The 53950-nt window shown below is 55.5% G+C and carries 61 protein-coding genes and 2 pseudogenes; 36 read left to right on the forward strand and 27 right to left on the reverse strand.

The annotated features are described in order from the left end of the window. Nucleotides 1-310: 310 nt before the first annotated feature. The 4 genes from EKM86_RS03240 (at nucleotide 311) to EKM86_RS03255 (ending at nucleotide 3100) form a co-directional block, all read left to right on the forward strand. Nucleotides 311-556 (forward strand): AbrB/MazE/SpoVT family DNA-binding domain-containing protein, encoded by a 246-nt coding sequence (locus tag EKM86_RS03240; RefSeq protein ID WP_125755081.1) that lies wholly within the window; start codon nucleotides 311-313, stop codon nucleotides 554-556. Further along, nucleotides 556-954: a type II toxin-antitoxin system death-on-curing family toxin gene (locus tag EKM86_RS03245; protein ID WP_125755082.1), complete on the forward strand. Its 399-nt coding sequence runs from the start codon at nucleotides 556-558 to the stop codon at nucleotides 952-954. Before EKM86_RS03240 ends, EKM86_RS03245 begins: the two co-directional genes overlap by 1 nt. Before the next feature lie 75 nt (nucleotides 955-1029). Beyond that, on the forward strand, nucleotides 1030-1803 hold the full coding sequence (locus EKM86_RS03250; RefSeq protein ID WP_164506146.1) for a MerR family transcriptional regulator: 774 nt from the start codon (nucleotides 1030-1032) through the stop codon (nucleotides 1801-1803). Between the two features lie 295 nt (nucleotides 1804-2098). Next, nucleotides 2099-3100 (forward strand): NADP-dependent oxidoreductase, encoded by a 1002-nt coding sequence (locus tag EKM86_RS03255; protein ID WP_125755084.1) that lies wholly within the window; start codon nucleotides 2099-2101, stop codon nucleotides 3098-3100. A 64-nt stretch (nucleotides 3101-3164) separates the two neighbouring features. On the opposite strand, the gene EKM86_RS03260 is transcribed toward EKM86_RS03255, so the two are convergent. The 3 genes from EKM86_RS03260 to EKM86_RS03270 form a co-directional block, all read right to left on the reverse strand. Continuing rightward, nucleotides 3165-4508, reverse strand: coding sequence for a dihydrolipoyl dehydrogenase family protein (locus EKM86_RS03260; protein ID WP_125755085.1), 1344 nt, complete (start codon nucleotides 4506-4508; stop codon nucleotides 3165-3167). Nucleotides 4509-4569: 61 nt separating this feature from the next. Continuing rightward, nucleotides 4570-4998 carry a MarR family winged helix-turn-helix transcriptional regulator gene (locus EKM86_RS03265; protein ID WP_125755086.1) on the reverse strand — a complete coding sequence of 143 codons (429 nt, stop codon included), beginning with the start codon at nucleotides 4996-4998 and terminating at the stop codon, nucleotides 4570-4572. A gap of 72 nt (nucleotides 4999-5070) precedes the next feature. Next, on the reverse strand, nucleotides 5071-5667 hold the full coding sequence (locus EKM86_RS03270) for a TetR/AcrR family transcriptional regulator (RefSeq protein WP_125755087.1): 597 nt from the start codon (nucleotides 5665-5667) through the stop codon (nucleotides 5071-5073). 130 nt (nucleotides 5668-5797) lie between these two features. On the opposite strand from EKM86_RS03270, the gene EKM86_RS03275 reads away from it, so the two are divergent. Both EKM86_RS03275 and EKM86_RS03280 read left to right on the forward strand, forming a co-directional pair. Next, nucleotides 5798-6808, forward strand: coding sequence for an NAD(P)H-dependent flavin oxidoreductase (locus EKM86_RS03275; RefSeq protein WP_125755088.1), 1011 nt, complete (start codon nucleotides 5798-5800; stop codon nucleotides 6806-6808). Between the two features lie 193 nt (nucleotides 6809-7001). Then, nucleotides 7002-7970, forward strand: a complete 969-nt coding sequence (locus tag EKM86_RS03280) for an alpha/beta hydrolase (RefSeq protein ID WP_225419343.1) — start codon at nucleotides 7002-7004, stop codon at nucleotides 7968-7970. A 182-nt stretch (nucleotides 7971-8152) separates the two neighbouring features. Here EKM86_RS03280 and EKM86_RS03285 read toward each other — a convergent pair whose 3' ends face one another. After that, complete coding sequence (locus EKM86_RS03285) at nucleotides 8153-8596, reverse strand: MerR family transcriptional regulator (RefSeq protein ID WP_125755089.1); 444 nt, start codon at nucleotides 8594-8596, stop codon at nucleotides 8153-8155. Between the two features lie 99 nt (nucleotides 8597-8695). Between EKM86_RS03285 and EKM86_RS03290 the strand changes: the two genes are divergently transcribed. Beyond that, complete coding sequence (locus EKM86_RS03290) at nucleotides 8696-9730, forward strand: NAD-dependent epimerase/dehydratase family protein (RefSeq protein WP_125755090.1); 1035 nt, start codon at nucleotides 8696-8698, stop codon at nucleotides 9728-9730. 85 nt (nucleotides 9731-9815) lie between these two features. On the opposite strand, the gene EKM86_RS03295 is transcribed toward EKM86_RS03290, so the two are convergent. After that, the gene (locus EKM86_RS03295) at nucleotides 9816-11303 is read right to left on the reverse strand and encodes an MFS transporter (RefSeq protein ID WP_225419344.1); all 1488 of its coding nucleotides are present in this window, start codon (nucleotides 11301-11303) and stop codon (nucleotides 9816-9818) included. Nucleotides 11304-11445: 142 nt separating this feature from the next. Continuing rightward, nucleotides 11446-12174 carry a DUF554 domain-containing protein gene (locus EKM86_RS03300; RefSeq protein ID WP_125755091.1) on the reverse strand — a complete coding sequence of 243 codons (729 nt, stop codon included), beginning with the start codon at nucleotides 12172-12174 and terminating at the stop codon, nucleotides 11446-11448. Between the two features lie 162 nt (nucleotides 12175-12336). Here EKM86_RS03300 and EKM86_RS03305 point away from each other — a divergent pair, with 162 nt between their 5' ends. The 4 genes from EKM86_RS03305 (at nucleotide 12337) to lpdD (ending at nucleotide 15825) form a co-directional block, all read left to right on the forward strand. After that, complete coding sequence (locus EKM86_RS03305; protein WP_125755092.1) at nucleotides 12337-13209, forward strand: LysR family transcriptional regulator; 873 nt, start codon at nucleotides 12337-12339, stop codon at nucleotides 13207-13209. Between the two features lie 107 nt (nucleotides 13210-13316). Next, entirely contained in the window at nucleotides 13317-14789 is a 1473-nt protein-coding gene (locus EKM86_RS03310; RefSeq protein ID WP_125755093.1) for a UbiD family decarboxylase, read from the forward strand. 36 nt (nucleotides 14790-14825) lie between these two features. Continuing rightward, entirely contained in the window at nucleotides 14826-15437 is a 612-nt protein-coding gene (locus EKM86_RS03315; protein ID WP_125755094.1) for a UbiX family flavin prenyltransferase, read from the forward strand. Beyond that, on the forward strand, nucleotides 15430-15825 hold the full coding sequence (gene lpdD / locus EKM86_RS03320; protein WP_125755095.1) for a prenylated flavin chaperone LpdD: 396 nt from the start codon (nucleotides 15430-15432) through the stop codon (nucleotides 15823-15825). The genes EKM86_RS03315 and lpdD overlap by 8 nt, the downstream gene beginning before the upstream one ends. A 221-nt stretch (nucleotides 15826-16046) precedes the next feature. Here lpdD and EKM86_RS03325 read toward each other — a convergent pair whose 3' ends face one another. Beyond that, nucleotides 16047-16655, reverse strand: coding sequence for a TetR/AcrR family transcriptional regulator (locus tag EKM86_RS03325; protein WP_125755096.1), 609 nt, complete (start codon nucleotides 16653-16655; stop codon nucleotides 16047-16049). A 130-nt stretch (nucleotides 16656-16785) separates the two neighbouring features. On the opposite strand from EKM86_RS03325, the gene EKM86_RS03330 reads away from it, so the two are divergent. Both EKM86_RS03330 and EKM86_RS03335 read left to right on the forward strand, forming a co-directional pair. Next, nucleotides 16786-17490, forward strand: coding sequence for an ABC transporter ATP-binding protein (locus EKM86_RS03330; protein ID WP_125755097.1), 705 nt, complete (start codon nucleotides 16786-16788; stop codon nucleotides 17488-17490). Between the two features lie 9 nt (nucleotides 17491-17499). After that, nucleotides 17500-20217, forward strand: coding sequence for an FtsX-like permease family protein (locus EKM86_RS03335; protein WP_125755098.1), 2718 nt, complete (start codon nucleotides 17500-17502; stop codon nucleotides 20215-20217). A 90-nt stretch (nucleotides 20218-20307) separates the two neighbouring features. Here the strand turns inward: EKM86_RS03335 and EKM86_RS03340 are convergent, their stop codons facing one another. Beyond that, nucleotides 20308-20574 (reverse strand): hypothetical protein, encoded by a 267-nt coding sequence (locus EKM86_RS03340; protein WP_125755099.1) that lies wholly within the window; start codon nucleotides 20572-20574, stop codon nucleotides 20308-20310. Nucleotides 20575-20776: 202 nt separating this feature from the next. Here EKM86_RS03340 and EKM86_RS12325 point away from each other — a divergent pair, with 202 nt between their 5' ends. Both EKM86_RS12325 and EKM86_RS03345 read left to right on the forward strand, forming a co-directional pair. Beyond that, a complete protein-coding gene (locus EKM86_RS12325) occupies nucleotides 20777-20938 on the forward strand; it encodes a hypothetical protein (protein ID WP_164506147.1) in 162 nt (53 codons plus the stop codon). Between the two features lie 194 nt (nucleotides 20939-21132). Next, nucleotides 21133-21663, forward strand: a complete 531-nt coding sequence (locus EKM86_RS03345) for a TMEM175 family protein (RefSeq protein ID WP_125755100.1) — start codon at nucleotides 21133-21135, stop codon at nucleotides 21661-21663. 53 nt (nucleotides 21664-21716) lie between these two features. Here EKM86_RS03345 and EKM86_RS03350 read toward each other — a convergent pair whose 3' ends face one another. The 4 genes and pseudogenes from EKM86_RS03350 to EKM86_RS03365 all read right to left on the reverse strand — a co-directional run bounded on the left by EKM86_RS03350 (nucleotide 21717) and on the right by EKM86_RS03365 (nucleotide 24729). After that, nucleotides 21717-22367, reverse strand: a complete 651-nt coding sequence (locus EKM86_RS03350) for an NAD(P)H-binding protein (protein ID WP_125755101.1) — start codon at nucleotides 22365-22367, stop codon at nucleotides 21717-21719. A gap of 90 nt (nucleotides 22368-22457) precedes the next feature. Next, nucleotides 22458-22571 (reverse strand): annotated as a pseudogene (locus tag EKM86_RS03355) (saccharopine dehydrogenase NADP-binding domain-containing protein); the annotation flags it as partial. A gap of 11 nt (nucleotides 22572-22582) precedes the next feature. Then, nucleotides 22583-23371: an HD-GYP domain-containing protein gene (locus EKM86_RS03360; RefSeq protein WP_125755102.1), complete on the reverse strand. Its 789-nt coding sequence runs from the start codon at nucleotides 23369-23371 to the stop codon at nucleotides 22583-22585. A gap of 14 nt (nucleotides 23372-23385) precedes the next feature. After that, nucleotides 23386-24729 (reverse strand): MFS transporter, encoded by a 1344-nt coding sequence (locus EKM86_RS03365; RefSeq protein ID WP_125755103.1) that lies wholly within the window; start codon nucleotides 24727-24729, stop codon nucleotides 23386-23388. 268 nt (nucleotides 24730-24997) lie between these two features. On the opposite strand from EKM86_RS03365, the gene EKM86_RS03370 reads away from it, so the two are divergent. Next, nucleotides 24998-25438 (forward strand): MerR family transcriptional regulator, encoded by a 441-nt coding sequence (locus EKM86_RS03370; RefSeq protein ID WP_125755104.1) that lies wholly within the window; start codon nucleotides 24998-25000, stop codon nucleotides 25436-25438. A gap of 80 nt (nucleotides 25439-25518) precedes the next feature. Here EKM86_RS03370 and EKM86_RS03375 read toward each other — a convergent pair whose 3' ends face one another. The 3 genes and pseudogenes from EKM86_RS03375 to EKM86_RS03385 form a co-directional block, all read right to left on the reverse strand. Continuing rightward, nucleotides 25519-26556, reverse strand: a complete 1038-nt coding sequence (locus tag EKM86_RS03375) for a zinc-dependent alcohol dehydrogenase family protein (protein WP_125755105.1) — start codon at nucleotides 26554-26556, stop codon at nucleotides 25519-25521. A gap of 13 nt (nucleotides 26557-26569) precedes the next feature. Next, complete coding sequence (locus EKM86_RS03380; RefSeq protein WP_125755106.1) at nucleotides 26570-27040, reverse strand: flavodoxin; 471 nt, start codon at nucleotides 27038-27040, stop codon at nucleotides 26570-26572. A gap of 301 nt (nucleotides 27041-27341) precedes the next feature. Beyond that, nucleotides 27342-27619 (reverse strand): annotated as a pseudogene (locus tag EKM86_RS03385) (SDR family oxidoreductase); the annotation flags it as partial. 85 nt (nucleotides 27620-27704) lie between these two features. On the opposite strand from EKM86_RS03385, the gene EKM86_RS12555 reads away from it, so the two are divergent. The 5 genes from EKM86_RS12555 to EKM86_RS03405 all read left to right on the forward strand — a co-directional run bounded on the left by EKM86_RS12555 (nucleotide 27705) and on the right by EKM86_RS03405 (nucleotide 31145). Continuing rightward, on the forward strand, nucleotides 27705-27830 hold the full coding sequence (locus EKM86_RS12555) for a hypothetical protein (protein ID WP_263853472.1): 126 nt from the start codon (nucleotides 27705-27707) through the stop codon (nucleotides 27828-27830). 105 nt (nucleotides 27831-27935) lie between these two features. Further along, nucleotides 27936-28508, forward strand: a complete 573-nt coding sequence (locus EKM86_RS03390) for a hypothetical protein (RefSeq protein WP_125755107.1) — start codon at nucleotides 27936-27938, stop codon at nucleotides 28506-28508. 109 nt (nucleotides 28509-28617) lie between these two features. Continuing rightward, nucleotides 28618-29631: an amidohydrolase family protein gene (locus EKM86_RS03395; RefSeq protein WP_164506148.1), complete on the forward strand. Its 1014-nt coding sequence runs from the start codon at nucleotides 28618-28620 to the stop codon at nucleotides 29629-29631. A gap of 11 nt (nucleotides 29632-29642) precedes the next feature. Then, the gene (locus tag EKM86_RS03400; RefSeq protein WP_125755109.1) at nucleotides 29643-30500 is read left to right on the forward strand and encodes an MBL fold metallo-hydrolase; all 858 of its coding nucleotides are present in this window, start codon (nucleotides 29643-29645) and stop codon (nucleotides 30498-30500) included. A gap of 12 nt (nucleotides 30501-30512) precedes the next feature. Beyond that, entirely contained in the window at nucleotides 30513-31145 is a 633-nt protein-coding gene (locus tag EKM86_RS03405) for a nuclear transport factor 2 family protein (protein WP_125755110.1), read from the forward strand. Between the two features lie 169 nt (nucleotides 31146-31314). On the opposite strand, the gene EKM86_RS03410 is transcribed toward EKM86_RS03405, so the two are convergent. From EKM86_RS03410 to EKM86_RS03425, 4 genes are all read right to left on the reverse strand, one after another. Next, nucleotides 31315-31836 carry a GNAT family N-acetyltransferase gene (locus EKM86_RS03410; protein WP_125755111.1) on the reverse strand — a complete coding sequence of 174 codons (522 nt, stop codon included), beginning with the start codon at nucleotides 31834-31836 and terminating at the stop codon, nucleotides 31315-31317. A gap of 240 nt (nucleotides 31837-32076) precedes the next feature. Beyond that, nucleotides 32077-32715 (reverse strand): TetR/AcrR family transcriptional regulator, encoded by a 639-nt coding sequence (locus EKM86_RS03415; protein WP_125755112.1) that lies wholly within the window; start codon nucleotides 32713-32715, stop codon nucleotides 32077-32079. A gap of 30 nt (nucleotides 32716-32745) precedes the next feature. Further along, nucleotides 32746-33897: an ABC transporter permease gene (locus tag EKM86_RS03420; protein WP_125755113.1), complete on the reverse strand. Its 1152-nt coding sequence runs from the start codon at nucleotides 33895-33897 to the stop codon at nucleotides 32746-32748. 1 nt (nucleotide 33898) lies between these two features. Beyond that, complete coding sequence (locus tag EKM86_RS03425) at nucleotides 33899-34621, reverse strand: ABC transporter ATP-binding protein (RefSeq protein ID WP_125755114.1); 723 nt, start codon at nucleotides 34619-34621, stop codon at nucleotides 33899-33901. A gap of 203 nt (nucleotides 34622-34824) precedes the next feature. Between EKM86_RS03425 and EKM86_RS03430 the strand changes: the two genes are divergently transcribed. From EKM86_RS03430 to EKM86_RS03455, 6 genes are all read left to right on the forward strand, one after another. Further along, complete coding sequence (locus EKM86_RS03430; RefSeq protein ID WP_125755115.1) at nucleotides 34825-35343, forward strand: TetR/AcrR family transcriptional regulator; 519 nt, start codon at nucleotides 34825-34827, stop codon at nucleotides 35341-35343. Between the two features lie 4 nt (nucleotides 35344-35347). After that, a complete protein-coding gene (locus EKM86_RS03435) occupies nucleotides 35348-36403 on the forward strand; it encodes an FtsX-like permease family protein (protein ID WP_125755116.1) in 1056 nt (351 codons plus the stop codon). 5 nt (nucleotides 36404-36408) lie between these two features. Continuing rightward, nucleotides 36409-37098: an ABC transporter ATP-binding protein gene (locus EKM86_RS03440; protein ID WP_125755117.1), complete on the forward strand. Its 690-nt coding sequence runs from the start codon at nucleotides 36409-36411 to the stop codon at nucleotides 37096-37098. 103 nt (nucleotides 37099-37201) lie between these two features. Then, nucleotides 37202-37450: a hypothetical protein gene (locus EKM86_RS03445; RefSeq protein WP_125755118.1), complete on the forward strand. Its 249-nt coding sequence runs from the start codon at nucleotides 37202-37204 to the stop codon at nucleotides 37448-37450. A 212-nt stretch (nucleotides 37451-37662) separates the two neighbouring features. Further along, on the forward strand, nucleotides 37663-38250 hold the full coding sequence (locus tag EKM86_RS03450; RefSeq protein ID WP_164506149.1) for a DUF805 domain-containing protein: 588 nt from the start codon (nucleotides 37663-37665) through the stop codon (nucleotides 38248-38250). Nucleotides 38251-38300: 50 nt separating this feature from the next. Further along, nucleotides 38301-38894, forward strand: coding sequence for a DUF805 domain-containing protein (locus tag EKM86_RS03455; protein ID WP_125755120.1), 594 nt, complete (start codon nucleotides 38301-38303; stop codon nucleotides 38892-38894). Nucleotides 38895-38945: 51 nt separating this feature from the next. Here EKM86_RS03455 and EKM86_RS03460 read toward each other — a convergent pair whose 3' ends face one another. The 7 genes from EKM86_RS03460 to EKM86_RS03490 form a co-directional block, all read right to left on the reverse strand. Beyond that, nucleotides 38946-39887, reverse strand: a complete 942-nt coding sequence (locus tag EKM86_RS03460) for a metal ABC transporter solute-binding protein, Zn/Mn family (protein WP_125755121.1) — start codon at nucleotides 39885-39887, stop codon at nucleotides 38946-38948. Next, nucleotides 39888-40775, reverse strand: a complete 888-nt coding sequence (locus EKM86_RS03465; protein WP_125755122.1) for a metal ABC transporter permease — start codon at nucleotides 40773-40775, stop codon at nucleotides 39888-39890. Further along, nucleotides 40772-41512, reverse strand: a complete 741-nt coding sequence (locus EKM86_RS03470; protein ID WP_125755123.1) for a metal ABC transporter ATP-binding protein — start codon at nucleotides 41510-41512, stop codon at nucleotides 40772-40774. Before EKM86_RS03470 ends, EKM86_RS03465 begins: the two co-directional genes overlap by 4 nt. Nucleotides 41513-41648: 136 nt before the next feature. Further along, nucleotides 41649-41957, reverse strand: coding sequence for an ArsR/SmtB family transcription factor (locus tag EKM86_RS03475; protein ID WP_379909840.1), 309 nt, complete (start codon nucleotides 41955-41957; stop codon nucleotides 41649-41651). 12 nt (nucleotides 41958-41969) lie between these two features. After that, nucleotides 41970-42533: a cadmium resistance transporter gene (locus tag EKM86_RS03480; RefSeq protein ID WP_125755125.1), complete on the reverse strand. Its 564-nt coding sequence runs from the start codon at nucleotides 42531-42533 to the stop codon at nucleotides 41970-41972. An 85-nt stretch (nucleotides 42534-42618) separates the two neighbouring features. Then, nucleotides 42619-43056 (reverse strand): universal stress protein, encoded by a 438-nt coding sequence (locus EKM86_RS03485; protein WP_125755126.1) that lies wholly within the window; start codon nucleotides 43054-43056, stop codon nucleotides 42619-42621. Next, nucleotides 43056-44711, reverse strand: coding sequence for an Nramp family divalent metal transporter (locus EKM86_RS03490; RefSeq protein ID WP_125755127.1), 1656 nt, complete (start codon nucleotides 44709-44711; stop codon nucleotides 43056-43058). Before EKM86_RS03490 ends, EKM86_RS03485 begins: the two co-directional genes overlap by 1 nt. A gap of 419 nt (nucleotides 44712-45130) precedes the next feature. On the opposite strand from EKM86_RS03490, the gene EKM86_RS03495 reads away from it, so the two are divergent. From EKM86_RS03495 to EKM86_RS12330, 3 genes are all read left to right on the forward strand, one after another. Beyond that, nucleotides 45131-45799 (forward strand): VIT1/CCC1 transporter family protein, encoded by a 669-nt coding sequence (locus tag EKM86_RS03495; protein WP_125755128.1) that lies wholly within the window; start codon nucleotides 45131-45133, stop codon nucleotides 45797-45799. Between the two features lie 15 nt (nucleotides 45800-45814). Further along, complete coding sequence (locus EKM86_RS03500; protein ID WP_379909836.1) at nucleotides 45815-46516, forward strand: VIT1/CCC1 transporter family protein; 702 nt, start codon at nucleotides 45815-45817, stop codon at nucleotides 46514-46516. Between the two features lie 113 nt (nucleotides 46517-46629). Continuing rightward, nucleotides 46630-46770, forward strand: coding sequence for a hypothetical protein (locus tag EKM86_RS12330; RefSeq protein WP_156314368.1), 141 nt, complete (start codon nucleotides 46630-46632; stop codon nucleotides 46768-46770). Between the two features lie 76 nt (nucleotides 46771-46846). On the opposite strand, the gene EKM86_RS03505 is transcribed toward EKM86_RS12330, so the two are convergent. Then, complete coding sequence (locus tag EKM86_RS03505; RefSeq protein ID WP_125755129.1) at nucleotides 46847-47305, reverse strand: NUDIX hydrolase; 459 nt, start codon at nucleotides 47303-47305, stop codon at nucleotides 46847-46849. A 122-nt stretch (nucleotides 47306-47427) separates the two neighbouring features. Here EKM86_RS03505 and EKM86_RS03510 point away from each other — a divergent pair, with 122 nt between their 5' ends. The 6 genes from EKM86_RS03510 to celB all read left to right on the forward strand — a co-directional run bounded on the left by EKM86_RS03510 (nucleotide 47428) and on the right by celB (nucleotide 53903). After that, nucleotides 47428-47949: a DUF3592 domain-containing protein gene (locus EKM86_RS03510; protein ID WP_125755130.1), complete on the forward strand. Its 522-nt coding sequence runs from the start codon at nucleotides 47428-47430 to the stop codon at nucleotides 47947-47949. A 210-nt stretch (nucleotides 47950-48159) separates the two neighbouring features. Then, entirely contained in the window at nucleotides 48160-49443 is a 1284-nt protein-coding gene (locus EKM86_RS03515; RefSeq protein ID WP_125755131.1) for an ABC transporter substrate-binding protein, read from the forward strand. Nucleotides 49444-49563: 120 nt separating this feature from the next. Continuing rightward, nucleotides 49564-50502: a 2-dehydropantoate 2-reductase gene (locus EKM86_RS03520; RefSeq protein ID WP_125755132.1), complete on the forward strand. Its 939-nt coding sequence runs from the start codon at nucleotides 49564-49566 to the stop codon at nucleotides 50500-50502. A 379-nt stretch (nucleotides 50503-50881) separates the two neighbouring features. Further along, on the forward strand, nucleotides 50882-51589 hold the full coding sequence (locus EKM86_RS03525; RefSeq protein WP_125755133.1) for an AzlC family ABC transporter permease: 708 nt from the start codon (nucleotides 50882-50884) through the stop codon (nucleotides 51587-51589). Beyond that, complete coding sequence (locus EKM86_RS03530) at nucleotides 51582-51911, forward strand: AzlD domain-containing protein (RefSeq protein ID WP_125755134.1); 330 nt, start codon at nucleotides 51582-51584, stop codon at nucleotides 51909-51911. The genes EKM86_RS03525 and EKM86_RS03530 overlap by 8 nt, the downstream gene beginning before the upstream one ends. 591 nt (nucleotides 51912-52502) lie before the next feature. Continuing rightward, entirely contained in the window at nucleotides 52503-53903 is a 1401-nt protein-coding gene (gene celB / locus EKM86_RS03535; protein WP_125755135.1) for a PTS cellobiose transporter subunit IIC, read from the forward strand. Nucleotides 53904-53950: the final 47 nt, after the last annotated feature.

The following is a 53950-nucleotide window of genomic DNA, read 5'->3' on the forward strand; positions in this document are numbered from 1 at the left end:
TGAAACACCAAAGCAGCGCAGTCCCGTGTGAATCGTGGGATTGCGCTGCTTTTTTGAAATTCTATGAATAATCCAGGTATACTCGTTAAAGGTCTGTCAAATCGCGCGACAGGCTTTTTGCATATTTTTTGTGACGGTTGGTTGCCTCAGTATCGTTTTTCTGTCGATAGACGTGCCAAATCAATCACGGACTTGCTGAAGGTGCCGTTGAAGTGACTGCCTTTTCATGGCATGCCTGGTATGACGTCGGATATAGATGGATTGTTGATCCCAAGTCAATGGTCTATACTTCGTATAGAGGTGATAGTCTATGAACGAAATGAAGCCTGAGGAACGCATTATTGGCCAGATGAATAACAGCTTATACTTCACAATTCCGGCGGATGTCGTGGCCCAGCTGAATCTGAAAAAGGGGGAGACACTGACAGTCAAATTACAGGATGGTGAAATTGTGGCCAGCCCAAAGAAGAAAACGACGACGATTGAGGATGTTCAAGCCATCGATCAGATGATTGATAAGTACATGGCGGCCATGCAGTATTTGGAGGATAAGTAGTGAAATATCTTTCCGCAGCAAGCATCATTGCCATCAACGTCCGCATTCAGCAACGCTTCGGTACGACGCCGAGTATTCGGGATGCCGAAGCACTGGATTACATCGTCAAATCTGCAAGGCAAGAAGTTTTCGGTCAAGTTTTGTACCCAGAGATTGAACAGTTAGCGACTTTTTACTTAATCAAAGTGACGAAAAAGCATGTTTTCAACGATGCTAATAAAAGAACTGCGTTGCAGTCAGCTGTCATGTTTCTAGACCGGAATGGATACGAGCTTAAAGTCGATCATCAGATTCGAGTCGCCAAGCAGGTGGTGCGCATCGCGCAAATCAATGGTGAGCCGGACAGCTTACGACGCGAGACGGAAATGCTGGTGCGCGAGTCGATAGTCAAGCTTTAATCCAATCAGGTTTCGGCTTTCATGCTTGACCCTGACGCGGCGTCAGCCCTTATCCTGATTTTTGGAGGTGACATCATGGCATACACGACTAGTGAGTTGGCGGCGCTCAGCGGGGTGACGGCCCGCACGCTGCGCTATTACGACCGCATTGGTCTGCTGACCCCGCCGCTGGCCGCAAATGGCTACCGGCAGTACGGCCAGGCGGAAGTCGACCGGCTGCAGCTGATCCTGACTTACCGCGCGCTGGGCTTTGCGCTGGCGGAGATTCAGGCGCTGCTGACTCAGCCGCCGGCCAAGCAGGCGGCCATGCTGGCCGATCAGCGCAAAAGGCTGCTGGCTGAGCGGCGGCGAGTCGACCGCCAGCTGCAGGCACTTGATGTCACCCTCGCCAATCAGAAGGGAGGGTCCGAAATGTCAGACCCAGAAAAATTTGAGGCACTGAAGCGGCAGCGTCTCCAGGAAAACGATGCGGCTTACGGGCAGGAGGTTGAGGCGCGGTACGGCAAGGCGGTCAAGGCTGCTGCGGATGCCCACTATGCCGGCCTGACTGCGGCGCAGTATCAGGCGATGACCGAGGCCGAGGAGCAGCTCAAGGTGGCGCTGCTGCGGTATCTCACCGCGCCAGTATTGCCCAGCGCTGCAGCGAAACAGGCATACGCCGCGCATCGCACCTGGCTGCTGGCGACTACGCCGAACCTGACGGAACAGATGCACCGGGCGCTGGCCGCTATGTACACCGATGATCCGCGCTTCACGGCCTATTACACGAAGTTGACCGGCAATGCGCGTGCCGCCGGGGCATTGCGGCAGATCATTGAGCACTATACGCGCGAGCAGGAAGCTAACTAAGCGACTTGAGGCGAGTTTTCCTTGAAGAATCAGCTCGACGATGTTTCACGGGAAACAAAAGGACGAGCAATTTTGTTCGTCCTTTTTGCTAGCTTTGATGTTGCCATAGCGGTGCGCGTCGATTAGTCTTGAGACAGATTCGGGGCGGTAGAAAGCCTTGCCGAAAGTGGGGCGCTTCAAAATCACCGATCACGCAGGCCACTGAAGCGTCGCTGCGCCTGCCCAATGAACCTTTTGAACGACTTGGCCGCTTGTTCGTCAACCGTGATTGAGCCCAACGAAAGGAAGTCTGCATATGAAAGCAGTACAAATTACTAAGTATTCAAAGTCGCTGGCCGTTCAGGTCAATGACGTGGCCAAACCCACCCCGGCGCCGCACGAGGTGTTGATCCGGGTGCAGTACGCCGCGGTCAATCCCGTGGATTTGATGAATATTACCGGCAGCGTGAAGCTGATCCAAAATTACCCGATGCCGCTGACGTTGGGTAACGAGATTGCCGGTGAGGTGGTGGCCCGCGGCGCCGAAGCGACAGCCTTTAAGGTGGGCGACCAGGTCTATGCCCGGTTGCCGCTTGGCAAAATTGGCGGCTTTGCTGAGTATGTTGCGGTCGCTGAGGACGCGCTTTGGTACGTGCCTAAAAACCTGTCGCTCAAGCAGGCCGTGGCGGTGCCGTTGACGGGCCTGACGGCGTATCAGGGGCTGACCGAGGAACTAGCCGCTCAGCCGGGTCGGACCCTGTTCATCCCAGGTGGCTCTGGCAGCTTTGGCCAGATGGCGGTGCCCATCGCTAAGCAGATGGGGCTAAAAGTGATCGTTTCGGGCAACGCCGAAGCCAAGGCTCGGATCACGCAGCTGGGCGCAGACCAGTACCTCGATTACCGTAAGGAGAACTATTGGGAGGTGCTGGCGCCGGTCGATTACATCATCGATACGCGCGGCGCTCAGGAAATTGAGCGCGAAGTGTCCGTTCTGAAACAGGGTGGCCGCATCCTGAGTCTGGTGGCTGGGCCGAATCGTTATTTTGCCACCTCGCGGCATTTACCGTTCTGGAAAACTTTTCTGTTTGGTATTGCGGGCCGGCGGTGGGACAAGCTCGCTCGCAGCCGCGATGGCCAGTACCGGTTCCTCTTCGTGCGCAGCGATGGTGCCCAGCTGAAGAAGGTCACCGAGATCGTCGAAGACAACAATATTGTGCCGACCATCGATGACCATGTCTTCACGCTTGATCAGATCAACGAGGCGCTGCAGCTGGTGGATCATGGGAAAACCAAGGGCAAAGTGGTCATCGAATTTTAGACGCGAAAAAGCCGACCAAATGGGATAAGACCCAGACGGTCGGCTTTCTCGTAGTTAAATCGGTTTAACGCGGCAGTAGCGCAGTTAGCGTATCAAGTATGGCAGACGACGCGCTTGGGAACGCGAAGATCTGCTTTTGCAACATGCCGGCGGTGTAGCGGCCGTTGATGATCAAGGTGAGCAGGTTGATGAGCTCCTCACCGTCATCCGCGTAGACACTGGCGCCAACCAGGTAGCCGGCTTTGTCGAAGACCAGGGTGGCCTCGGCGTCCAGCGCACGTTTGAGCTCGAAGGTTGCCTGCTGGCCGAACTTCAGGACTTGGGAGTGGTAGTCGTTAGGATTTGCGGCGGCAGTTGCAGCGCTGACGCCGACCTGCGACAGCCGCGGCATCGTGAAGACGACGCTGGGGATCGCCGGGTAGTCGATTGGGCTGGTCTGGCCTGCGATTTGGCCCGCAATGTAGTTGGATTCAAAAATTGCAACTGGCGTCAGCTTGGCTTGCGGCCGGTCGATGACATCACCGCTGGCAAAAATGTTGGCGACGCTGGTTTGCAAATGGTCGTTGACCTTGATACCGCGGCGGGAGGCTTCGATGCCAAGCTTTTCCAGGCCGAGACCTTCGACGTTCGCGACGCGGCCGGTGGCACCGAGAATGTAGTCGGTGGCGATGGTCAGGCCGTTTTTCGTTGTCACCCTGAAGGTATCGCCTGTCTTAGTGACGGCTGAAACAGCCTCGCCAAAGTAGAACTGCACGCCCTGTGCTTCGAGTTTTTGCTGGAGGCGTGCGACATAGGTGTGGTTGAACGGCGCCAGGGCCTTGTCCGTGAACTCGACGATGTGCACGTTCTTGCCCATGCTGGCGGCCATGGAGGCAAATTCCATCGCGATAATGCCGGCGCCGATGAAGACCAGGCGTTCAGGCATATCCGGCAGGTCGAGGAACTCACGGCTGTCGTGAATGAATTTGGCGCCGGGGATGCTCAGCGCGGCCGGGCGCTGGCCGGTACCAATCACGATGTACTCGCTGGTGTAGGTTTTACCCGCCACGGTCACCTCGTGTTCGCCAGTTAGCTCCGCGCTGCCGGTGATCATGTCAATGCCCATTTTGGTGAACATGGCGGTCATGGCTGGGGAAAAGGGATCAATGACCTGGTGCTTGTAAGCCATCAGGTCAGGCCAGTTGATGGCCGGCACGTCGTCAATGCCGGCGCCTTTAAAGCGCGCCAGCTGTTCCTTTAGCTGGAAGGGACCGTCAAGCGCGATTTTGGCGTCACACCCGTAGTTGGTACAAGTGCCGCCGACCATGTCTTTTTCCACGATCGCCACGCGCTTGCCGAGCTGCTTTAGTGTGACCGCACCGTGCCAGGTCGCATGCCCGGCACCAATCATTATCACATCATAATCCATAAGCGTATTACCTCCACTATTTATAATCGTGCACGACTGATTGTGGCTAACGAAAACCGCCTCATTCGCTGAGGCCGGCCTCCAGTTTTTGGTTCAACGCCAGCGCCTGCTCGTAGTCGGCCGGGGTGAGCGAGTAGCGCCCCAGGCAGTCGGCCAGCGCCTGTTGGATCGGCACTTCTGCGGCCTTGGCGTGGTCAGTCAGACTGACGATCAGTCGGCGCTTGTCGGCTGCCGGGTGCTCGCGCGTGACCCAGCCGTGGGCCGCCAGCCGCTTGATCAGCGGCGTCAGCGTGTTGGAGCTGAGGTGCAGGGCCTCGCCCAGCTCTCGCAGCTCGCGGTGGTCGTGATTCCACAGCACGGTCAGCAACAGGTACTGCGGGTAGGTTAGGTCAAAAGTCTTGAGCGCCTCTTGGTAAAACTTGTTGAAGAGCCGGTTGACGTTGTAAACGCTGAAACATAATTGGTTTGCTAGATCGACATGGGTCGGCATAATAATTGCTCCTTATTAGTCGTGCGCGATTGGTTATAGCATAGGCCTATTGTGGTGCGGGTGCAACTTTTTTCAGCGCGGTGCAGTCGCCAGATAGGCACTGCTGGTCTTGATGGTCGGCTGATGGATCGCCAGCAGGGCTTCTTCGGCCATGGCTGTCGTCACCTGTGGGTCACGCAGCCAGCTGGCGATAAAGCCGGCGACGGCGGCGGCCAGATACGCGGCGTTGAGACGGTTGACTGGCGTGTCGGCCGCCTTGGATAACTGGCGATCGCCCGCCATCACCTGTGCGTAAATCACACCTTCAAGCTGCTTCTGGAAAGTCCCGTCGTCTTTTGAAAATAGACGTTGGAGCGTCTCCTGCTGATTGGTGACACCGGCGACGATGCCTTCAACATACTGGCGCGTCCGGTGGGCGTCAATCTGCGCCAGGTCTGTCTCCGCGGTGTGGAAGGCCCCGGAGATCTCGTCCAGGACCTCGCCGATGATGCGGTCCTGCAGCGTCTCGAGGTCGGGGTAATGCTGGTAAAAAGTGTTCCGCGCACACTGGGCCAGGGTGCAAAGCTGGCTGACGGTAATGGTGTGGCAGTCGTGCTCGGCCAGCAGCGAAAGGTAGGCCTGCTTTAAATTGGTTTCCGTCTTGCGGTAACGCAGATCGTTTTTATTCATGATTTTCCCTCTTAACGGACAGTATACCAGTTAAATGACACTTAACGCACAAAGCGCGCGGTTTTGCCAATTGAAGCGCGGCCGGGCGCTTAGTATAGTGACCGTAGATAACGAAAGGTGAGGATAAAACATGAATCGAGTCGCATCAATTCTTGGGATCAAGTACCCCTTTGTTCAGGGCGCCATGTCGTGGCTGACGGATGCCAAGTTTGTCGCCGCCGTCAGCAATGCCGGGGGCATGGGGATTCTTGGCCCTAACGCTGGCGCACACACGGTGACGCCCAGCGCCGACGAAACCGCCGAGCGCATGCGCGAGCAGGTCAAGCAGACCCAGGCGCTGACGGATAAGCCGTTTGCGGTCACGCTGATTGTTGCCGCTGGTGACACGTCGATTTTCACGAAGAAAATTCTGGACGTCGTCATCGAAGAACACGTGCCGGCCGTGCTGCTGAACTCGCTCGGCGGCGTGTCCAGCGACACTTACGGCGTCGACCCGGCCACCATGAAGACGCTCAAGGAGCACGGCATTAAAACCATCGTGCGCTCTCTGCAGCCGTCGATCGAGGACGCCCAGGCCGTTGAAAAGCAGGGCGCGGACGTGTACGTGGCGACTGGCTTTGACGAAGGCGGCACCATGCCCGGCGGCGAGATCGGCTCGTTTGCCATCATGCCGATGATCGCCGACGCCGTAAAAATTCCGGTGCTGCTGGCCGGCGCGATCGCCGATGCCCGCACCGTCAACGCCGCCTTCGCTCTGGGAGCAGAAGGCGTCTACGTGGGCTCGCGGCTGATTCCGACGACGGAAAATCCCGCTGCCGAAAACGTCAAGCAGCTGATCGTGGATTCGAATGCCGAGGACCTGACGCTGTTCCGGACGCTTCCGGACTACTACCGGTCGCTGCCAACGAAGCTGGTTGACCAGCTGACGAAAAATGACCAGACCCTGCCGGGCAAAGAGGCACAGCAGGCTAACGCCAAGCTCATGGGCGGCACTAGCGGCATGCGCATTGGCATGCTGGATGGTGACCTGGAGCGCGGCTATGTGTCCGTGGGTACTGGCATCTCAATGGTGCACAGCATTCAGCCAGTCAAGGAAGTCATCGATGAGATGATGGCTGATTATGACGAAAACGCGAAATAGCCTTTTTCCGCAGCACGACTGAGCTGCGGCCATCAAAAAACACGTCTGAGGTTTCGCACGAATGTTGGGTGCGAGACGGCTGACGTGTTTTTTACGTTTCGGCGCGGCTGATCTGCACATGTAGTTTCTTGGTCACCGCCACAGTATTAGTCAGTGCTAGTATAGAAAAGTATCGTGAGCAGAGGTGAGAGTTTTGGCACACATTAACAACAATCAGATTCACCCGGATGTGCGGAAATTAGGGGTAGCGGTCCGCAAGTTGGTGCCGGCGATGAGTGCGAAATTTTTCCGCCGCGGGAACTGGTTCATGAGACACTTCGCCCAAGGACATTTTCCCAAGGACATGAACGTGACTGAGCACTGGGCGCAGCGCCCAGATGGCACTCGCCTACGGATTCTCGTTGTCCGGCCGCTGCAGCCCAAACCGCTGGCGACTGGCGTGTTGTGGCTTCACGGCGGCGGCTACGCGATGGAGATACCGGAAATTGACCTGTCGTATGCCCGGCACGTGCAAGCCGTGAGCAATGCCGTCGTTGTCATGCCCGATTATCACCTGTCTACGGAAGCCCCGTACCCGGCGGCGCTTGACGATGCTTATTTAGCGTTGAGGTGGATGAATGATCATCATGCGGCGCTCGGCATCAATCCTGAGCAGTTGTTTGTCACTGGCGAAAGTGCCGGTGGCGGCTTGACCGCTGCCCTCACGCTGTATGCCCGTGACCAGGGCGAGATCCCCATTGCCTTTCAGATGCCGCTTTACCCGATGCTGGATGATCGGCCAACCGCGTCTTCTGCGGAAAACGATGCGCCGATTTGGAATACGAAGAGCAACGCCAACGCTTGGCGGCTGTACCTGGGGGCGGCTTATCGCACCGATCACGTTTCGCCGTACGCTGCCCCGGCGAGAGCCACGGACTATCGCAATCTGCCACCGACCTACACGTTTGTCGGTACGATCGAGCCGTTTTACCAAGAAACGTTGACCTACATTAAGCATTTGCAGGATGCCGGCGTTGCCGCGCACTGCGACGTTTACGATGGCTGGTTTCACGGCGTCGACATTGTGGCGCCTAAGACCGCGATTGCCCATAAGGCCACGGCTGCCTGGCAGGCTGCTTTCAAAGAAGCGACTGAGAAGTACTATAACCAAAAGGCTGATTAATTTCAGCGAGTTTAACGACCCTTTTCGTGGCCATTCTTGTTAACAAGCGAACGTGTCGCTTTGTCCAGGCAGGCGAGATGTCTGCTTTTTTTCTAGTTTTGGTTCTACAAGCAATAAAGGGCGACTAAACTGAGTCGACTGTTGTTTGAATTGAGTTGCTGGACAACTAGCGGTCGGTGAATCTAATGGGTCGCCTGGAACGGGTCGGCCAGACCGGCTAGCAGCTTGTCCGCTTTTGCCAGGCGCAGCTCATCTTTCACCCGAGCGACCGCGTCCGGTGCGCGATACATGTCCAATTTATAGTCGATCTCCTGCAGATTTTGTGCCAGTTGCGCCTGCTTGGCGACGACTTTTTCGCGGTGCTTGGCCAGGAGCGCTTGACGCTGCTTAACTGTGTCGGGGCCTTGCATGACGTAGGTAATGTAGGTCCGGATATCCGCAATTTTCATATCGGTATTCTTTAGACAGCAGATTGTGTGCAGCAGCTGCAGGTCACCATCGGTAAATTCGCGGTAGCCCGACGCGTTGCGGGCAACGAAAGGTAACAGGCCGGATTTATCATAGAAACGAAGGGTGTAGATGCTCAGGCCGGTTTTCTTAGCGGCTTCTTTGATTGTATAGGTCATTATTTTTCCTACTTTCGCTTGCCCTAGAGCGTGCTCTAGGGTTTATGCTTCGACCATAGCTTAGATAGTCACTAAAAACAACAGAAGAAGGAAATGTTTATGACCAGTCCAGTATTAGTCACCGGCGGGAACGGGTTTCTTGCCTTACATCTCATCGCGCAACTGCTCGCCCAGAATTTGCCAGTTCGGGCAACCTTGAGGAGTTTAAGCAAGCGGGAACAAGTTACGGCACCGCTGAAAGACGCCGGGGTCAGAAATCTCGAGCGGCTGACCTTTGTCAAAGCTGATCTGACTCAGGATATTGGCTGGCAGACCGCCATGGCCGGTGTCGATACTGTTTTTTCCGTTGCCGCACCTGTCTTCGTCAACGGCGAAAATACAAGCTCTGCGACTGCCGAAGTTGCGGTGCAAGGGACGCTTCGCATCTTGAAGGCCGCAGAGCATGCCGGTGTACGGCGTGTTGTGATGACGAGCAATTTTGGCGCGGTTGGGTTTTCCAATCTAGATCAGGATCGTCAGACCACCGAGCGGGATTGGACCGACCCGAAGCAACCAGGACTGTCTTTGTATGAGCGGTCGAAACTGATTGCTGAACAGCGTGCCTGGGCCTATCTAAAGGGTTCGGGCAGTAAGCTTGAGTTCACCACCATCAACGCCGGAGCCATGCTTGGGACCGCGTTGGGGCCCCACGTATCTGGCAGTTTTGGCATCGTCAGGAATCTGTTAGATGGGTCATTGAGACAGATCCCGGATATTATGGTCAGTGTCGTCGATGCCCGTGATGTGGCTGCCATGCATATCTTGGCGATGCAGGTGCCTGATGCGGCCGGTCAACGCTTCTTGGCAGTGGCTGATCAAGTGTTGTCAATGCCGCAAATGGCGGCGTTGATCCGGCGCGAGCGCCCAGCTCTGGCAGCGCAACTGCCCACCAAGACGATGCCAGATTGGTTTTTGAGCGTTGCGGCTCATTTCAATCGGACCGCCCGTGAAGGTAACTTGATGCGCACCATTTCTCACAACGTTTCTAACCAAAAAGCCAAGACGATCTTGGGCTGGCGGCCGCAATACACCGCTGAGCAGGCAGTACTTGCGGCTGCCGATACACTGGCACCAGCACTTCAGGAAAGCCGATGACACGAGATATAAGAAGCTCCGACCTGCGATCTGTCCTTAAGATCGCGGGGCGGGGCTTCTTGTTTTTATGCCGCTGTTGTAGCGACTAATCATCTGACCGATTCATTTTACGTTGACCAGAGTGGCGCCTAGTTTTATTTCTTTTTGCGACCAAGAGGCCGGTGATCAGGATGACAATTGCAAAGCCGAACAGGAGCCAGAAATCCGTCTGGCTGCCGGTAATGGTCGCCGAGACAGTGTGCATGTGAAGGGCCTTTGCGGCGATCACGGCAGACATCAGACTCGTCCCAAACGATCCGGCGAATTGTTGCATCATGCTAAACATTGCATTCTGATCCGATTTTTGCCGAGTCGCGACTTGCAGGCTGGCGTCTGACACTGCGGTGCCAAAGCCGCTGTTGAAGCCGATCCGAAAGACAATATAAAGTGCGGCAATCATGACAATATTGAAGTGATGGGTCAGCCCGGCAAATAGTAACATCGCGATCGAAGCAAGCGTGGCACTCAAAATGAGGAGACGATTGGCACCATGGCGATCGTAAACTTTGCCAGCCAGCGGTGCGACCGCTGCGCCTATCAGCGCCCCCGGCAGCAGCATCAGCCCAGCACCCATCGGCGTGGCATGCAGGACGTTTTGCGCAAAGAGGGGCAGAACAAAAGAAAGGCCGATATTGATGAGTTGCAGGCCGAAGTATTGCAGCAGGCGCTGGCGGAGCACACCGTTTTTCAAGATGCGATAGTCGAATAGATGACGACTACCGTGCCGTGCATAGGCTGTCATACTAACCATTAAGGCAGCACTGATCAGCAAACCCACCCCAAATGTTTTACTTGCCCAGCCATATTCACCAACGGTACTGAAGGCAATCACCAAACTAGTGAAGGTGAATGCCAAAAGCGTCAGGCCACCCCAGTCGAAATGCGCGCCATCTGTGCCAAGCGCTGGGGCGTGCAAACTATACGCACCGAGCAAAGTGGCAATGATGAGCAGAGGAAAGACGCCAACAAAGATAGCGCGCCAGGACCATAGACTCGTAATGATCCCGCCGTATGTGGGGCCGAGTGCTGGTGCCAGCGAGACGATGATGCTGGCAAAGCCGGTCCATTTGCCGATCTGCTTGAACGGGATGCGAGTAAAGACGAGCTGAAACATGAGCGGAGTGGCGATCCCGGTCGCCACGGCCTGGAGCATTCTGCCCATGAGTAGTAGTAAGAAGTTTGGTGCCAGCATTGCTGCGACAGTGCCAGCTAAACTCATGACTGCAGCAAAGAAGAATAGGCGGCGCGAACTGAAGCGTTTGAGGGCATAGGCGGTGCTACTCATGACGATGGTGACGAGAAGCAGGTAGGCCGTCGTCAGCCACTGGACGGTGGCGAGGCTGATGTGCATGGTCCGCATCAGCGTGGGGAAGGTCACATTCATCGATGTTTCAACGAGAATGCCAATGAATGACAGGAGACCAGCCGCAAAGATACCAAGTTTAGTTTTTAGTGAAACTGATTGCATAGAAAAACCACCTTTTCTGGAATGACTGAACCAACGGTTATTCCATCTAAAGTGGTAGACGATCACAATAACGTTTGAGTTGAGAACCTAAACCTTAGTGTAGCTCAGAAGAGTCAGTATCGTATTATTCACAAGAACCTGATGACAGTGATTGCATCAACAGTCAATAAATGCGGTGACGCCTTGTGAAAGTGACGTTCGTGATGTGTTACAACATCGGGCCGATGACGTTGATCCACAGCCAGCTGAGGGGGAGCGCCAGCACCATCGCCGGGATCATATCCGCCGTCGGGAACATCTTGACCTTGATCATGCGGAAGCCGGTCGCCAGCATCAGCACGCCGCCAACCGCCTTGAAGTCAAAAATCATTGTTGGAGTGGTCAGTGGGAAGATCACGCCGGCGAAGGCGAACAGCAAGGCGAAAATGATGAACTGGGGAATGGCGATCAGCGAAACGACGTAGCCCAGGTTGGCCGCAAAAATGGCGGCGGTGAAGAAGTCGAGTATCGACTTGGAGATCAGGATCGACGTGTCACCGGTCATACCTTCGGTCAGGGCACCGTAAATCCCGGTACCGCTGGCGCAGAAAAGCACGATGACGGTGACCAGCGTGGCGTCGAACTCGGCCTGGCTCATGTCAGGGTTGCCTTGAGGAACGACCTTCATGATTAGCGATTGCATCCACTTAGCCCCTTTATTGATCCAGTCGCCCAGATGGATCAGCAGGCCCAGCCCGGTGCCGAGAATGACGGCGAAGATCACGGCCGACATATTTTTCATTGGGGCAATGGAGAAGATCCCCATCGTCATCGAGCAGGCCCCGAACACCATGTTCAAGCCGTTCTTGAAGTTCTCCGACATGTGCTTGCCGGCAAATGCCCCGAACGCCCCACCGAATAAGACGGAGAGCGCGTTGATTGTCACACCAATTGGCAAAATGATTCCTCCTTTGATTGCAGCGTTTCTGAAGCGCTGCCGCGAGTTGGCGAGCGGACCCGCCGAACTGCCTCAAAGGTTAGCATGTGAATTTTGACACACCAATTCTGGTTCGGTGGTAAAATATGCCCAATTGGAATACTTACCCAAGGAGGTCAGATCATGGAAACGCAAAAATTACAGACGTTCGTCACCGTGGCGACAACGCTGAATTACACTGAGGCGGCGGCGCGGCTGTTCACGACGCAAGCGACCGTCTCAAAGCAAATCTTGTCACTTGAAAAGGACCTGGGCGTGACCCTATTTTCGCGCGCGCATCGCCAGGTTGCCCTGACCGCCAGCGGTAAGGCCATCTTACCCAAAGCGCAGGCGGTTTTGGCGGCCACCAATGAACTAGAAGCCGTGGTCGTGGCTGAGCAAACAGGTGAGGGCGGGTTGCTGCGGATCCGCACGGTGCCGTCGATTTCTAGCTACCGTGCCTTCAATCAGATTGCCGCGTTTCATCAGTTGCACCCAGAGGTGAAGCTGCAAATCGCTGAGATGGAAAGTGACGCGGTGAATAATGCGTTGAAGAATGGTGAAGCCGATATCGTGTTTACCCGGCTTTTCGAGGCCCCGGCCACGAATACAGAGGCGTACATTGGCGATACGGATGAATTCGTGGTCGTGGTGCCGAAGGGGACACCGCCGGCTCAGGCCGAGACGCTATCAGTTGCCGACTTACAAGACCAAGACCTGTTGCTGCTGGGGGAGAGCACGCACTTATTCCAGCCGGTGGCGCGGCTGTTTGCCGACGCCGGCGCGACGCCGCACATTACCTATAAAGGGCAGCGTATCGACTTGATCCTGGGTATGGTCAGCCGCGGCCTGGGAATTTCCATCATGATGGAAAAGGCGATTGACCTGACCGATTTTCCCAGTCTGAAGACGGTGAAGCTTGATCCAACCGTGCATTCGCAATTGGCATTCATCCGGCCTGTGGGGCACCACAGCGCGACCAGCGATGCATTCTGGCAGTACATTCATCAGAACTAGGACCTTCCTTGAACATATTCCGGTTTGGCATAACTACTTCCAGACTCCGAATTGTTTGTATCCCGGCATGCCCGCATACTGAAGTCATACAAAACGGAGGTATGAATATGTCAGAGAAATATGATCTGCGTAAAGTGCTAGACGAAATCAAAGACGTTCCTGGTCAATACCATGAAACGGACAAAGGAATCGACCCCGATGCTGATTTGGCCGGGGTTTACCGGTACATCGGTGCTGGTGGGACCGTGCAGCGCCCAACTCAGGAAGGCCCAACCATGATGTTCAACAACGTCAAGGGCTTCCCGGATTCTCGCGTGCTGATCGGTTTGCAAGCTTCCCGCAAGCGCGTTGGCCTGATCCTTCACCACGACTACAAGACACTTGGTCAAATGCTTAACGAGGCCGTGAGCCACCCGGTCAAGCCTGTTGAAGTGACCAAGGCTGAGGCACCAGCGCAGGAAGTTGTGCATCTTGCAACGGACGCCGGTTTTGACATCCGCAAGCTGCTGGCAGCGCCGACCAACACGCCTGTCGACGCGGGCCCTTACATCACGATGGGGGTCGTTTATGGCCACAGCCCAAATGGTGAGCAAGAAGACGTCACAATCCACCGCATGGTCTTAGAAGACGAGGACACGATCGGCATGTATATCATGCCAGGCGGTCGCCACATCGGGGCCTTTTTGAAGGAGTACGAAGCGCAAAACAAGCCGATGCCAATCACCATTAATATCGGCCTGGATCCCGCCATCACGATTGGTGCCACTTTTGAGCCGCCGACCACGCCGCTTGGCTACAACGAACTGCAGGTCGCCGGCGCACTGCGGCAGCAGCCCGTTGACGTGGTTAAAGGCGTGGCCGTCGATGCTAAGGCAATCGCGCGGGCGGAATGGGTCATCGAAGCAGAAATCTTGCCAAACACCAAGATGCAGGAAGACATCAACACCAACACTGGTTTTGCGATGCCGGAATTTCCTGGCTATAACGGCACGGCCAACCCGGCGGTGAACGTCGTCAAGATCAAGGCCGTGACGCACCGCAAGGATCACCCGATTGTGCAGACGACCATTGGCCCGTCGGAAGAACACGTCTCGATGGCTGGGATCCCAACCGAAGCCTCAATCCTCAGCTTGGTTGACCGCGCCATTCCTGGCAAGGTCAAGAACGTCTACAACGCTCCAGCCGGCGGCGGCAAGCTCATGACCATCATGCAGATTCATAAGGACGACGAAGCCGATGAAGGCATTCAACGCCAGGCCGCACTGCTGGCATTCTCCGCGTTTAAAGAGCTCAAGACCGTCATCCTGGTTGATGAAGACGTTGATATCTTCGATTGGAACGACGTGATGTGGACCATCAATACCCGTTTCCAAGCCGACCGGGACATCATGGTGCTCGAAGGCATGCGGAACCACCCACTGGATCCCTCCGAACTGCCGGAATACGATCCAGCCCGTATCCGCGTGCGCGGCATGTCATCCAAGCTGGTGCTTGATGGCACGGTGCCTTACACGATGAAGGACAAGTTTAAGCGCGCCAGCTTCAAGGAAATGAAGAACTGGGCAGACTACCTGAAGTAATTCACGGTAGTTCTACCGCATTCGGGAGGTAATTGAATGAAAAAGAAAATCGTTGTCGGGATCACGGGCGCTTCCGGGACCATCTACGGCCTGCGCCTGCTTGAAGCGCTGGCGGTGGACCCGGATGTGGAGACGCACCTTGTCATGAGTCCCTGGGCGAAGGAAAATCTGGCGGTCGAGGCGACTGGCTACACAGAAAAAGAAGTCAAAGCGCTGGCCGATGTGGTGTACGACGACCGGGACCTGGGCGCGAGCATTGCTAGCGGTAGTTTTCAGCACGACGGCATGGTCATCGTGCCGGCCAGTATGAAGACAGTGGCGGCGATCGCCACTGGCCTGGCGGACAATCTGATTGCCCGGGCGGCCGATGTGACACTCAAGGAGCGCCGGCCATTGTTGCTGGTGCCGCGCGAGTCACCGTTTAACCAGATCCACCTGGAGAACATGTTGAAGCTTTCGCGAATGGGCGTTGAAATCATTCCACCGATTCCGGCGTTTTACAATCAACCGAAGACCATCGATGACCTGATCGACCACAACACCATGAAACTGCTGGATCATCTGCACCTGAAAAATGATTACAGCAAGCGCTGGCAGGGGCTAGCCGCTGCCAAGAAGGCCGCGCGCCGGGAGGTGTCCAATGGCTGAGAAGACGTTTGCCGTGACCCGTGAAGGTTACACGATGCAGGCTAAGCTGTCGCGTGAAAACCAAGACGTCCTGTTGGAGATCACCGGCGGCGACGTCCCGCACTACGGCGTGGTGACGATCGTCAGCCCGCATCAGGCAACGCAGACCATTGCGCTACCGAGCAGGCCAGGACACCATCATCAAGAAGGGGTGCTGACCGAGCGAATCGCTGAAGTCATCGCGCCAGCCCTTCAAGACAATGCCTTCATCGTGGGCGGCTTGCATGTGAACCGGATCAGCAAGCAGCAACTGGCGGTGGCAGGCGCCATGGCCCAAGCATTGGGTGAGCAAATAAGAGATTACTTGCTGGCTCATCCTCGCGATGAAGTGATTGAAGAATTTTCATAGCCAATCTCTCACATATTAGTAAGACGCGACTAGCGTGCCCCGTAAGATTGGGACAATATCTAGTCGGCGTCTTTATTTGCGGGTATGGTCAGAGGGGGGTTAAGCATGTGAGGTCGTCGATGATGGAGAGCTGCAGGATTTCGTCGAAGCGATTGTTGGTGCCGGTGGTTTCGGTGTCGATTACGATTTTCATAGCGTGCCTCCTGTTGTGGGTGGTTCCGTTACGAATCAATTTCCAATATTTGGTAAGGCGAAAGATAGAGCTCGCGCATGATGACATGAGCCAGTTCGTCGCTGGTCAGATTATCGTCATTAGTCAGCCAGACCATGATGGTGCTCACGATCGTATTGGTGACCAGGTTGATGGCATAGGCTGGCGGAATTTCTCGGCAGAAAGAGGCCGACCCTTTAACCACGCGCAGTTCGCGCAAGATGGCGGTTTGCAGTTCGTTGACGACGGTTCTATAAAATGCTGCATCACCGTTAGGCCCAAGCAGGAAAGTAAGCAAGGGCCTATTTTTTGCGACCAAAGAAAGGATATCGACGATCACCGGGTAAGGTTTACCGGTCGCCAGCTCCTGCAGGTTCATGGTATCTGCCATTTCCTGGTCGAGCGTTTCTTTTAGCTTGGTCATGAATTGGCTTTTAAGCCGTTCAATCAGGTCATCCTTGTCTAGGTAGTGCAGGTAGAAGGTGCCGCGGCTGATGCCGGTCGCTTTGATGAGATCGGTGACGGTGATTTGGCTGAGTGGTTTTTCGCGGCCCACTTTGACCAAGGCGTCGATAATGGCTGTCTCAGTCTGGGCGTTGCGTTCTTGATGGGTTGTCATGGGGACCTCCAGGGATTTGATGAACACTTTTTTAACTTTTGACCATAGAAATTTATGGCTGAGATGGTTTAATAATCACATAGTTTGATAAACACAGTGTTCATTATTTACCAATTGGAGGAGACATGCAATGACGAGTTTTATTTCGGTTAAGAATGAGACCAAGACGTACGGCACCGGCAGTCATGCGGTGACAGCAAACAAGGACATCAGCTTTGAAATCGCACCTGGCGAGCTGACGATCATCTTAGGCGCATCAGGGGCCGGCAAGTCGACCCTGCTTAACGTGCTTGGTGGCATGGATCATCTGACTTCTGGTTCTGTGAACGTTAATGGTGTGGAGTTGGGGGAGCTAGATAAGCGTGGGCTCAATACCTATCGGCGTAAGCAAGTCGGATTCGTGTTTCAGTTTTACAACTTGGTTCAGAACCTGACCACCGTTGAGAATGTCGAGCTGGCCTCAGAAATCGCGCCGGAAGCCGTCGATGCGGTTCAGGCATTAACGCAGGTGGGTCTGAAAGATCGTATCGAGAATTTCCCAGCGCAGCTTTCCGGTGGTGAGCAGCAGCGGGTGGCCATTGCCCGTGCGATGGCCAAGAACCCCGACTTGCTGCTGGCGGACGAGCCGACGGGGGCCTTGGATTACAAGACCGGCAAGAAGATTTTGCAGCTGTTCCAAGATTTTGCCCGCGAATCCGGCAAGAACGTGATCATCGTGACGCATAATTCAATGATTCGGCCAATGGCGGATCACGTGATCGAGATCGCAGACGGCCAGGTCAAGGCAGACGAGCGCAACGATAAGCCGACGCCTGTGGCCGAGATTGAATGGTAGGCGAACGCGATGAAGATGCTAAATAAAAATATCGCGCGTGAGTTCAAGCTTTCCATCGCCCGGTTCATTTCGGTTTCCGCGCTGTTAATGCTTGGCGTGTTCGTGCTAATCGGGCTGAATGTCACCGGCCCGAACATGCGCAGCACCGCGCAGAAGTCCTATACTGCAGAGCACCTTGCCGATGCCAAGGTGACGTCGACAGTGGCCCTTGATGCTAATGACCGGCAGACGGTGCGTCAGTTGTCCGGTATCAAGACCGCAGAGTTCGGGCATACGACCGATGTTGTGATCAAAGGCAGCCGGCATGCGCTGCGGATTCAGAGCAACCCGGCGACGCTGTCGAAGCTCACAATCACGAAAGGCCGCAAAGCCAAAGCCGCTGATGAAATCGTCTTAAGCGATAAGCTGTCAGGCGAGTATCAACTTGGGCAGCACGTCACTTTTACTTCGGGCAAAACTGGCAGCACAACCGGTTTAAAGAAGCAGACCTATAAGATCGTCGGCTTTGCCACTTCCACCGAATTCCTGAAGAAGGACAGCCTCGGCTCCACTAGTCTCGGTAGTGGGACGCTGTACGGCTTTGGTTACGTGGTCAAGGCGGCGTTTTCAAGCAGTAAACCGAACGTCGCCAGGTTGGCCTTTACTAATCCTAAGGGCCAGGCCTATTCAACCAGCTACGAGCACCACGCCAAGACGCTGACCGACAAGCTGCAAAAGAAGCTGAACGCACGCAACAAGACGCGTGTGGCGGACTTGCGCACAGAGCTGAATGACGAGATCAGTTCTGGGGAAAGTCAGATCCAGACCAATGAAGCAGCAATTAAGACTGCCAGCACACAGCTGACTGCAGCGCAGCAGCAGCTGTCAACGCAGCTCGCCGCAGCCAAGGCGGCGAACAATGCCACGGCCGTTGCCCAAGTCGAAGCTAAACAACAAGTACTCGATCAACAGAAAGCCGCCTTGAAGTCTAAGCAGACAGCACTGGCAACGGCGAAGTCTGATCTGGCGGAGGCCAAGACAACACGCAAGCAGCTTGACGACGTGACCTTGACCGTTGAAAGCCGGAACGATTATAACGACGGCTACAATAATTACGGTGAAGATGCCCAGCGGATCGACGTCTTGGGCCGCTCTTTCCCAGCGTTCTTCTTCCTGATCGCGATTCTGGTCAGCTTCACGACGATGCAGCGCATGGTCGAAGAAAAGCGTATCGAGATGGGGACTATGCGTGCCCTTGGCTACAGTACCGGCGAAGTGATGCGTGAGTTCTTGGTTTACAGCGTGACTACGGCGGTCACGGGGACAGTGCTTGGCAGTGTCCTTGGGTTGGTCGTCCTGCCGCGTATCATCTTCAACGCCTACACGGCTAACTTCAACTTTTCAACGCTGCTGCTGGCACCACATTTCGGCTATGTTGCCGTAAGCCTGGTGTTAGCCTTAGCGTCAACAGTGCTGGCATCATGGCTGGCGGCGCGGTCTTCTTTGAAGATCATTCCGGCCGAACTGATGCTGCCGAAGCCGCCGGCCAATGGTTCGCGAATCCTTTTGGAGCGGATTAAGCCGTTGTGGCGGAAGATGAGTTTTTCCTACAAAGTGACCGCCCGCAACCTGTTCCGTTATAAGGGCCGCATGTTCATGACGATCATCGGGGTCGCCGGGGCCACTGCGCTGATGATCACCGGCTTTGGGATTCGCGATTCATTGAATACCATTGTTGACCGGCAGTTTGGCAATATTAGTCAGTATGATCTCGTGACCGTGTATAATCCCAACGCCGGTACCAGTGCAATGCGTAAGGCGCAAGCGGCGGTGACAGATTCGAGCCAAGTCAAGCGCGACACTGCGGCATATTTTGCCAATGTTTACGCGACCGCAAGCGGTTCTGATACGCGAGAAAACATTGCGCTGATGGTGCCAAAGTCTGGCGGGCAGCTGGATCATTACATCAAATTGCGTGATGACAAAACTGGCAAAAAGCTTTCGCTGACCGATAATGGGGCAGTGGTGTCACAGAAGCTCGCGAAGCTGCAAGGGGCAAGCGTCGGCGATACGATCAGTCTTAAAGATACTGATGGCACCGCACACAAGGTCAAGATTGCCGCAATAACAACCATGTACGCCGGGCACTACGTATACATGAACCAGACATATTACCAGAAGGTCTACGACAAAGCGGCGAAGCCAAATGCCTACCTCGTCACCTTGAAGCACAACACAAGCAAGTCAGTGAACGCCTTTGCGTCAAAGTTCAACCACCACGAAGCGGCAGTTGAGACTGTGCAGTCCAGAGAAACCAAGAAGACCATCACCAACATTTTAGGCAATCTGAACAACCTGATCCTCGTGCTGGTGGTCAGTGCCTCATTGCTGTCGCTGGTCGTGCTTTACACGCTGACCAATATCAACGTCTCCGAGCGGATGCCGGAACTTTCTACCCTGAAAGTCTTGGGCTTCTATCCGCGAGAAGTGCTGATGTACATTTACCGTGAAACCAACATTTTGACTGGTGCTGGAATCGTCGTCGGTATTGGTGTTGGCTATCTGTTCCACGCCTACATCATGGATCTATTGCCACCAGCCACAGCGATGGTGGCACCAGGGCTGACCTGGATCAACATCTTGATCTCGGTCGGGTTGACCATTGTCTTCTCGTTGATAGTCATGTTCATGATGAACCGGAAGATTCAAAGTGTGGATATGCTTGAGGCGTTGAAGTCAGTTGATTAGAGCTTTTGCCAAATTAGTTAGGACCCTGCAGCCGGTCATGATGATCGAGAGGCAGGGTCCTAATTTTTTTGATTCACTAATTCTTAATGGCTAATGCCAAGAAGTGTGTGCAATTACTAGTTGCGAAGCACTTTTGTGTGCTATTACAACAACGTGGATGGCGCTGCTAATTAACAGCGCTGTGACGAGGTTCACGTTAGGATAAAGCCGAATCGAAGCCAGCCACAGGTCAATCGACATGATGGTGATAGGCATAAGAACGGCTACCAGGGCGACAGCAGCAAGACCCATACCAATTAGCTGGAGGGACGTGTCGACGGGGTGCGCGGCCAGACGATCATTGATTACTTTGCGCATGCGGTTTCTCCTATTCTGAAACGATTTCTTGATTATATCAGATAAGCAGTCGCGAGAAGTACGACTAGGATCAGCCATTTATTAGCCGAGTTGGTTTCAACATCCGTGCGTTTAAAACCGTGCGCGGGAATAACTATTTTCCTGGTGCGGATTGATAAACAATTATGATAAGCTTTGGGTACTAACCTGAAAGGGGCTCATTATGAAAAACTTGCAGGCTGGCGGCTTCCTCTTCGTGGGCGGCGCCATCATCATGACGGTCACTCAGTTTGGCAAAGTCGTTCCTATCATCGGTGGGGTGTGCGCGCTGCTTGGTGCAGGCATGCTGATCTATTATTTGTTCAGCAACGAAGGTAAGTATTAAAAGTACAAGTTTGATGAAAATACCAAGTTTCACTCAGGCGGTCCTTTGGGGTCGCCTGTTTTCTTGCGAGGACTGAGTAGACTGAGCGGCTGGTTGTCATCAACAAAGGTGCGCCATAGCGACAGCCGCTATCCGAGGCTAGTCGGGGATGCTATTATCTAAGGGAAGAGCAGTGCGAAAGCGGAGGAATCCCCATGAGCAAAGAGCGTTTGACAACGTTTATCGACGCCGTATTGGCGATCGTGATGACCATTCTAGTGTTGGACCTGAAGCTGCCTGAGCAAGTCACGGTGGGAGGCTTTTGGACCCTGAGAGATCAGTTCATTGCGTATTTTATCAGTTTCTTCTGGATTGGGACGATGTGGGTCGGGATGCACAACAACTGGCACCGCGTTAAAACCATCACGTGGGCTGCGCCGTGGCTGGCCATCGTGTTGCTGTTTTTTAGCTCGCTGGTGCCTTATGCGACGCGGATCGTCTCGGCCCACTTCATGAGCGTGGGGGCGCAAGTTTTCTACGGCGTCATCATCATTGGCGTGACGCTGGCCAACCTGGCACTGTACCGGTCGGTGCTTGGGGATGCGCCGCGTAACCGGCTGCTGTTCTGGGACGTGGTGGTGAAGTGCGCGGCATTGCTGCTCAGCTTTGTTTTCCCGCCGACCATGCTGATCGTGACGCTGCTGGCGGCGATCTTCTGGGTGGTCATGGGGCTTCAAAAATACTAACGATACGCAAAAGGCGTCTGCGGAATCTCCTCTGCAGGCGCCTTGCTAGTTGATCAGTAGACCGGCCGCGTTCGACCTTGGGTGTCAGGATCAGCGATGCCAATGCTGTCATTGGCCGCGTAACTGGGGTCTGCGACGATTTTCAATACGACATCGGCAATACTTTGGCGAGAACCGGAGACGCCGTTATAAGGTTGGCTCTTCGTCGTCACGGTATATTTCACCCCGTCGCGGTCGTTTAGCCACGGCAAGCGCAAAGTTGTGTAGGTCAATCCAGAAGCGGCAAGCAGCCGATCGGAGTTGATCGCGGCATCAAGGCCGCTTTGCACCTGACGCAAGTTCCATTCGCCGAATTCGCCAGGCACCTCGTTGTAGATGCCTAGGATATTGGTGAATACGACGCGTTCAACGTGGTGTGCCTGCATAGCGGCAATCACGTTTTTGGTCATGGCATTATCGGCATCGTGATCAACGACGGCGACAAATACCAGATCCTGGCCGGCTACTGCAGCGGACACTGATGCTGAATCCTCAAGATCAGTCTCGACGACCTTCACGCGCGGGTTATCCGCGAGCCTCGCCAGACGCTCTGCGCGGCGCAGACCCAGGGTCAACTCAACGTCTTTGAATTGCGGTTCAGTCAAAATACGGTGTTCCACGATGCGGGCGATTTGCCCATTCGCCGCTAAGATAAGTAGTTTCATGTTATTCCTCCTATTTGCGATTAATACCCAGACTGTCGCGACTGCCGAGTTGCGGGTCGTGTGCTAAACGCATCACGAGGTCGGCAATGCTCGGCCGGCGTGGCGCGCCATCAAGGTGAGCTGGTCGTCAGAATGTTGCAACAAGTACTGCCGGGTGACTTGGCCGACCGAGCCAGTCGCGCCAATAATTAAGATGTTCGTCATAAGTTTTCCTCCTAGAAGGTGAGTGTTTCGTCTGGAATCAATTCTAGTTCTTGTTGCGAGAGATAAAGCAAGCGCATTGTCGATTGCGTATGAAGAGTTGTGAAATCAACAGGAATGCCGAAACGCAGTTGCTCCAGTTGCCGCAAGTCGCTGGTCCAGGTTTGCAGACGCCGGACCTTGTCAGGATTGCTGGCTGCGGTCAGCACCTGAATGAGCAGGTCAGAGTCACTGTGCGCCCATCGCCACCCCGCATGGGCCATCACTGCAGCGATCGTGGTATGCAGGCGCGCCGGCTCGATGATGTCGCGGCCGCCGATGAAGCGGTTAAAGCGAATCAGCCCATCGCTGCCAGTAAAGCCGGCGTGATCCCAGCCAAAGTCGTGAAGGTAGGCGGTCAGTATCAGCAGCGCGGTGTCGTGGCTGGGCAATTTTTCCAGTTGGGCGAAGTACAGGCTGAGATAGGCGAGCCGCATGGCGTGGGCGGCGCCATAATGATATCGGCCGCGATTGAGGACTGGACCAAAGAGTGCATCGAGGATCTCGATCAATCGGCCGGCTGAACTGCTTTGAGCATTCGCCAGCGACCCGACTTGATCAAGCGCCAGCTGTGGTGGAACGGTGTCAATGAAGCTGCAGTCGTCCTGATCAGTGGGCGAGTCGCGGCAAATCAGCAGGCGGACATCGAGATGGTGATAGAGATAATTCCGCACCGCTGCCTGACCGGCCTGCCAGTCGATGAGGTAGTTGCCATTTCGATCGACGAGGGCGTAATACAGCAGGGCGTGGCTGACAACTTTCATTGGGTATACCTACCTTAAGCCTGGCGGTGACGCTCGCCTGGCATGATTAAGAAAATCGCGGCTATCAGCGCCAAGAATAGGAGCGCAGAGCCGGTCAGGATGGCGTGCTGAAAACCAGTGACGGCATTTTTGGATAAGCCTTCGACCGCGACGAGAATCGACAGCCCAATCGAGCCGCCAATTTGATGCATGACGTTGACGACCCCGCTGGCGGCACCGGCGTCTGCACCAAGCGTGTTAGCCACGCCCGAGGCTGTGAACGGGCTGAGCGATAAGCCTTGGCCGACCCCGATGACCACCATCGGCAGGGCAATGCCGAGCCAGTAGCCGGTGGCCGGCGCGAACCGACTGATCCAGAACATGCCTGCGAATGTCAGCAGAATGCCGAGGATCAGCAGCCCGCCGTTACCCAGTTTTTTCGTCAAGCGGGCGACTTGCAAGGCGACGATAAAGTTGACGATGGTCAGCGGGAAAAAGGCGATGCCCGCCATCAGCGGTGTGAAGCCCAGTTGATTTTGCATCAGCTGTGGTGTGATGAACCAAAAGCCCAGCATGGCCCCCATGTAAAGGAAACGGCCGAGGTACGCGCCGAAGCGCTCGCGGTCAGCAAACAGCCGCAGCGGCATGATTGGGTGCTTCGTTTTGGCCTCTTGAAAGATGAAGATCCCGAGCAGGATCACGGCGGCGATCAGCGCGTAAAGCTGACCGACGGTGCCGACAATGCTGTAGACCAAGGCAATCATGCCAAACAGCGAGGTGAGAGTGCCCAGCCAGTCAAGCTGGCCTTCTTGAACGGTGTCCTTGTGCAGGTGGCGAATGGAGAGATAGAACATCCAAGCTGCGATCGGCACGTTAATGAAAAAGCCGACCCGCCAGGTCAACAGGCTGGCGAAGACGCCGCCGATTACTAGGCTGACCGAAGCACCGATGCCGGCCATCGCGCCGTAGTAGCCAATGGCCCGCACGCGGTTTTCGCCGGTGTAGGTATCCATCAAGATCGCCAGCGTGGTCGGTGCGAGGATCGCGCTGCCAATGCCTTGAAAGGCGCGTGCGGCGATGATGACGCCAGCGGATTGGGCGGCACCCACGAGGAAGGACCCAAGGCCGAAGATCACGAGCCCAATCTGGAAAACGCGGCGGCGGCCGAACAGATCACCAGCGCGCCCACCGACGAGCAGGAACCCCCCGAAGGTCAGCGAGTAGGCACTGCTGACCCACGACAACGTGTTTTCATTCAGGTGAAGATCCTCGGCAATCTTGACCGTACCCGTGAAGATGATCGAGTTATCTAATAAGATCATGAAGTAGCTGAACAGGATCACCAGGAGGATCCAGTCGAAGCGTTTTTGCTTTTGCATGTTTGTGTACCCCTTTTTGTTGATGTCATCAGCATAAGGGTTACAGTTGGTCGAAGCGCAAGCCCTTTTTAAAAATAATTTTGGAGACCGATACGACAGCTTTTTTGGGTGTCCTTACGCAAAACCGCTTTGGTACGCCTTTGGACAATGGTGCGCAGACTCCCGGTAATGCCTTCATCACGCGGGTTAAAGTAACTGTAATTAGGGCTTGCCTTACAGTGGGTGTAAGGGGTTATGATAGGGAAAAATCAGGAGACGAGGTAGACCAATGACATACACAGTTCAGGAAGTTGCCAAGAAGATGGGATTGACCACGTACACGGTGCGTTTCTACCATGACCATGGCCTGTTGCCATATGTGAAGCGGGACGAGAACAACAATCGCGTGTTCGATGATGTGGACCTAGAGTGGGTGCACCTAATCACGTGCCTGCGCCAGACAGGGATGCCGCTGGTCAACATCAAGCATTACGTGGACTTGGTCATTGCAGGCAGTGACACCGTGCCTGAGCGTTACCAGATCATGCTGGCCCAGCAGCAGCGGACGCTTCAGGAAATCGATGAGTTAAATCACCATCTTGAAACCATCAATAAGAAGGTTGCACATTACGCTGACGTCTTGATCAATCAAAAGCCGGATAGTTATGAGCCTTCGAACGTGGCTGAAGCGCCTGACAAAGCACCAGACATGCAGACCGCCAAAGCATAGTTAGCTAGTTAAAAAATGCACGCCCACCAGGCAAGGTGAGCGTGCATTTTTTCTGGATTAGGCAGCGAGTGGCTCGTTAATTACTTGCTGACGATCAGCAAGGATTTGATGGCGTCACGGTTGTCCATGGCTTCATAGGCAGACTGTACATCTGCGAGGTCAAAGCGCTGGGTGAAGACGTGGCCGGGGTGAATTTTGCCCTGCAGGACCGCGTCAAGCAACACACCGCGGTCGTATGTCGTCACGCTGGCGATACCGCCGCGCAGGCCAACGTTGGTCCAAAACGGCGTCGCGTTCGCATTGGTCGCTTCTTGTGGCACGCCAACGCGGCCGACAATGGCACCCGGCCGCGCGACCTTGATCGCGGTATCAACGGAAAGCGCAGTGCCGACACATTCCAGCACGGCGTCAGCGCCGCCATCGGTCATGGCGAGGACCTTGGCAACGGCCTCGTCGCCGCGTTCCTCAACAATGTCAGTGGCACCAAATTCGCGGGCCATGGCTTGGCGATCGGTGTGACGGCTCATCGCGATAATCCGCGTTGCCCCCATTAGCTTGGCGGCAATTACGCCGCACAGGCCGACCGCACCATCACCCATGACCACGACCGTGTCGCCTGGGTGAACTTCGGCGCTGGCCGCCGCGTGGTATCCAGTGGCCATGACGTCAGAGAGGGCCAGCAGGTCATTGAGCTGCTCATCGGTGTAATCCTCAGGCTGCCCCGGAATCTTGACCAGAGACCAGTCAGCCTCGGTGTAGCGAACGTACTCGCCCTGAAAGCCGCTGCTGCCATGGCCCTTGGCATTCAGGCAGTTGCCTTCGAAGCCGGCCTTGCAGGCGGCACAGTGCCCGCAGCCATGCGTGAACGGTAAGATAACGAAGTCGCCGGGCTGAACGTGGGTGACCCCATCGCCAACCGATTGCACGATGCCAATGGCTTCATGCCCAACCGTGGTGCCCGTTTCGCGCTTGTCGAGACCGCGGAACCACCAGAGGTCAGAGCCGCAGACGCAGGCCCGCAGGATTTTGACGACGGCGTCCTTGGGTTCTTGAATTTCTGGCATGGGAAAATCTTTGAGGACAACTTTGCCGGGTGCTTCAAATACTGTCGTTTTCATTTTTCTTTGCTCCTTATAGTTGGTTTAACCATTGCTGAATTTGCGTCTGGGCAGTGGCCACTTTTGAACCTGGCAGGCCCAGGCCAGCTGTGACTGAGTGCTGACCCGCGGCGCGCTTGAAGACTGCCTCGTAATCGCCGGGCGTACCGGCGTCGGTATAGAACGGGGCGAGTCGAACATCATCATCTGGAATTGCGGTTAAGAAGCTCAAAACTGGCGTTGACGGCGCACCAGACCAGACTGGACCGCCAACCAAGATGGTGGCGTATTTGCTCAGGTCCGGCAGCTGGTCAGCCAATGGCGGCAATTGATCAGCCTTTAGTTGCGCTTTCGCAATGTCAGAGGTTTCGTACATGTCAGCTGAAAAGGTGTCTGCAGGGGCTTTGATCTCATATAGATCTGCATGAGTTTGAGCCTGCAGCCGCTTAGCCAAGGCCGCTGTGTGACCGGACCAGGAGTAATAGGCAATTAGGGCTTTGTTCAAATGATCGACCTCCTTCGTGGGCAAACCTGATTGCTCAAGAAGTAGCTTAGTCCATTACAGTAGGTGTAAGGCAAGCGGATTTTCCGGATTTTTTTCTGGGCCGGAATAATCTGATGCAGATTTGGTTCGCGTCACCACCGAAAACACCACAGGGTTGGTGGCGTGAGAATCGCGCCTGACCTGTGGTGTAGTTTCACTTGTGTAACTCTTATTTATTACGTCCGGTTCCACTTACTCTTGAAGAAAGAGAGACTAAGGATTGCCTCATAGAAGTGTGCACATTGTTAGCTGAGTGCGGCCGTTACCACGGCTGGTTCGTCGGCCCAACGGTGAACTCGTTGACGTTGGTGTCTTCGGGCATGTCGATGGCGAATTCGACGACCTTGGCGATACGATCCGCGGTGATCTCGTAGGTGTCGTACTCGTGCTTCATGTTAGCGCCGACCCCCTCGTCCGTGATGGGGGTCAAGAGCTCGGTCTTGATCAAAGCGGGGTAAATCGTCACGATGCGGATGTGGCTGTGGTCCTGAGCGGATTCCATGCGCAGGACTTCCATCAGGCGCGAACGGCCCACTTGGTCGTAACTTACAATTTGCTGTATAACGCGTCGCGCATGGTTGGGGCTAGGCTCGGTGTGGCCGTGTGCTTGGATAGCATCGTCAATATGGCAGGGACGGATCTGCTATTCGTTCCGCTGAAACCACAGCTGGAAGGACACGCCAGTTTGATCTGGCCAAAAGCGGGACAACTGTGGCCGACCGCGCACGTCTTTTTGGATGCGATGATGTAGCGTATAGTCAAGCTACCAACCGACCGCGGCTGCTTCATGATAATTTAGACCGTATAATGGATGTAAAGTCTGGCAATTGCTGCATCGACCAAGGGAGGGTGCGTCATGAGTAAAGTTCACATTCCAGTCGCCTATTACCAGGCGCCGGACAAGCGGCTGCAGGCGACCCAGGACAAGCTGTTCGCCGCCTTGAAACAGCACTTTGAGGCCGGCGAGGCGTTTGCCAGCATTAGCGTGAGCGCCCTGTGTCAAACGGCCAAAATCGCCCGCCAGACCTATTATCAGCATTACGACAGTATTGGCGAAATTATCGAAGTGACCGTCGCCCGGGTCATCAATTCGGCCCTGCAAAAAGCCGATCAAGCCCTCGATCCCAGTGATGAAGGGGCGCCTTTGACGGTCGATTTGCTGCTCGCGCATCGCGACTTGATCGCCATGGTCCGCTGGGCCCACGCCGGCGATCTCATCGTTGCGTATCTTAGTCGAGAGATTCGGCGCGTGAGCAGTATTGAAGGGACCAACATCCCGATGAAGGGGGTCATGATCGATCTGCTGGCGCGCATGTATCTCGCTTTTGCCGATGTCGTCAACGAACACCCTGAGCTGAGCCGCAGTCAGTTGATCACGATTTTTCAGAAAATGCTGCCGGTGCCGGCCAAGATTTTCCGCGGCCTATAACCCCAATTCGAAGAAAAATGACACAATAGCCGTGTTTGACAACAAACGCGGCTATTTTTAGTAGGCGCCGCCTCATACAATGGGTTTATTCAATCAGGAGGCAACCAATATGAAATTAATCACACTAGAAGAACACTGGGAATCACAGCGCGTCAACGAAGCCGCCAAGCCGTACATGCCAAAGCCGGCCAATCCGCACAAGAATCCGAATGACCACAGCATTGAAGAATTTGTTGCGAAGACTAAACGCGACAACACCGAGCTCATCAGCGCCGGCGATCAGCGCCTGGCCTTCATGGATCAAAACGGGATTCAGATGCAGATCATGGGCTACGGCGATGACACGCCGCAGAATCTGGATCCGAATGTGGCCATTGACCTTTGCAAAATGGCCAATGACGATTTAGCGAAGGCCATCAGCGCCCATCCCGACCGCCTTGGCGGCTGGGCGACGCTGCCGGTTGGCGATCCCGAAGCGGCCGCCGCGGAACTCGAACGCGCCGTCAAGCAACTCGGCCTGCAAGGCGCAATGATTCACGGTTACTACGATGGGCACATGTTCGACGATCCGATGTACGAGCCGATTTTCGCCAAGGCTGAAGAACTCGATGTGCCGCTTTACTTCCACCCAGCCGTGATCCCTGAAGAAATCAGTGAGCATTACTATCAAGGCCAAGGCTGGTCGGAACTGACTGCCTTCACCTTTGCCGGCGCCGGCTGGGGCTGGCACGAAGACCTCGGCGTGCAGATGATTCGCCTGATCCTCGCTGGCGTGTTAGATCGCCACCCACGCCTCAAAATCATCACCGGCCACTGGGGCGAGATGGTCCCGAACTTCCTTGAGCGGATGGACCAAACGTTGGGCCTAACCGTTCACCTCGATCGCAGCATCAGCCAAACCTACCGGGACAACTTTTACATCACCCCAAGCGGCATGTTCTTCCCGGCGCAGCTGACGCTGGCCATGACTGAGGTCGGCGCCGATCACCTGTTGTACTCGCTGGATTACCCCTACAATCACCCGGCGGACGCGCAAAAGTTTCTGACCGAATCCGACTTAACGAAGGCCGATCAGGAAAAAATCGCCAATCAAAATGCAGCCGCGTTGCTGCACTTGAACTAAGGGGGCCGCTTATGAAAAATCTCTATACGGTGACTCAAGTGACCGATGGGGTCTACAACATCAGCGAAAACATTACAGATCGCCCCATCAAGTTCTCCCAGCAGCTCGTGGTCGGCACTCAGCTGGCCGCAATGATCGATGCCGGGTTCGGTATTGACCGGGACCTGCTGAAGGAAATCCGTAAAATCACCCCACTCCCCGTGATCTGCCTGCTCACGCACGGTGACCCTGACCATACTGGCGGGGCAGAGCTGTTCGACCAGGTTTACATGAATCCCGCTGACGACGCAGTGATGAAGGCCGCGTTTGATCCGCGCTTTCGCCTGCACGCGATCGACGTTGCCAGTGGCCACAACGCTGAACTGGTTGCTCACATGAAGGCCGAAGAACCGCAAGACACCAGTTTCAGCTATCGGCCGCTGCATGATGGCGACCGCTTCGACCTTGGCGGCACCACGCTGACCGCATTAGCTCTGCCAGGCCATTCCGCCGGCAGCATGGTGTTTGTCGACGTTGACCGTCACTTGGGCTTTACTGGTGACAGCCTGGCTACCCTGACCATGAGCGAGCTTTACGATACGCGCTGTGCCTCGCTCACCGTTTGGGCGAATGGGTTGGCTAAGCTTCAACACCTGGTCGGGGATGACGCGCAGCTTTACAGCGGTCACCGCGTTGACGCGTTTCCGCCGCACGTGCTCAGTACTTTGCTTCAAGGCGTCGCCGACATCAAGGCGGGCGGCGACCAGACCGACACGCCGATCACACAGATGCCGACTGGACCAGTCACCGATAGTGACTCCATGCACCCGCGCACCCACCAAATCGCCGGCACACCGTTTGTGATCATGTATAACGCACTCAACATTTAGGAGGTTTTTGTGATGACTGATAAAAAATTCTATGATGCCCCGCTGGATCAAGCCGACAAGCAAGCACTCGCCGACCGGGCCGAGATCCGCGAACTTCTCGAGTACGAACGTTACACCCGCGACAACGGGTTGTATGCCCAAGAAGCGGCCTGCTACAGTGATGACGCCCAGATTCATGTGTCCTGGTACGACGGCCCGGCAAAGGGTTACTTTGAAAAATTGGCGCAGGCCAACGGCGGCGGGTCGAAACACAAAATCAATTACACTACTGTCTGGGTCAAAGGAACCAAGGCCATCGGTGAGATGACGGTGATGATGTTGTCACCGCGCATCAAGCTGGACGGCCAGGCTGTTGATCTGCACTCCTACGCGCGCATTTTCACCCGGTTGGAGAAGCAAAACGGGGTCTGGAAGATCCTGTCCGGCGATTGCATTTACGAACGCGACGAGTTGGTGCCGGTCGTCCCTGGCCAGCCTATTCAGATCGACACGCAGGAGCTGGCTTCATACCGCGAAAGCTACCAGGGCTTGTGCTACGTCCTGGCCCGGACCGGCCTCAAGAGCAGTGCAGATCTGCCGGGCGACGACAAGCCCGAGACAGTCGAGAAAGTCTACGCAGACGCCAGCAACTGGTTCTTCGCGTAGGTTGTGAGAGATAAAAGGCACTGCAGTCCGCGGAATCACCAGCGTCCCCATCACGTTCCATTAAATGGTGATCAGATTCAGTCAACAGCAAAGCTCTCCCCATGTCTATGCAGGAATGCGCAAACGTGAGGAGAGCTTTTTAATTCCGCAAGATGGGTAGGGGATGGTACTACATCGTCGCTTCCATCAGCCAGTCGTGCTGGGGGTCGTTGCCGACGACAAAAGCGTGCTCGCCGACTTTGTGGAAGCCGCGTGCGGTGTAAAAGGCCTTGGCCGGCTCGTTGTGCTCCCAGACGCCGAGCGCGATGGTGTCCTTGTGCTGATCCTTTGCCATTTTCAAGGCGTGGGCGTAGAGCTTGCTGCCGAGGCCCTGGTGCTTGTACGCCGGCAAAATGTAGATTCGTTCCAGCTCCAGTGCATTTTTCGCCTGCACATCGCTGGTTACGGCGCCGTCGACGTTGAGTTTGAGGTAGCCGGCGGGCGTGCCATCGACCGTGATGAACCAGAAGGTCGTGCCCGGCGTGTTCAGCTCCCGGGTGAGCTGTTCTGGCGAGTAAGCCGTATCTAGAAAAGCCGCCATGTCGGCTGGGGCCGTGTTGGCATTGAAGGTATCGGCAAACGTGGTGCGGGCTAGGTGCACTAGCGTGGGGATCTGGTCAGCGGTGACGGGGATGATTTGGGTTTCGGTCATAGTAAAAACTCCTTTGATGCTAGTGCGTGGTTGCACTTTGTTGGAGTTAATCATACGCCTTCACAGTCGGTTCGGCTGCAGTAATTTACCGCTCCCAGGTAATCATGTGCAACCCCAGGCGCAGGTGTACGACCGCATCGTGAGGGAGGCCGCAAGTTTCACGTGAAACAGAAGGCCCGGCTGACGCTAAAGCACCACCGTCCTTTTTCGGTTGCGAAAAGGGCCGGTGGTGCTGTTTGGCTATTTAGCAAAGAGTAGCGGCGTGACCTCTAGCAAGATTTGATCCGTTGCCTGGTCAACATCGAGTTGCAGTTCTGGTTTCAGGATAACTGGCAACAGGTACGTCAGCATCAGGCCGAATATCGGCCGAAAGGACTCGAGGGTGAGGGGATGCTGGGGCTGGCTGAAGTTTGCCAGCATGGGCAGGACGGCCGGGACAAAGCGTTGCTTGGCCATTGCCAGGGCACTGTCGAACAAGTCGGTGTTGACCAGGACTTCTTGCAGAAAGACGCGTATGATCAACCGGTTGTCCAGGACAAAGCGCATGCGGTCACTGACGAGAAACCGCAGTGCGGCTTCCAGCGAGTCGAAGTGTTGCTTGGCTGTTTCGGCGACAAATTCATCGGCGACGGCGGGGAGCACGCTGGCTTTCAGCGGCTCAAGCAAAGCGTCGAGGATCTCGCGTTTATTTTTAAAATGCTTGTACACGGTCCCTTCTGAAACGCCCGCCAGCTTCGCGATGTCGGCGGTCGTGGTGCGATCGTAGCCTTGCTCGGAAAAAAGCTTCAGGCAGGCCTTCAGCACGTTCTGCTGTTTTTGGGACAAGTCTGACTTTGCCAGGCTGTTGGCCAATAATGTTTCAACTGAATTGACTTGCATGGCGGCCTCCTTATTGCTGCGATCAGTTTATCACACCTTGCGATACCGCCGCATGCCGCGGACGTTCAGGCCGGTCAGGACCAGCAGGAAAAGCAGAAGCACGCCGATGTCGAGCCCCAGGCTCGTGAGCTTGGTGCCGTACATGATGATCTGCGTCATCGCGTGGCCGGCGTAAGTCAGCGGCAGCACGTAGGAGATGTCTTTGACCCAGCTCGCCAACGAATCCAGCGGCACGATGCCGGAGAAAAAGACTTGGGGGATGACGATGATGGGGATAAACTGCATCATCTGGAATTCGGATTCCGCCAGCGTCGACATCAGGATACCGAACGCCAGCGCGACGAGGGCAAGCAGGAAGTTGATGACCATGACCGCACCCAGCGTCCCGGTGATTTCAACGCCCATGAAGCCAACTGTGGTCAGCACGATGATGACGGTTTGAATCATGGCCAGGATGCCATAGCTGATCATGTAGCCCAGCACGATCTCACCGCGGCGCACCGGGGTGGCCAGCAGGCGGTCCAGCGTGCCAGTCGTGCGCTCCTTGAGCAGCGCCATGCCGGAAATCAGGAACACGAAGAAGAAGACGAAAAAGCCCATCAGGATCGGCACGATTTTGTCAAAAAAGCCGGTGTTCTTATCGCCGTAGTTGTAGCGGCTCTTGATCTTGGTGCGCAGTTGGGCCTTGGCTTCGGGATGCTTCATGGCCGCGGCCGCATGCGGGGACAGCTTCGCGATGGTGGTCGCCATTTGGCTGACGGTCCTGCTCAGCTTGACGGTCGTTTGCTTCAGCGTCTTCATGCCGTTTTGGGTCAGCGCCGCATTGAAGCCGGCCTTGACCAGGCTGGTCTTGGTGGCATCGGTGTTGGCGTAGGTGATGGTGTAATGGCTGGCGCTGGTTTCGTGAATCACGGCGTCGACCTTTTGATTCCGCAACGCTTGTTGCGCGCTGGCATCGCTGCTCTTTTTGGTTACCGTCACGTGCTTGACGTCGTTCAGCGTGGTGCGGACGTTGTTGTTCAAGTCAACGGTGGCGACTTTGACACTGGTTGAGGCGCTTTGCGTAAAAATCAGCTTCATCAAAAACATGATCAGCACTGGCGCCACAAACATCAGCGCCAAGGTGCGCTTGTCGCGAATGAGCTCAGTCATCACGCGGCGGGCAATATAAAGTGCGCGCATATTAACCCACCCCTTCCGCTTTTAAGAAGACTTCTTCGATCGTCTTGACCTGGTACTGTGCCTCGAGCTTGGCCGGCGCATCGTAGGCCATGACCTTGCCATCGAGCAGCAGCGCGACCTCGTCAGTGAGCTCGGCCTCGTCCATCACGTGGGTGGTGATCAGCACGCCGCGGCCGGCGTCGCGCAGTTGATGCAGCTCGTGCCAGATCTTGCGCCGCAGCGCCGGGTCAATGCCGACGGTCGGTTCATCCAGCACCAGCAGCTCGGGGTCACCGAGCAGGGCAATGGCGAGCGACAGCCGGCGCCGCATACCGCCTGAGTAGCCGGAAACGCGCTTTTTGAGGTCGGGCGTGAGGTCCACGACGTCGGCGACATGCGCGATGTTGGCAGCCAGCGTGTCCTTTTTGACCCCTTTCATGCGGCCGAAAAAGCGCAGGTTCTCCTCGCCGGTGAGGGCGTCGTACAGTGAATCATCCTGGGCCATGTACCCGATGCGGCCCAAAAGCGCGCGGTTAGGCATGTGCGTGGCGAGCACGAGGGCCTCGCCGCCATCTGCGACTTCCATGCCCAGCGCGGTTTTGATCGCCGTGGATTTGCCGGCGCCGCTGGGGCCAATGAGCCCGAGGATCTGGCCTGCGTCCACGTGCAGTGAAACGTCTGCCAGCACGGTTTGCTTACCGAACTTCTTTTGCAGGTGTTTCAAATCAATTAATCTAGTTGTCATTCGTATCGTCTCCTTGGTGAGTGGTGACTCACTCAACGCCGATCACTATACCCGACTAAAAAGTGAGTGTCAACTCACTTTTCAAAAAACTTTCTGAAAATAATTAAGGCAAAAAAGTTGACACGGTGTCACCGACGCGTATACTAATCAACATCGACAGGTGGTGACACGTCGTCACCCCCACAGAAAGCGAGGATCAACCCTTGGTATTACCCACTTTTGAACATTTAGACGAAGAAAAACGAGCGCGCATCCGCCAGGCGCTGCTGAATGAATTTTCCCATTACCCGCTGGCGGACGCCCAGGTGGCGCGGATTGTGAAGGACGCCGGCATTGCGCGCGGCGCGTTTTACAAGTACTTCACCGACCTGACCGACGCGTACCAGTACCTGTTCGGCATCGCGATGGGCGTGATTCACCGGGGAATGCCCCAGCGGCCGACCGCCGGCAACGTCGACGAGTACATCGCAGCGCTGCGCCAGTTTGTTGAAACCACCAGCCAGTGCGAGTACCGCGAACTGATTCAGCAGCATTTTCGCTACAACGAAGGCTACCTGGGCGAGGCGCCAACGCGGCTGATTCCGGGCGGCGACGCGAAGCAGTGGGCGTTCACCGTGCTGTACCACCAAACTGTCAAGGACATTATGTTGGCGCCGGACACCGCTGAGGCCCGGATCGCACAGCTGCGCATCGCCTTGACGCGCGGCAGTGAAGGAGAATGAGGTCATGTTTTTAGCACTTAAAGAAATCAAAAAAGAAAAACTGCGCTCGGGCCTGATCATTTTCATGATCGTCCTGATCGGGTATCTGATCTTCATCCTGACCAGCCTGGCGCTGGGCCTCGCGCAGCAAAACACCGACGCCATCAATGGCTGGCAGGCGCAGCGCATCGTGCTGAACGCCGACGCGAACACCGACATGCGCCAGTCGTTCCTGACCCAAAAACAGGTTGGCAAGCTGTCGAACAAGGAGGCGCTGCTGGGCGAAACCAGCGTGGTCGCCAAGGCCAAGGGCCAAAAGCAGCAGTCCGCCGTGTTCCTGGGGCTGAAGTCGAGTCAGTTCATCTACAAAAATTTGAAGCTGACGGCCGGCCGCAACGTGCAAAAAGGCAACGAGGTCGTGGTCGACACCGCGTTCAAGAACGCCGGCTACAAGCTCGGCGACAAGCTGCAGCTGAATGATTACAAGGATAAGTTCACCATTGTCGGCTTCACCGATAAGGCCAAGCTGAACATCGCGCCAGTTGTTTACGGCCGCCTGAGCAGCTGGTCCGCGTTGCGCGGCATCAAGGCGGGTCCGGTCGGCTCGGCGGTGATCTCGCAAAGCAAGACCTACAAAAATACGAATGCGGGCGTGAAAACCTACACCAAGCAGCAGGTCATCAATAAGTTGCCCGGGTACTCCGCGCAAAACGCGACCTTTATTTTGATGATCGGGTTTTTGATGGTGATCTCGCTGATCATCATTGCGGTGTTCCTGTACATCCTGACGATGCAAAAGCTGCCGAATTACGCGGTGCTGCGCGCGCAGGGGATCCCCAGCAAGGTGCTGGTCGGCGCCACGGTATCGCAGTCGCTCCTGCTGGTGCTGTCCGGCTTAGTGCTGGCGACCGTGTTAACCATCGCGACGGCGGCCGTGATGCCGAGCGCCGTGCCGATGGCCTTCGACATTCCGGCGCTGGCCGAAGTGGGCCTGGGACTGCTGGTCATGGCGCTGCTGGGGAGTTTGATTCCGATTAAATCGGTGCTGAGCGTTGATCCCGTTTCCGTTATTGGAGGTTAAGTCGCATGAAAAATTCATTTTCAGTCTCACACGTGAGCCAGGTATTCGGCACCGGCACCGCCCGGGTCGAGGCGCTCCACGACGTCAGTTTTGAGGCGGACGCCGGCTCACTGAGTCTCATCATGGGGCCGTCCGGCTCCGGGAAAAGCACCTTTTTGACGATTGCCGGTGGCCTGCTGACGCCGACCAGTGGCAGCGTTGAGGTCAACGGCGTCAAGTACACCGAGCGCTCCAAAAAGCAGCGCGACGCCTTGCGCCTGGATGCCATCGGTTTTGTGCTCCAGGCCTACCACCTGCTGCCGTACCTGACCGTCGCTGACCAGTTCAAGCTGGTCGACCGGGTCAAGCCAAACGGCAACTTGTCGAAGGAACAGCTTGATGAGGTGCTGGCAACCCTAGGCATTCAAAACCTGGTGCACAAGTACCCCGGTGAGCTTTCCGGCGGCCAGCAGCAGCGTGTTGCCATCGCGCGGGCCCTGTACCCGGACCCGGCAATCATTTTGGCCGATGAACCGACCGCGGCGCTCGACAGTGCCCGCGTCGAGGTGGTCGGGGCGCTGCTCAAGGACCTCGCGATTAAGCGTAACAAGGCCGTCGTGGTCGTCACCCACGACACGCGGCTCATCCCGTTTGCCGACCACCTTTACAACATGCAGGACGGCTGGCTGCGCGAGGCGGAGGCCGTCGTGAGCTAAAAAAACGGCGACACCCTGAGCATATGATTCGCATTTCACCCCTAACATGCGTTATCCTAGATGTGGATAAAGCGTTTTCATCAATGGGAAGGGGACGAGTCACATGGAGTTCAAGGTCAGTCTGATGGTCAGCAAGAACCCGGTGCTGTTTTGGTGGGACGATGGGTTGAAAACCGACACCCCGGCCGCGCTGGAGTACCTGAATGAAGTGGCACCGATCACCACCGTGAGATTTCCGGAGCCGACAGGCAAGCAAGGTTTTGACCTGACCGACTGCGAAGAGACGTTTAATGGGTTGATGTCGATGGGCGCCAACGTGGTCCTGGCGCCGCGGCCTAAGGAATTGCAGTAGCATGAATAACGGCTTGCTCCGTGAGGGGCAGGCCGTTATTTTTATATCCGGCAAGGCTGTTTTGGAGGGCACAGTCGAGTAGTAGACGCTCTGAACCTAAAGAAAGCGATATAAAGACGAACGAATATTGTGTAATGGGATAAATCATATTGTTATAGGCCGTTGCTCATGGTATGCTTCACTCGGTGCAGTTAGTTAAGGGGGTATGGGGAATGGCAATCAAATCGACGCACGTAGAACAAATCAGTGCCCATAATCGGTATTATCGTGCGACGGGTGTGACAGTCTTGATCGCGTTTTGGGGTAATTGTCTGAACTTCAAAGGACGGTCCAGCCGAAGCGAGTACTGGGGCCCCGCGTTACTGGTTGCTGCCCTGGTCAGCGTCGTTGCGACGACATTAACCGTGTCGCTCATCGGCAGCAGCAGTGAGCTGACTAATGGCCTAAAGTTAGATCAATTATTCGGCGGACTGGGTGGTGGGCTGTTAATTATATTGTTCGTAGTGATTGGCTTGCCAAGCATCACGCTGTTTATCCGGCGTTCACGCGATGCCGGTATTCCGTGGTGGTTCTATGTCATTATCCTGACTTTGAATCTAGTGTCATACTTCATACCAAACGCGCCAAGTGCAGAAAGATTTCTTACTGGAGCGGTGTCTTTAACGATATTGATTTTAACGCTGTTTCTGATTTTGGCCCTCAAGCCATCTCGGTCTCAGCCAACGTCATCTTCCAAGTCAGCGACGGCCGGGAATAATATCAGTCGTGATGATCCTGACCGCCCATATACTGAAGGCTGATTGGTACTAGATAAGAGAAGTAATCATCAGAGCTTGAAGGAGAAAACCAAATGGCAATCAAATCTGAACAACCGGAGCAAGTCGCGGCGCACAATCGGTACTACCGCGCGACCGGCTTCACGTCGATCAAGGCGTTTTTTGGCAATTATGTGAATTTCAAGGGGCGGTCCAGTCGGAGTGAATACTGGTGGATCTCGCTGTTTCAGACCATTTTATCCATCATCGTGTTGATCGCGTTCCTCGGCGCGGTGGTTGGCGCCATCGCCGGCAGCAGCCAGGGAATCGATCCCAAGAAACTGTTTGCCAGCCTTGGGGCGGGCCTGGTGATTTTTCTGGTGCTGGTGGTCGTGTTCTACGTCGCCGTGATTCTGCCGAGCATTGGTTTAACGGTTCGGCGCTATCGCGATGGCGGAATCCCGTGGTGGATATTTCCCATTCAACTCATTGTGTACGGTGGCGCGCAGCTGATGAAAAGCGGCTCGACGGCCCAGAGCCTGGTGGAATGGGCGGCGCTGCTGTCTATGATCATCTTGGCACTGCTGCCGTCCAAGCCCTTGCCGGTTTCACATGACGGCTTCACCCAGGATGATGGTCTCGACTCGCGCATCGATCCGAGTGTGTTTGCTAACAAGGACGATGATTAGAAGTAGGAGTTGAATGCACCAAAAAAGAGGCCAGCGCGGCCTCTTTTTGCGTTACGCCTTACTCAGGCCTTCGTGGATCTTTTCCAGGTTCCACTTCATCATGTCGTAGTACGTGTCACCAGTCGTGCCGGCTTTGGCCAGCGAGTCGGTGAACAGCTGGGCGTGGATCGGCAGGCCGGTGTCCTGCGCGATTTTAGTCATCGACTTAGGGGAAACGGAGGTCTCGACGAACAGGCTGCGCACGTCGCTGTCGGCGATTTTGGCCAGCACGGCCTTCATCTGCGAAGGCGACCCCTGGGACTCGGAGTTCAGCTCCCAAATGTAGGCTGGGGTCAGGTCATAGGCGGCGCCGAAGTACTTAAACGCGCCTTCTGACGTGATCAGAACGCGGCGGTCTTTCGGCAGGTCCTGAAACTGGCGCTGGGCGGATTCGTGCAAGGTCGCAAGCTTGTTGGTGTAGGCTGCCGCGTTTTGCTGATAAAAGGGGGCGTTTTGCGGGTCTTTTTCAGCCAAAATGGCGGCGATGGTCCGCACGTACTGAATGCCGTTGGCCAGATCAAGCCAGGCGTGAGGATCTTGTTCTTTCGGATTGGTCGTCAGGTGGCGGGGCCGCACGCCGGCACTGGCCGCGAAAACCTCCTGGTCAAAGTGCTTGCCTGAAGTCTCGACCAACTTGGTGAACCAGCCGCTGCCGCCGGTTTCCAGGTTCAGGCCGTTGTGGAACAGCACGTCGGCTTCGACGGAGGCGGCGATGTCGGCAGGCCGCGGTTCGTATTCGTGAGGGTCGGTGCCGCGGGCGACAATCGGATAGACTTCGACCTTATCCTTGCCGACTTGCTGCACCATATCCTCGAGAATCGAATTGGTGGTGACGACGTGCAGCTTGCCAGTGGGTGCGTCGGCGTGCGGCCGGTCGGTCCGGGTGGTCAAAAACATGGCGACGCCGGCAATCATGACGGTGACGCTGAACAGCGTGAGCCAAAAGCGGCGCATTTAGAGCACCTCCTCGGATTCGGGCAGCTGGGTCGCCGGCCGCCGCACGCGCGTTTTTAACCGCACGAAGCCTTGCTTGGGCGCCAGGACGAAGGACAGCAGGAACAGCGCGGCGGCGACCAGCACGATCGCCGGGCCGGACGCCCAGTTGAAGGTGTAGCTGAGGTACAGGCCGACGGTGGCAGAGACGGCGCCGATTGCCGCCGAGAGCCCAAGCATGACGGGCAGCCGGTTCGTCCAGAGAAACGCGGTGGCGGCCGGCGTGATCAGCATTGCGACCACCAAGATGATGCCGACGGTTTGGAGCGCCGATACGGTGACCAGCGTCAGCACCAGCATTAGGCTGTAGTGGATGACCTGGACTTTGAGGCCGTATGTCTGCGCGAACACCGGGTCAAACGAGGTGATCTGCAGCTCTTTGTAAAAGGTCACCACAAACAGCAGCACGATGCCGAGTACCACGGCGGTGGTCATGATGTCGCCATCCGACACGGCGAGGATGTTCCCGAACAAAATGTGGTTCAGGTTCACCGCGCTGCCAGCCGCGGCGATCAGGATAAAGCCTAGCGCGTAAAATGCTGAGAACACAATGCCGATCGACGTGTCGGTTTTGAGCTTGCTGTGGGTCGAGACAAAACCGATGAGCAGGGCCGCGATGATGCCGAAAACCGACGCACCGATCAGCAGGTTAATGCCGAGCATGTAGGCAATCGCGACCCCTGGCAGCACCGCGTGGGAAATCGCGTCACCCATCAGCGACATGCCGCGCAGAATGATGAAGGCGCCGATGATGCCGGACATGATACCGACCATGATCGCAGCCAGCAGGGCGCTTTGGAGGAAGCCGTAGCGGCCCAGCGCGGTGATGAATTCGGTAATGGTCGTCATTGCGCCACCTCCTGCTGGTCGAACAGGACCGCCGACAAGTCTGGGGAAAAGGCGCGCGTGATGTTGGCTGCGGTGTAGACCTGCCCGACTGGCCCGTAGTCGATGATGCCATGGTTCATCACGACCAGGTCGTCAAAGTACTGGAAGACCTTGTTCAAGTCGTGGTGCACAATGATGATCGTTTTGCCAGCGTCGCGCCACTCCTTCAGGATCGCCATGATGGTAGTTTCGCTTTGCAGGTCGATGCCGACAAAAGGCTCATCGAGGATGATGAGGTCGGCGTCTTGCACGATGGCGCGGGCGACGAACACGCGCTGGAGCTGGCCCCCGGATAGGTTGCCGATTTGGCGCTGGGCAAATGCACCCAGCTGAACTTGTTCAAGGGCGGCCTTGGCTTGGGCTTTTTCCTCGCGGCCGGGATGGTTGAAGAGGCCGAGGCGCGCGTACGTGCCAGTCAGTACGACGTCGAAGGCACTGATGGGGAACGTCAGGTCTAAGTCCTTACGCTGCTCGACGTATGCGATGCGGCGCTTGAAGGCGCTCAGCGAGCGGCCGTTGAACGTGGCTGTGCCGTGTTGCTTTTTGATCAGGCCGAGTGCGGCCTTGATCAGCGTTGATTTTCCTGCACCATTGGGACCGATGATGCCAGTGATTTTGCCTGCGTCGAAGGTGACGGTCGCATCAGTGAACACTGGTGTGGCATCGTAAGCAACGGTGAGGTCCGTGAGTTGAAGCATGGAACCCCTCCTTAGTTTTAGGCGTGGCTAAACTTTTCTCAACCTAAGCATATCAGGTGGAGCGAATTTGCGCAACCAAAATAGGCCGTGCCACCACCTCAGGCAGAGGGGATGACGCGGTCTCAATTCGGTGGGTTTATAGTTTGACGGGCTGGCCGGCAGTTCCATGTGAAACATGGGCCAGCATGGCGTCGACCACGGTCAGCACGTGCGGCTCGTCCAGGATGTAATACACATGGCGGCCGACCCGGCGGCGCGAGACCAGCCGATACCGATACAGCATCGCCAGCTGGTGAGAGACCTGCGGCTGATCGATGTCTAACCCTTCGACGATGGTCGTGACATCAGCCTCGCGATTTTTGAGGAAATACAGGATGCGGACGCGGGTGTCGTTGCTGAGGACCTTGAAGATCCTCACCGCTTCCGCTAATTGTTGCGCATTCATTTGGGCCATCTCCTAGACTAGGGCAAGCAAGTGGGAGATCAAACCGCTGTCCCAAAAGACCCAGAGCCCCACGGCCGCGTAACACACGCGCATCAGCGTTTCACCATGGGCCTTCATCACCGCCGCCAGCTGCGGCACGCGGCCGATCAGGTTGATGACCAGGACCACCGCGACGGCCAGCAGGGCAATGAAGACCAGCGTGACTCCAAAGTGAGCCAACGTCTCGCCGGCCAGGACCGGCAGGAAAATCGACAGGTTGCAGCCGGCGCAGACGGACAGGTAGGTCAGGAACACCGAGGCGACTGCCGAGCTTTGCGTGCGCGGCTGATCCGCATCGTGGTCTTGCCGCAGCGCCATGTACAGCGGCAGGACGCCGAGGACGCCCAGCGCCCATTCGGGTACCAGCAGCGCCAGTGTTTTGCCGATCGCAAAGCTCAAGGTCATCAGCACAGTGACGCCGAGCAGGTAGCCCAGGATCACTGCGCCGCGCGAGTATCGCTTGAGCAGGAACAGCAGCATGAAGAAAAAGTCTAAGTTCACACTGAGAAAAGTCAGCGTGAGGAGCCAGTAGTTCATAAGCGACTTCCTAACTTGTTATATGTTTTATGTTGCATATGTCCGCTAAAAACAAAGCCCGAAAATTTCCCGGGCAATGTTTGCGTTACTCGCGTACCACCAGCACGGAGCACGGCGCGTATTTCGCCATGTAGGCCGCCTGAGAGCCAAAGTGCCGGGCGATGCCTTTTTTGGCGGCGGCGCCGATCACCAGCAGATCCGGCTGGTACTTGGGGATCAGCGTTTTGACGATCGTTTCGCCGGCGTCGCCTTCGCCGATCACGGCGCGGACGTCCTTGATGCCGGCCTTTTCGGCGAGCTGGACGTATTCGGACAAGTGCTGCTCGAGGTCCTTGCGCTCGCCGTGCACGTAATCCTTCGACAGGGCTTCGTACACGTTCATTTCATCACTTTCCATGATTGTCGTGATCACGAGGCTGGCGCCGTCGACACGGGCGCGGTGGATCGCGTACTGAAACGCGGCCAAGGCGTCGGCCGAGTCATCAACGCCAACGAGGATCTTGTGATAGTCATCTTCTGACATCAGCGATTATCCTCCTTTTTTTGTTGATCTTCAGCAGTTTCTTCAGCGCGCTCCTGCTTGACCATTTCGTCGGCAGACTTGCCGGCAGCCAGCAGGTCGTCGCGTGACATCCCGGACGCGATCAGCGCCTGGTTGCCTTTGTACATGTCGTACATGCACCAAGCGAGCAGTAGTAGGATCAGCACGATGGCAACGTAAGCGGCCATGTGCGCTTCGCTGGCCATGCTTGGGCTGACAAAATCAGCGAAGGCATCGGGCAGGTTGAGCATGTTGAGGAAGGTCAAGCCAATGACTGAGACCCAGCCGCAAATTTTGACCCAAAGCCGGTTTTTGAAGCGAGCGCCCATTTCGGCCTTGGAATCCACCATCAGAAGCAGTGGCAGCATGGAAAATGGCAGGGCGAATGCGAGGAAGACCTGAGAATCGTTCATTAAATTGTTCAGCGCTTCGTGTTCGGCGACCGGTGACAGGTTGCGGGTCATCCACACGCAGACCAGCACAGGAATGACGGAAATCAACCGGGTGACCAAGCGCCGGGCCCACAGCGGCATTTTCATGTGGACGAAGCCTTCCATGATGACCTGCCCTGACAGGGTCCCGGTGATGGTCGAGTTCTGGCCGGAAGCCAGCAACGCGACGGCAAACAGCGTTGAAAGAATGCCAGACTTAGCAACGGCGATCAAAATGCCGTTGGAAAGGACCGAAGTGTCGGACAGTGCCTTATATAGGCCGAAGAAGGACGGATCCTTGACGGCGCCGCTCTTGAAGACGGCGACCCCCATGATCAAAAGCAAAGAGTTCACGACGAAGGCAACGGATAGCTGGATGTTGGAATCCCACTGGCTGAAGCGCACGGACTGGGCGACTTGGTCTTCATCGTCGTGGTCGATCTTGCGTGTTTGCGAAATCGCCGAGTGTAGGTACAGGTTGTGGGGCATGACTGTGGCCCCAATAATACCCAGCGCGCCGGACAGCGGCGTCATGCCGTTGACCGTTGGGTGAGAAGCAATCGTGCCCGCCGATGGGACCAACCCTTTGATCGCGGCCGCCCAATCAGGCCGGCTCAGCGCCACCTGATAGGCGAAGACAAACAGGATCACGAGGATCAGCGCCACCACAATGGCTTCGATTTTGCGGAAACCAATTTTGGTCAGGAGCAATAATAGCAGCACATCAAATACGGTAATGAAAACATCAATGACCAACGGAATGCCGAACATCAGGTACAGTGCAATGGCCGCGCCGATGACTTCTGCGATATCAGTCGCCATGATGGCGAGCTCAGTCATGATCCATAGGACAATGCCAAGTGCTTTGCTGGTCCGAGCCCGAATGGCCTGGGCCAAATCCATTTGCGTCACAATGCCAAGTTTAGCCGCCATATTTTGGAGCAACATCGCGATTAAACTTGAAATTAGGATGATGGACATCAGGAGGTACCCGAAGTTTTGCCCCCCGGTGATACTGGTCGACCAGTTACCTGGATCCATGTAACCGACGGCAACCAAAGCCCCGGGACCTGAATAAGCCAGTAGTGTACGCCAGAAGCCTTTGCCTTTTGGCACTTCGACGGTGCCGTTGATCTCCTCCAGTGAGGGCCCATTCGCGTACTCAATGAGCTTGCGCTTTTTGGGTGTTGCAGCTGTTTCTTTCAATATCCCCAATCCTTTCTGAAATCACCCTCAGTATACCCCTGAAGTTTTCTCTGTAAAGCATTTTGTTAGGATTACCTAACAAAACTTTTCAACAGAAGCATGCAAATATGCGTTATATGCCAATAATACCGGGGATTCTAAGCACTTGGGTTATTTTTGTATCCCTAACAAAAAGGTAGTAAAAGCGATTCATCAACACATGAAAAAGAATATTCGGCGGATGAAAAACTTGAAAATACTGAGCTGGTTGCCCATCCACGGGCATATATGGAAGAACTATCGTAAATCCGTGAGAACCCGCCAATCCCCTTTATTTAGGATACCCAAACAAAACCAGCTTAATGCTTTACAATGGGGAAGGTGAGACTTAGACTGGCTTATGTACATATTAGAATGGTTACAAATTGTGGGGTGGAACCATGAAGCTATCAGAAAAGGTCAACGTGCTGCGCGCCAGTGTCATGGGCGCTAACGACGGCATCGTATCGGTGGCCGGAATCGTCATCGGCGTGGCCGGCGCGACGGCCAACAACTACGCGATCCTGATTTCCGGACTGTCCGGTATGCTTGCCGGCACCGTGTCCATGGCGATGGGCGAGTACGTTTCCGTGAACGCCGAGCGCGACGGGCAAAAACGCGCGATCACTGAAGAAAGCCGCGCACTGGATGACGATTATCAGGGTGAGTTCGATTTCATCCAGCACAAGTATATGAAGACAGGCATCTCCGGCGACCTGGCAAAAAAGGCCACCGGCGAGATGCTGAGCCGCGACCCGCTGAACGTGGCCGTGCGCGAACGGTTCGGGTTCGATTCCGGCGAGACCACCAGCGCGGTCGCAGCCGCCGTGTCCTCCATGATTGCCTTCCCGACGGGGTCGATCCTGCCGCTGGTGGCGATCACCCTGTTCCCGCCGGCCATCAAGCTGTGGGCCACGGTCGTTGCGGTGGTCATTGCGCTGACCATCACCGGTTACATCGCCGCGGCGCTGGGTAACGCGAACCGCTGGAAGGCGGCGCTGCGTAACGTGGTGTCAGGGCTCTTGACGATGGCCGTGACCTACTGGATCGGCACGCTGTTTGCGCATTAAAGGGAAGCGGTCACGATGATGAAGACGATCAATAAACCAAAAACTAAAGATAAGCAGACCATGGCCGAGCGTGCGAACACGCTGCGGGCCGGCGTTCTGGGCGCCAATGACGGCATTTTAACCGTCGTCGGGGTGCTGTTTTCCGTGGCGGCGGCGACCACCAATCAGTTCACGATTTTCATCGCGGGGCTGTCGGACCTGTTGGCCTGCGCCTTTTCCATGGCGTCCGGCGAGTACGCCTCGGTGTCGTCGCAAAAGGACACCGAAAAGGCGGTCGTGGCCGAGGAGTCACGGCTGCTTGAAACGGATCCAGCCGGCGAGAAGCAGGCGGTGGCGGACTACTATGTCGCGCGCGGGGTCACGGCCGAAACGGCGGGGCAAATCGCCGATCAGCTGCTGCACGAAGATGCGCTGGGCACGGTGATCCGCGTCAAGTACGGGCTGAAAAAGGACCACTACATGAACCCGTGGTACGCCGCGTTTGCGTCCCTAGTGTCTGCGGCGTCCGGCGGCATTTTTCCGCTGTTTGCGATGACGGTGGCGCCGGTGGCCTGGCAGTGGCCGGCGACCATTCTCGCCGTCATTCCGTCGGTGTCCCTGACCGGTTACCTGTCCGCGAAGCTCGGCAACGGCCTGGTGAAAAACGCGATGATCCGTAACGTGGTCGTCGGTATCATCACCATGATCATTCACTACGGCATCGGGCAGCTGATGTAAAACTGTGCCGCGGGGCGATCATTTCCCGGGTGATGTGGTATGGTGGGATTGTACCAAGATGTTTGGACGACCTAAAAAACGGCCAGTAGACCCTGAGAAAGGGAGCGAAAGACATGGCGGAAGCAAACGAGCAGCCCATGATTGATGCGGCAACTCAAATGCAGCTGAGGGATCAGACGGAATGCGAAAGGATGATTGACGGTTTTCTTTTGCAAAATCTGGTCACGATGACCAACCAGTCTTATTTAGCCTAATTCACGGCGCAACATGGCGCAGTGAAACACAAACGCACCGCTCGAAAACCATTCGGGCGGTGCGTTTGCGTGTACGCTAGCAGTGCTTGGCGGCGTACGCGACCATGTCTGCGTTTTGCTGGTTCAGCAGCGGCGGTAGGGCGTCCAGTGGCCAGTATTTCATCTCCGTGGTTTCGTTCGGGTCGGCCTCTTCGAAGCTGCCGCCGACCTGCTTGACTTCGTAGAGCATGGCGATGGTCTGGCAGACGTCGCCGTTGGGGTAAATCGTTTCGCCCTGGTCGAAGCAGTGAAGCTGGCGCACGATTGCGACATCGAGGCCGCTGTCTTCCTTATACTCGCGGACCAGCGTTTGTGCATAGGTTTCGCCGTACTCCATGTAGCCGCCCGGCAGGCTCCAGGTCCCGTTATCCGTGCGGTGGTTGAGCAAGACCTCGCGCTTGTCGTTCAGCAGGATGCCGGCCGCGCAGTTGAGGATCAGCGGCATGTGGCCAACCTTGGCGCGGATCGCTTTGATGTAGCCGTAAGTTTCTGGCATGTGGCGCCTCCTTTTCCTTCTAGCATACGCCCATTATCGCCCAGTGGCATTATGGGAAACTGACCTGCAGAGCGCCTGCCACTGTGTTATTTTTACATAAGCAAAATCATTGGAGGGCGACGATGTTAAAGCAAGGTTTTTCGTTTTTGGGGCGGTTTTTTGCGGTGAACGGGTGGGCATCGCTGGTCTTGCTGCTGGCCGTGCTGTATTTGATTCAGCAAACCTGGCCGCTGGTGTGGGACCTGTATCTGAAAAGTATTCGGCGGACCGTTACCGGCCACTACATCGATTACTTTAATCTCAACACCAGCAGCGACGTCGGCAACACCTCTATTCCCGAAACCGAGCACTTCCGCCGCTTCGACTACGAATACGAGGGGCAGCGCTGGCGCGGCCGCGAGCGTGGCAGTGTCAGTGAGGACCAGGCCAAGCAGTCAGTCGGCCAAAGTGTCACCGTCTACGTGGACCCGCGGCACATCAAACGCGGCCGCACCGCCTGGGATATCGATGACCAGTCCGTGTTTGTCCCGTTCAAAATCGTCGCCGCGGTCGTGATCATTGGCGTGATTGCGTGGGGCATGAAGGATACCTACCTGTGGAAGTTGGGCTGGCGCATGATTGGACTCGGCCTGCGGCGGTTGTGACGCTTCAGCGCTCAAGTGGAAGATGGGTACGCTTTCAGCAAGTGACCGCCCGGACTTGGCCCGATTTTCAGCCAAAGCCGCTTGGCCGAATGGACCGAAGTTTGGAAAAAATTTCACGAATCTGAGCATATCCCTTTCATTTTCGGGCAAAAGTCTGCATAATGTCTAATGACAAGACACCATATTTTTTCATATTTGGAGGAGTTTAATATGACTAAACGCATGAGCCGTGTGCTCGCGTTAGCATTTGGCGCACTTTTGACAGTCGGCTTGGTCGGCTGTGGCAACAGCAGCAGTCAGTCCGAGGCGGAGCCGGTGAAAATCACGTACTGGCACCGCATGACCGGGTCGTGGAACAAGGCCCAGCAGAAGACCATCGATGATTTCAACAAGAGTCAAAGCAAGTACAAGGTCGTCGCGACCAGCCAGGGCAGCTATGACGCCCTGCAGCAAAAGCTGATGGCTGCGGCCAAGAGCAAGACCCTGCCGGTCATGGCGCAGGCGCCGACCACCAACATCGGCGATTACGTCAAAAATGACTTCCTAATCCCGTGGGATTCGCAGATGCTGCACGGCAGCAACAAGCTGTCCGCCGCCCAGCTCAGCGACATCTACCCGAGCTTCCTGAAGGCCGGCGAGTACAAGGGCAAGTATTACGGCCTGCCGTACTCCGAGTCGACGCAGGTCCTGTTTTACAACGAGACCCTGATGAAGAAGTACAACCTGACCATGCCGAAGACCTGGGATGACATTGAAAAAATGGGTCCGGCCCTCAAGAAGGACGGCCTCGCTACGCTGGCGATGGACCAGTCCTACGACGTCCAGCTTGAAGGCATGGCGATGCAGGCCGGCCACAAGCTGATCACGGCGGACGGCAAGGCCAACCTGAACGCACCGACCACGCTGGCGGCGGTCGACAAGATCCTCAGCCTGCGCAAGGCCGGGTACGTCAAGACGGCGGGGACTGATTACTACTTCACCGTTGCCTTCAGCCAGCAAAAGGCTGTGTTTGGCATCGGCAGCTCCAGCTCCATCGGTTCCGTGCAGGCGCCGAAGAGCATGAAGTGGGGCACCGCGACTGTGCCGAGCTTCGCTAACGATTCTGTCGCCGAGCCGCTCAACGGGAACGACAACGTGCTGTTCAAGGGCGCAAGCAAGGCCCAGCAGCAAGGGGCTTGGGCTTTCCAAAAATTCCTGCTGAAAAAGCAGAACGCGGCATACTGGGCCAAGAAGTCCGGCTACGTGCCGATCACCAAGAGCGCCACGCAGTCCGCGACCTACCAGAACTACCTGAAGGCCAACCCGACCTTTAAGGCCGCCGTCGACGCGTCCGACACTGCGTTTGCCTCGACTGTCTTCGCCGGCTACGGCGACTACCGCAATGACCTGATGGATACCGTCGACAGCACGATCTCCAAGGGGACTTCCGGCAAGGATGCGTTTGATGCGCTGCAGAAGAAGACTGAAGCGATTTTGAAAGAGAATCAGAACTAACTTCATCGCAAACCGATCACCCGAGTCACTTCATGACTCGGGTGAATTTTTGTCTTACGGGCGAGGGTTACGCGTTTTACCCTGAGCGCGGTAAAATGAACAGTGAAAGAAGATGTTGATATGAAGATCACAGTACTCGGCGTCGGCGGTATGGGCAGCCGGTTCGCCATCATGCTGCATAAGGCGGGCAACGACGTCACGCTGGTCGACGGCTGGCAGGCCAATGTCGACGCGATTCGCAAGGATGGTATCCAGGCCGAATTCAACGGCAAGCAAGTCACTGAAAAAATGCCGGTGTACACTCCGGCCGAAATCGACAAAAGTGGCATTAAGGCTGACCTGATCGTCGTCTTCCTGAAGTCCAATCAGCTCGAAGGCATGTTTGAGCAGGTTAAAGCGCTGATCCACCCGGACACTTACGTGCTTTGCCTGTTGAACGGTATTGGCCACGAGGATGTGCTGGAAAAGTTTGTCGCCAAGGATCACCTGATCCTCGGCATCACGATGTGGACGGCTGGCATGACTGGCCCAGGTCACGTGGTGCTGGTCGGCGACGGCGAAGTCGAACTGCAGAACTTCGAGCCTGCCGGCAAGGATTTCGCGCTGCAAGTCGTCGACGTGTTCAAAGGGGCCGGCCTGAACCCGAAGTACAGTGACAACGTGAAATACTCGATTTGGCGCAAGGCCTGCGTTAACGGCACGCTGAACGTCTTGTGCGCGCTGCTGGATTGTAACATTGGTGAGTTCGGCAAGACCCGCGAAGCACCTGACCTGCTGCACACCATCATTGGTGAGTTTGCAGCAGTCGCCAAGCACGAAGGCGTCGAGCTCGATCAGGCCGAGGTTTACGATCACGTCTCGGCGACCTTCACCGCCGACATTGCGGATCACTATCCATCCATGCATCAAGACCTCGTGCAGCACCACCGCGTGACCGAGGTCGACTTCATTGATGGCGCCGTGGCGCGCAAGGGTAAGAAGTACGGGATCGCCACCCCGTATTGCACGCTGTTGACCCAGCTGATCCATGCCAAGGAGCAGTTGGTCGGGGCGAAATAGGCTGGAAAATAGCACGACAAAAGCGCTGGCACAATATGCCGGCGCTTTTGTGTTACACGTGGAACGGTGATTGGAACTAGGAAGTTCCTTCCTGTTTAACAGTGTGCTAGAAGTCATTGTGTCTCGCATATGGAGAGGCAGATGAAGATTAGCGGAAGGCGTGGTTGAACGCCAATTTGCGGCAGCAGGAAAAACTGAGTGGCATCATTCTTCGATGGGCACCACACCGATTTTTTCGTTCTGGCCCGAGGGCACCGCGCACTGGCGACCATCGCCGACGATTCAGCCGCCACCCAAGTGTCAACGAATTTGCTTGAATCCTCCCTGATTATTGGTACACTAATTCTAATTACTTTTTAATGGTCTGGGGGCGACGGCAGTGACAGGTGACTTATCTTTTCGTGCGGGGTTGAAAGACGTGTTGCCGACGGTATTTGGCTACATCGGCGTCGGGCTCGCGTTCGGCGTTGTCGCGCACACCGCCGGTATCGCCTGGTGGCTGGTCGCGCTGATGTCGCTGATCGTCTACGGCGGGTCGGTGCAATTCGTACTGGCGACGATGCTGGCTGCCGCGAGTCCCATCAGCGCGATGTTGGTGTCTGCCATTTTGATCAACTCCCGCATGAGCCTGATGAGCATGACTGTCGCGCCGTACATTAAAGAGGAATCGCTGCTGCAGAACATCATGATTGGGACGCTACTGACCGACGAGACGTTCGCGCTGTCGATGAACAAGGTCAACTACACCGATCACAAGCTGAAGCCGGCGTGGTTTCACGCGGCTAACGTCGGCGCGTATCTCGTGTGGATGCTGGCGACGGTGGTCGGGGCGCTACTCGGCGGGCTGATTCCGAACCCGAACGCGTTTGGCCTGGATTTTGCCGCGGTCGCAATGTTCATCGGGCTCTTGTATCTGCAGATGATTGGTGACCGCAGTAAGCCGCTGGTGCGCCAGGCGCAGATCGTAGTCGTGGTCATGGTGATGATGTACGTGCTGATGCGCTTTTTCCCGGGGTCGACGGCGATGCTGATCGCAACGGTGGCCGGCTGCCTGATTGGAATGGGGGTCGAGCGCGCGCATGTCTAATTCATATGTCCTGATGACGATCCTCGCGTGCGGTTTTGCACTGTGGCTGCTAAAAGTCGTGCCGCTGATCCTGGCAAAAGCATTCCGCTTCCCCAAGCCGCTGGTGCAATTCCTGTCGTTTGTCCCGATTGCGATTTTTGCCGCGATCATCGCTGAAAATATCTTCGTTTATCACCAAGGCGCCTGGCCGGGCATCAACTGGGAGAACCTGCTGGCGTCGGTGCCGGCGGTGATCACGGCTGTGGTGTCCAAGAGTCTGCTGGCGGTCGTGATCGTTGGCGTCGTCGCGATGGCGCTGATCCGGCTGCTCGGCTGGGGATGAAAATGCACTGACCACTTTGTAGAGGTTGGTGCATTTTTTGCAGTTTAATAGCGCCATAGCAGCGTTTTGACTCTGAATGATTAGAAACGAGGTGGCTGGAATAAAGTCGATAGGCAACTTGGATGGCTGACGGCAGAGAAGGATTTTGAGTTAAATATTTTTCTTGCAATTGTCTGAGAAAGCGTTTCAAGAATGTCACAAGTGACAGATTGAGTCTTGATCCGGACGCTTGAGAATTGAGGTAACAGTTGAGATTGTAGGTATAGGCGCTTTTTTGTAAATTAAACGTTGTAAAGGCAACCTTGAACCGTCCAATTGTAAAGACTATATTCGGAATGAGGGGCAATTGTTCTTCAACCGTTCAAATGCGCATGGAAGATAAGGTACACATTGCTCCTTCGTCTTTTTTTGAGATAAGGCTGGCGCTCGTGAACCAAGCGGAAGAGGAGTCGGTTCTTGATTTGCCCGGGTTGATTCACTGCTTTCCAAATGATCATTGGGGAGCAAGATCTTATTTTTAAATAGAATTGATGAAAGGAGAACTATGTGCACCTTCCTCAGTCTTCCGCAGGTATATAGCAGGTGAAAAATATGACTGATGCAGGTAATTCCGGCAAGTCATTTAAGGACAAGATTGGCGACTGGGCCGGACGTTTCTCCGGTTCTCGCTTCGTCCGTGCAATTATGCAAGCCGGTTATAGTGTCATTACGTTCTCAATTGTTGGGGCTATGTTTTTAATTCTGACCGTGCTGCCACAAGCGTTTCCGATTCCAGGATTTGCCGCGTGGTACGCAAATACGATTGGGCGTTTCACAAACTTATTCCAGGTAGTCTTTAACTCTACCATGGGGATTCTGGCGCTTGTGTTCTCTGGTACGTTCACGTATACGTATACAAAGATCTACCGTGATGAAGAGCACATTGCTTTAAATCCTCTCTATGGCCTTTGGTTGTTCATGATGGGCATGTTTATTACGGTGCCTCAACTAGTCTGGAAGGGTGGCATGATTCAGTTTGTCACTTCACTAAACAAAAATAATATTATCGGTGGGGGCTATGCGGTTTCTGCTGGCGGCATTACTCGGATCGGTTCAGTTGGGATTTTCACGGGGTTAGTTGTTGGTTGGATTACCGTGCAAATCTATCGGTTTACGATTAAGCATGACTGGCGGATCAAGATGCCGAGTTCAGTCCCAGAAGGCGTTTCAAATTCATTTAGTGCATTGATTCCTGGTGCTTGCGTTGCGGTTGTAATCACGTTGTTGAATTTGATTCTGATTCTTGCCGGGACGGATATCTTCAAGGTTCTTTACATTCCATTTTCTTTCATCAGCAATATTGCTGATACGTGGTGGGGCTTTCTGTTTATTATGTTTCTGGCTCAGTTCCTTTGGTGGTTCGGGGTTCATGGCGCGACTATCACGTCTTCGTTCTTTACTCCAATTACCTTGGCTAACGTTGCCGCCAATGTTCGCGGTGCGCACTATTTCTTTGCCGGCGATCCTGTCAATGCGTTTGTTACCATTGGCGGTTCGGGCGCGACACTAGGGCTCGCAATCTGGTTGGCAACGCGTGCGAAGTCTGTGCAACTAAAGGAAATTGGTCGAGTCGAAATTGTACCAGCTGTCTTTAATATTAATGAGCCAATTCTTTTCGGGTTGCCGATTGTCTACAACATTCAGCTGTTCATTCCCTTTATCTGCGCACCACTGGTTTCAGGCGCGATTGCCTATATTGCAATTACGACCAGACTGGTACCGAAGATTATTCTCCAGCAACCATGGCCTACTCCAGTTGGCTTGAGTGGGTTCATTGCTACAGCCAGTTGGAAAGGTGCTGTGCTTTCTGTGGTTTGCGCGATTTCTGCCTTTCTTGTTTGGTACCCATTCATTCGGCACTATGATCATATGTTGTTGATGAACGAACAATCGGCAGACGCTAAAAAAGAGGCAGAAACACCAGCGGAAAAACCTGCAACGGCTGATAATTAGTCGATATTTGCTTTTATCAGATCACCCCGAGCTACCTCGGGGTGTTT

The organism is Lacticaseibacillus hegangensis, assembly GCF_003946465.1.
Classification (GTDB): Bacteria; Bacillota; Bacilli; order Lactobacillales; family Lactobacillaceae; genus Lacticaseibacillus; species Lacticaseibacillus hegangensis.

What these genes read in the sequence shown, in the direction of transcription:
- EKM86_RS03240 (WP_125755081.1), top strand. Translation starts at nt 311, where the DNA reads ATGAACGAAATGAAGCCTGAGGAACGCATTATTGGCCAGATGAATAAC.
- EKM86_RS03250 (WP_164506146.1), top strand. Translation starts at nt 1,030, where the DNA reads ATGGCATACACGACTAGTGAGTTGGCGGCGCTCAGCGGGGTGACGGCC.
- EKM86_RS03255 (WP_125755084.1), top strand. Translation starts at nt 2,099, where the DNA reads ATGAAAGCAGTACAAATTACTAAGTATTCAAAGTCGCTGGCCGTTCAG.
- EKM86_RS03260 (WP_125755085.1), bottom strand. Translation starts at nt 4,508, where the DNA reads ATGGATTATGATGTGATAATGATTGGTGCCGGGCATGCGACCTGGCAC.
- EKM86_RS03265 (WP_125755086.1), bottom strand. Translation starts at nt 4,998, where the DNA reads ATGCCGACCCATGTCGATCTAGCAAACCAATTATGTTTCAGCGTTTAC.
- EKM86_RS03270 (WP_125755087.1), bottom strand. Translation starts at nt 5,667, where the DNA reads ATGAATAAAAACGATCTGCGTTACCGCAAGACGGAAACCAATTTAAAG.
- EKM86_RS03275 (WP_125755088.1), top strand. Translation starts at nt 5,798, where the DNA reads ATGAATCGAGTCGCATCAATTCTTGGGATCAAGTACCCCTTTGTTCAG.
- EKM86_RS03285 (WP_125755089.1), bottom strand. Translation starts at nt 8,596, where the DNA reads ATGACCTATACAATCAAAGAAGCCGCTAAGAAAACCGGCCTGAGCATC.
- EKM86_RS03290 (WP_125755090.1), top strand. Translation starts at nt 8,696, where the DNA reads ATGACCAGTCCAGTATTAGTCACCGGCGGGAACGGGTTTCTTGCCTTA.
- EKM86_RS03305 (WP_125755092.1), top strand. Translation starts at nt 12,337, where the DNA reads ATGGAAACGCAAAAATTACAGACGTTCGTCACCGTGGCGACAACGCTG.
- EKM86_RS03310 (WP_125755093.1), top strand. Translation starts at nt 13,317, where the DNA reads ATGTCAGAGAAATATGATCTGCGTAAAGTGCTAGACGAAATCAAAGAC.
- EKM86_RS03315 (WP_125755094.1), top strand. Translation starts at nt 14,826, where the DNA reads ATGAAAAAGAAAATCGTTGTCGGGATCACGGGCGCTTCCGGGACCATC.
- lpdD (WP_125755095.1), top strand. Translation starts at nt 15,430, where the DNA reads ATGGCTGAGAAGACGTTTGCCGTGACCCGTGAAGGTTACACGATGCAG.
- EKM86_RS03325 (WP_125755096.1), bottom strand. Translation starts at nt 16,655, where the DNA reads ATGACAACCCATCAAGAACGCAACGCCCAGACTGAGACAGCCATTATC.
- EKM86_RS03330 (WP_125755097.1), top strand. Translation starts at nt 16,786, where the DNA reads ATGACGAGTTTTATTTCGGTTAAGAATGAGACCAAGACGTACGGCACC.
- EKM86_RS03335 (WP_125755098.1), top strand. Translation starts at nt 17,500, where the DNA reads ATGAAGATGCTAAATAAAAATATCGCGCGTGAGTTCAAGCTTTCCATC.
- EKM86_RS03340 (WP_125755099.1), bottom strand. Translation starts at nt 20,574, where the DNA reads ATGCGCAAAGTAATCAATGATCGTCTGGCCGCGCACCCCGTCGACACG.
- EKM86_RS12325 (WP_164506147.1), top strand. Translation starts at nt 20,777, where the DNA reads ATGAAAAACTTGCAGGCTGGCGGCTTCCTCTTCGTGGGCGGCGCCATC.
- EKM86_RS03345 (WP_125755100.1), top strand. Translation starts at nt 21,133, where the DNA reads ATGAGCAAAGAGCGTTTGACAACGTTTATCGACGCCGTATTGGCGATC.
- EKM86_RS03350 (WP_125755101.1), bottom strand. Translation starts at nt 22,367, where the DNA reads ATGAAACTACTTATCTTAGCGGCGAATGGGCAAATCGCCCGCATCGTG.
- EKM86_RS03360 (WP_125755102.1), bottom strand. Translation starts at nt 23,371, where the DNA reads ATGAAAGTTGTCAGCCACGCCCTGCTGTATTACGCCCTCGTCGATCGA.
- EKM86_RS03365 (WP_125755103.1), bottom strand. Translation starts at nt 24,729, where the DNA reads ATGCAAAAGCAAAAACGCTTCGACTGGATCCTCCTGGTGATCCTGTTC.
- EKM86_RS03370 (WP_125755104.1), top strand. Translation starts at nt 24,998, where the DNA reads ATGACATACACAGTTCAGGAAGTTGCCAAGAAGATGGGATTGACCACG.
- EKM86_RS03375 (WP_125755105.1), bottom strand. Translation starts at nt 26,556, where the DNA reads ATGAAAACGACAGTATTTGAAGCACCCGGCAAAGTTGTCCTCAAAGAT.
- EKM86_RS12555 (WP_263853472.1), top strand. Translation starts at nt 27,705, where the DNA reads ATGGCAGGGACGGATCTGCTATTCGTTCCGCTGAAACCACAGCTGGAA.
- EKM86_RS03390 (WP_125755107.1), top strand. Translation starts at nt 27,936, where the DNA reads ATGAGTAAAGTTCACATTCCAGTCGCCTATTACCAGGCGCCGGACAAG.
- EKM86_RS03395 (WP_164506148.1), top strand. Translation starts at nt 28,618, where the DNA reads ATGAAATTAATCACACTAGAAGAACACTGGGAATCACAGCGCGTCAAC.
- EKM86_RS03400 (WP_125755109.1), top strand. Translation starts at nt 29,643, where the DNA reads ATGAAAAATCTCTATACGGTGACTCAAGTGACCGATGGGGTCTACAAC.
- EKM86_RS03405 (WP_125755110.1), top strand. Translation starts at nt 30,513, where the DNA reads ATGACTGATAAAAAATTCTATGATGCCCCGCTGGATCAAGCCGACAAG.
- EKM86_RS03410 (WP_125755111.1), bottom strand. Translation starts at nt 31,836, where the DNA reads ATGACCGAAACCCAAATCATCCCCGTCACCGCTGACCAGATCCCCACG.
- EKM86_RS03415 (WP_125755112.1), bottom strand. Translation starts at nt 32,715, where the DNA reads ATGCAAGTCAATTCAGTTGAAACATTATTGGCCAACAGCCTGGCAAAG.
- EKM86_RS03420 (WP_125755113.1), bottom strand. Translation starts at nt 33,897, where the DNA reads ATGCGCGCACTTTATATTGCCCGCCGCGTGATGACTGAGCTCATTCGC.
- EKM86_RS03425 (WP_125755114.1), bottom strand. Translation starts at nt 34,621, where the DNA reads ATGACAACTAGATTAATTGATTTGAAACACCTGCAAAAGAAGTTCGGT.
- EKM86_RS03435 (WP_125755116.1), top strand. Translation starts at nt 35,348, where the DNA reads ATGTTTTTAGCACTTAAAGAAATCAAAAAAGAAAAACTGCGCTCGGGC.
- EKM86_RS03440 (WP_125755117.1), top strand. Translation starts at nt 36,409, where the DNA reads ATGAAAAATTCATTTTCAGTCTCACACGTGAGCCAGGTATTCGGCACC.
- EKM86_RS03445 (WP_125755118.1), top strand. Translation starts at nt 37,202, where the DNA reads ATGGAGTTCAAGGTCAGTCTGATGGTCAGCAAGAACCCGGTGCTGTTT.
- EKM86_RS03450 (WP_164506149.1), top strand. Translation starts at nt 37,663, where the DNA reads ATGGCAATCAAATCGACGCACGTAGAACAAATCAGTGCCCATAATCGG.
- EKM86_RS03455 (WP_125755120.1), top strand. Translation starts at nt 38,301, where the DNA reads ATGGCAATCAAATCTGAACAACCGGAGCAAGTCGCGGCGCACAATCGG.
- EKM86_RS03460 (WP_125755121.1), bottom strand. Translation starts at nt 39,887, where the DNA reads ATGCGCCGCTTTTGGCTCACGCTGTTCAGCGTCACCGTCATGATTGCC.
- EKM86_RS03465 (WP_125755122.1), bottom strand. Translation starts at nt 40,775, where the DNA reads ATGACGACCATTACCGAATTCATCACCGCGCTGGGCCGCTACGGCTTC.
- EKM86_RS03470 (WP_125755123.1), bottom strand. Translation starts at nt 41,512, where the DNA reads ATGCTTCAACTCACGGACCTCACCGTTGCTTACGATGCCACACCAGTG.
- EKM86_RS03475 (WP_379909840.1), bottom strand. Translation starts at nt 41,957, where the DNA reads ATGAATGCGCAACAATTAGCGGAAGCGGTGAGGATCTTCAAGGTCCTC.
- EKM86_RS03480 (WP_125755125.1), bottom strand. Translation starts at nt 42,533, where the DNA reads ATGAACTACTGGCTCCTCACGCTGACTTTTCTCAGTGTGAACTTAGAC.
- EKM86_RS03485 (WP_125755126.1), bottom strand. Translation starts at nt 43,056, where the DNA reads ATGTCAGAAGATGACTATCACAAGATCCTCGTTGGCGTTGATGACTCG.
- EKM86_RS03495 (WP_125755128.1), top strand. Translation starts at nt 45,131, where the DNA reads ATGAAGCTATCAGAAAAGGTCAACGTGCTGCGCGCCAGTGTCATGGGC.
- EKM86_RS03500 (WP_379909836.1), top strand. Translation starts at nt 45,815, where the DNA reads ATGATGAAGACGATCAATAAACCAAAAACTAAAGATAAGCAGACCATG.
- EKM86_RS12330 (WP_156314368.1), top strand. Translation starts at nt 46,630, where the DNA reads ATGGCGGAAGCAAACGAGCAGCCCATGATTGATGCGGCAACTCAAATG.
- EKM86_RS03505 (WP_125755129.1), bottom strand. Translation starts at nt 47,305, where the DNA reads ATGCCAGAAACTTACGGCTACATCAAAGCGATCCGCGCCAAGGTTGGC.
- EKM86_RS03510 (WP_125755130.1), top strand. Translation starts at nt 47,428, where the DNA reads ATGTTAAAGCAAGGTTTTTCGTTTTTGGGGCGGTTTTTTGCGGTGAAC.
- EKM86_RS03515 (WP_125755131.1), top strand. Translation starts at nt 48,160, where the DNA reads ATGACTAAACGCATGAGCCGTGTGCTCGCGTTAGCATTTGGCGCACTT.
- EKM86_RS03520 (WP_125755132.1), top strand. Translation starts at nt 49,564, where the DNA reads ATGAAGATCACAGTACTCGGCGTCGGCGGTATGGGCAGCCGGTTCGCC.
- EKM86_RS03530 (WP_125755134.1), top strand. Translation starts at nt 51,582, where the DNA reads ATGTCTAATTCATATGTCCTGATGACGATCCTCGCGTGCGGTTTTGCA.
- celB (WP_125755135.1), top strand. Translation starts at nt 52,503, where the DNA reads ATGACTGATGCAGGTAATTCCGGCAAGTCATTTAAGGACAAGATTGGC.